Source organism: Pseudomonas kilonensis (assembly GCF_001269885.1).
Classification (GTDB): Bacteria; Pseudomonadota; Gammaproteobacteria; order Pseudomonadales; family Pseudomonadaceae; genus Aquipseudomonas; species Aquipseudomonas kilonensis.
On record NZ_LHVH01000004.1, the window covers coordinates 1 to 56,839 of the forward strand.

Annotated in this window: 49 protein-coding genes, 1 tRNA gene, 2 rRNA genes and 4 pseudogenes (1 of these 56 cut by a window edge); 32 read left to right on the forward strand and 24 right to left on the reverse strand. The window is 59.2% G+C overall.

The window, feature by feature from the left end; genetic code table 11:
- The first annotated feature begins 39 nt into the window (after positions 1-39).
- The 8 genes from rrf (AD662_RS00745) to pgaD all read left to right on the forward strand — a co-directional run bounded on the left by rrf (AD662_RS00745) (position 40) and on the right by pgaD (position 9,448).
- Positions 40-155, forward strand: a 5S ribosomal RNA gene (rrf, locus tag AD662_RS00745).
- 107 nt (positions 156-262) lie between these two features.
- Positions 263-378: ribosomal RNA gene (gene rrf / locus AD662_RS00750) — 5S ribosomal RNA — on the forward strand.
- Positions 379-552: 174 nt separating this feature from the next.
- A complete protein-coding gene (locus AD662_RS00755; protein ID WP_018606580.1) occupies positions 553-1,188 on the forward strand; it encodes a hypothetical protein in 636 nt (211 codons plus the stop codon).
- 157 nt (positions 1,189-1,345) lie between these two features.
- Positions 1,346-2,851 carry a YdgA family protein gene (locus AD662_RS00760; protein WP_050585395.1) on the forward strand — a complete coding sequence of 502 codons (1,506 nt, stop codon included), beginning with the start codon at positions 1,346-1,348 and terminating at the stop codon, positions 2,849-2,851.
- Positions 2,852-3,097: 246 nt separating this feature from the next.
- Positions 3,098-5,578, forward strand: coding sequence for a poly-beta-1,6 N-acetyl-D-glucosamine export porin PgaA (gene pgaA / locus AD662_RS00765; RefSeq protein WP_053184911.1), 2,481 nt, complete (start codon positions 3,098-3,100; stop codon positions 5,576-5,578).
- 12 nt (positions 5,579-5,590) lie between these two features.
- The gene (gene pgaB, locus AD662_RS00770) at positions 5,591-7,588 is read left to right on the forward strand and encodes a poly-beta-1,6-N-acetyl-D-glucosamine N-deacetylase PgaB (RefSeq protein WP_053184913.1); all 1,998 of its coding nucleotides are present in this window, start codon (positions 5,591-5,593) and stop codon (positions 7,586-7,588) included.
- A 1-nt stretch (position 7,589) separates the two neighbouring features.
- Positions 7,590-8,945 (forward strand): poly-beta-1,6-N-acetyl-D-glucosamine synthase, encoded by a 1,356-nt coding sequence (gene pgaC, locus AD662_RS00775; protein WP_018606587.1) that lies wholly within the window; start codon positions 7,590-7,592, stop codon positions 8,943-8,945.
- Complete coding sequence (gene pgaD / locus AD662_RS00780; RefSeq protein ID WP_053177495.1) at positions 8,942-9,448, forward strand: poly-beta-1,6-N-acetyl-D-glucosamine biosynthesis protein PgaD; 507 nt, start codon at positions 8,942-8,944, stop codon at positions 9,446-9,448. Before pgaC ends, pgaD begins: the two co-directional genes overlap by 4 nt.
- Before the next feature lie 55 nt (positions 9,449-9,503).
- Here the strand turns inward: pgaD and AD662_RS00785 are convergent, their stop codons facing one another.
- Positions 9,504-11,036, reverse strand: a complete 1,533-nt coding sequence (locus tag AD662_RS00785; protein ID WP_053184915.1) for an FAD-dependent oxidoreductase — start codon at positions 11,034-11,036, stop codon at positions 9,504-9,506.
- A gap of 139 nt (positions 11,037-11,175) precedes the next feature.
- Between AD662_RS00785 and AD662_RS00790 the strand changes: the two genes are divergently transcribed.
- The 3 genes from AD662_RS00790 (at position 11,176) to AD662_RS00795 (ending at position 13,419) form a co-directional block, all read left to right on the forward strand.
- Complete coding sequence (locus tag AD662_RS00790; protein ID WP_018606595.1) at positions 11,176-11,736, forward strand: YbhB/YbcL family Raf kinase inhibitor-like protein; 561 nt, start codon at positions 11,176-11,178, stop codon at positions 11,734-11,736.
- Between the two features lie 156 nt (positions 11,737-11,892).
- Positions 11,893-12,066 carry a hypothetical protein gene (locus AD662_RS29460; protein ID WP_018606597.1) on the forward strand — a complete coding sequence of 58 codons (174 nt, stop codon included), beginning with the start codon at positions 11,893-11,895 and terminating at the stop codon, positions 12,064-12,066.
- A 39-nt stretch (positions 12,067-12,105) separates the two neighbouring features.
- Positions 12,106-13,419: an MFS transporter gene (locus tag AD662_RS00795; protein WP_053184917.1), complete on the forward strand. Its 1,314-nt coding sequence runs from the start codon at positions 12,106-12,108 to the stop codon at positions 13,417-13,419.
- 9 nt (positions 13,420-13,428) lie between these two features.
- Here AD662_RS00795 and AD662_RS00800 read toward each other — a convergent pair.
- The 4 genes and pseudogenes from AD662_RS00800 to AD662_RS00815 form a co-directional block, all read right to left on the reverse strand.
- Positions 13,429-13,713: pseudogene (locus AD662_RS00800) on the reverse strand (LysR substrate-binding domain-containing protein); the annotation flags it as partial.
- A 111-nt stretch (positions 13,714-13,824) separates the two neighbouring features.
- Complete coding sequence (locus AD662_RS00805) at positions 13,825-14,478, reverse strand: DUF799 domain-containing protein (RefSeq protein WP_053184919.1); 654 nt, start codon at positions 14,476-14,478, stop codon at positions 13,825-13,827.
- Positions 14,475-14,834 (reverse strand): DUF4810 domain-containing protein, encoded by a 360-nt coding sequence (locus AD662_RS00810; protein WP_053184921.1) that lies wholly within the window; start codon positions 14,832-14,834, stop codon positions 14,475-14,477. Before AD662_RS00810 ends, AD662_RS00805 begins: the two co-directional genes overlap by 4 nt.
- A gap of 29 nt (positions 14,835-14,863) precedes the next feature.
- Positions 14,864-15,487: a CsgG/HfaB family protein gene (locus AD662_RS00815; RefSeq protein ID WP_162493981.1), complete on the reverse strand. Its 624-nt coding sequence runs from the start codon at positions 15,485-15,487 to the stop codon at positions 14,864-14,866.
- A gap of 410 nt (positions 15,488-15,897) precedes the next feature.
- On the opposite strand from AD662_RS00815, the gene AD662_RS00820 reads away from it, so the two are divergent.
- The 4 genes from AD662_RS00820 (at position 15,898) to AD662_RS00835 (ending at position 19,688) form a co-directional block, all read left to right on the forward strand.
- On the forward strand, positions 15,898-16,479 hold the full coding sequence (locus AD662_RS00820; protein WP_018606612.1) for a hypothetical protein: 582 nt from the start codon (positions 15,898-15,900) through the stop codon (positions 16,477-16,479).
- Positions 16,480-16,656: 177 nt separating this feature from the next.
- Complete coding sequence (locus AD662_RS00825; RefSeq protein WP_053184925.1) at positions 16,657-18,330, forward strand: vWA domain-containing protein; 1,674 nt, start codon at positions 16,657-16,659, stop codon at positions 18,328-18,330.
- A 171-nt stretch (positions 18,331-18,501) separates the two neighbouring features.
- Complete coding sequence (locus AD662_RS00830; RefSeq protein ID WP_053184928.1) at positions 18,502-19,074, forward strand: RNA polymerase sigma factor; 573 nt, start codon at positions 18,502-18,504, stop codon at positions 19,072-19,074.
- Entirely contained in the window at positions 19,071-19,688 is a 618-nt protein-coding gene (locus AD662_RS00835) for a hypothetical protein (RefSeq protein WP_053184931.1), read from the forward strand. The genes AD662_RS00830 and AD662_RS00835 overlap by 4 nt, the downstream gene beginning before the upstream one ends.
- 107 nt (positions 19,689-19,795) lie before the next feature.
- Here the strand turns inward: AD662_RS00835 and AD662_RS00840 are convergent, their stop codons facing one another.
- Together AD662_RS00840 and AD662_RS00845 are read right to left on the reverse strand one after the other, a co-directional pair.
- Positions 19,796-20,320, reverse strand: a complete 525-nt coding sequence (locus AD662_RS00840; RefSeq protein ID WP_018606621.1) for an AidA/PixA family protein — start codon at positions 20,318-20,320, stop codon at positions 19,796-19,798.
- Between the two features lie 120 nt (positions 20,321-20,440).
- Positions 20,441-20,944 carry an inclusion body family protein gene (locus tag AD662_RS00845; protein WP_018606623.1) on the reverse strand — a complete coding sequence of 168 codons (504 nt, stop codon included), beginning with the start codon at positions 20,942-20,944 and terminating at the stop codon, positions 20,441-20,443.
- 244 nt (positions 20,945-21,188) lie between these two features.
- On the opposite strand from AD662_RS00845, the pseudogene AD662_RS00850 reads away from it, so the two are divergent.
- Positions 21,189-21,443 (forward strand): annotated as a pseudogene (locus AD662_RS00850) (transposase); the annotation flags it as partial.
- Between the two features lie 151 nt (positions 21,444-21,594).
- On the opposite strand, the gene AD662_RS00855 reads toward AD662_RS00850, so the two are convergent.
- The 7 genes from AD662_RS00855 to AD662_RS00880 form a co-directional block, all read right to left on the reverse strand.
- The gene (locus AD662_RS00855; RefSeq protein WP_053184934.1) at positions 21,595-22,827 is read right to left on the reverse strand and encodes a multidrug effflux MFS transporter; all 1,233 of its coding nucleotides are present in this window, start codon (positions 22,825-22,827) and stop codon (positions 21,595-21,597) included.
- A gap of 135 nt (positions 22,828-22,962) precedes the next feature.
- Entirely contained in the window at positions 22,963-23,835 is an 873-nt protein-coding gene (locus tag AD662_RS00860; RefSeq protein WP_074849402.1) for a DUF6282 family protein, read from the reverse strand.
- Positions 23,832-24,536 (reverse strand): RraA family protein, encoded by a 705-nt coding sequence (locus tag AD662_RS00865; protein ID WP_053184973.1) that lies wholly within the window; start codon positions 24,534-24,536, stop codon positions 23,832-23,834. Before AD662_RS00865 ends, AD662_RS00860 begins: the two co-directional genes overlap by 4 nt.
- A gap of 13 nt (positions 24,537-24,549) precedes the next feature.
- Complete coding sequence (locus tag AD662_RS00870; protein ID WP_053184937.1) at positions 24,550-26,709, reverse strand: isocitrate/isopropylmalate dehydrogenase family protein; 2,160 nt, start codon at positions 26,707-26,709, stop codon at positions 24,550-24,552.
- A 98-nt stretch (positions 26,710-26,807) separates the two neighbouring features.
- Entirely contained in the window at positions 26,808-27,572 is a 765-nt protein-coding gene (locus tag AD662_RS29125; protein WP_139212974.1) for a hypothetical protein, read from the reverse strand.
- A complete protein-coding gene (locus tag AD662_RS00875) occupies positions 27,559-28,485 on the reverse strand; it encodes a beta/alpha barrel domain-containing protein (RefSeq protein WP_053184940.1) in 927 nt (308 codons plus the stop codon). The genes AD662_RS29125 and AD662_RS00875 overlap by 14 nt, the downstream gene beginning before the upstream one ends.
- 324 nt (positions 28,486-28,809) lie before the next feature.
- The gene (locus AD662_RS00880; protein ID WP_018606637.1) at positions 28,810-29,229 is read right to left on the reverse strand and encodes a DUF1330 domain-containing protein; all 420 of its coding nucleotides are present in this window, start codon (positions 29,227-29,229) and stop codon (positions 28,810-28,812) included.
- Between the two features lie 106 nt (positions 29,230-29,335).
- Here AD662_RS00880 and AD662_RS27960 point away from each other — a divergent pair, with 106 nt between their 5' ends.
- Complete coding sequence (locus AD662_RS27960; protein ID WP_018606639.1) at positions 29,336-30,211, forward strand: LysR family transcriptional regulator; 876 nt, start codon at positions 29,336-29,338, stop codon at positions 30,209-30,211.
- A 114-nt stretch (positions 30,212-30,325) separates the two neighbouring features.
- Here AD662_RS27960 and AD662_RS29130 read toward each other — a convergent pair whose 3' ends face one another.
- Entirely contained in the window at positions 30,326-30,490 is a 165-nt protein-coding gene (locus tag AD662_RS29130) for a hypothetical protein (protein ID WP_156334879.1), read from the reverse strand.
- A 114-nt stretch (positions 30,491-30,604) separates the two neighbouring features.
- A tRNA-Arg gene (locus AD662_RS00885) sits at positions 30,605-30,681 on the reverse strand.
- A gap of 349 nt (positions 30,682-31,030) precedes the next feature.
- On the opposite strand from AD662_RS00885, the gene gabD reads away from it, so the two are divergent.
- The 3 genes from gabD (at position 31,031) to AD662_RS00900 (ending at position 35,280) form a co-directional block, all read left to right on the forward strand.
- Positions 31,031-32,473 (forward strand): NADP-dependent succinate-semialdehyde dehydrogenase, encoded by a 1,443-nt coding sequence (gabD, locus tag AD662_RS00890; RefSeq protein ID WP_018606643.1) that lies wholly within the window; start codon positions 31,031-31,033, stop codon positions 32,471-32,473.
- Positions 32,474-32,646: 173 nt separating this feature from the next.
- Positions 32,647-33,924, forward strand: a complete 1,278-nt coding sequence (gene gabT / locus AD662_RS00895) for a 4-aminobutyrate--2-oxoglutarate transaminase (RefSeq protein WP_018606645.1) — start codon at positions 32,647-32,649, stop codon at positions 33,922-33,924.
- Between the two features lie 138 nt (positions 33,925-34,062).
- A complete protein-coding gene (locus tag AD662_RS00900; protein WP_053184943.1) occupies positions 34,063-35,280 on the forward strand; it encodes an HDOD domain-containing protein in 1,218 nt (405 codons plus the stop codon).
- Positions 35,281-35,426: 146 nt separating this feature from the next.
- Here AD662_RS00900 and AD662_RS00905 read toward each other — a convergent pair whose 3' ends face one another.
- Together AD662_RS00905 and desA are read right to left on the reverse strand one after the other, a co-directional pair.
- On the reverse strand, positions 35,427-36,416 hold the full coding sequence (locus AD662_RS00905) for a GGDEF domain-containing protein (RefSeq protein WP_018606648.1): 990 nt from the start codon (positions 36,414-36,416) through the stop codon (positions 35,427-35,429).
- Positions 36,417-36,620: 204 nt separating this feature from the next.
- Complete coding sequence (desA, locus tag AD662_RS00910; protein ID WP_024616539.1) at positions 36,621-37,805, reverse strand: delta-9 fatty acid desaturase DesA; 1,185 nt, start codon at positions 37,803-37,805, stop codon at positions 36,621-36,623.
- Positions 37,806-37,951: 146 nt separating this feature from the next.
- Here desA and dibA point away from each other — a divergent pair, with 146 nt between their 5' ends.
- Positions 37,952-39,859: a phosphodiesterase DibA gene (dibA, locus tag AD662_RS00915; RefSeq protein WP_053184945.1), complete on the forward strand. Its 1,908-nt coding sequence runs from the start codon at positions 37,952-37,954 to the stop codon at positions 39,857-39,859.
- 677 nt (positions 39,860-40,536) lie between these two features.
- Here dibA and AD662_RS00925 read toward each other — a convergent pair.
- Complete coding sequence (locus AD662_RS00925) at positions 40,537-40,920, reverse strand: DUF6124 family protein (protein WP_053177532.1); 384 nt, start codon at positions 40,918-40,920, stop codon at positions 40,537-40,539.
- Positions 40,921-41,401: 481 nt separating this feature from the next.
- On the opposite strand from AD662_RS00925, the gene oscA reads away from it, so the two are divergent.
- The 8 genes from oscA to AD662_RS00965 all read left to right on the forward strand — a co-directional run bounded on the left by oscA (position 41,402) and on the right by AD662_RS00965 (position 49,937).
- Positions 41,402-41,584 (forward strand): sulfur starvation response protein OscA, encoded by a 183-nt coding sequence (oscA, locus tag AD662_RS00930; protein WP_018613250.1) that lies wholly within the window; start codon positions 41,402-41,404, stop codon positions 41,582-41,584.
- A gap of 133 nt (positions 41,585-41,717) precedes the next feature.
- Positions 41,718-42,731: a sulfate ABC transporter substrate-binding protein gene (locus AD662_RS00935; RefSeq protein WP_018613248.1), complete on the forward strand. Its 1,014-nt coding sequence runs from the start codon at positions 41,718-41,720 to the stop codon at positions 42,729-42,731.
- Between the two features lie 177 nt (positions 42,732-42,908).
- Positions 42,909-43,727 carry a sulfate ABC transporter permease subunit CysT gene (gene cysT, locus AD662_RS00940; protein ID WP_013692011.1) on the forward strand — a complete coding sequence of 273 codons (819 nt, stop codon included), beginning with the start codon at positions 42,909-42,911 and terminating at the stop codon, positions 43,725-43,727.
- 12 nt (positions 43,728-43,739) lie between these two features.
- Positions 43,740-44,609, forward strand: coding sequence for a sulfate ABC transporter permease subunit CysW (gene cysW / locus AD662_RS00945; RefSeq protein WP_003196505.1), 870 nt, complete (start codon positions 43,740-43,742; stop codon positions 44,607-44,609).
- A gap of 3 nt (positions 44,610-44,612) precedes the next feature.
- Complete coding sequence (locus AD662_RS00950) at positions 44,613-45,602, forward strand: sulfate/molybdate ABC transporter ATP-binding protein (RefSeq protein ID WP_053177534.1); 990 nt, start codon at positions 44,613-44,615, stop codon at positions 45,600-45,602.
- Between the two features lie 290 nt (positions 45,603-45,892).
- Positions 45,893-47,254: a hypothetical protein gene (locus AD662_RS00955; protein WP_053184950.1), complete on the forward strand. Its 1,362-nt coding sequence runs from the start codon at positions 45,893-45,895 to the stop codon at positions 47,252-47,254.
- The gene (locus AD662_RS00960) at positions 47,251-47,763 is read left to right on the forward strand and encodes a hypothetical protein (protein ID WP_018613240.1); all 513 of its coding nucleotides are present in this window, start codon (positions 47,251-47,253) and stop codon (positions 47,761-47,763) included. The genes AD662_RS00955 and AD662_RS00960 overlap by 4 nt, the downstream gene beginning before the upstream one ends.
- Positions 47,760-49,937: a GMC family oxidoreductase gene (locus AD662_RS00965; RefSeq protein ID WP_053184953.1), complete on the forward strand. Its 2,178-nt coding sequence runs from the start codon at positions 47,760-47,762 to the stop codon at positions 49,935-49,937. The genes AD662_RS00960 and AD662_RS00965 overlap by 4 nt, the downstream gene beginning before the upstream one ends.
- 169 nt (positions 49,938-50,106) lie before the next feature.
- Here the strand turns inward: AD662_RS00965 and AD662_RS00970 are convergent, their stop codons facing one another.
- Complete coding sequence (locus tag AD662_RS00970) at positions 50,107-50,631, reverse strand: Mpo1 family 2-hydroxy fatty acid dioxygenase (RefSeq protein WP_053184956.1); 525 nt, start codon at positions 50,629-50,631, stop codon at positions 50,107-50,109.
- A gap of 87 nt (positions 50,632-50,718) precedes the next feature.
- On the opposite strand from AD662_RS00970, the gene AD662_RS00975 reads away from it, so the two are divergent.
- Complete coding sequence (locus tag AD662_RS00975; RefSeq protein ID WP_018613235.1) at positions 50,719-51,405, forward strand: Crp/Fnr family transcriptional regulator; 687 nt, start codon at positions 50,719-50,721, stop codon at positions 51,403-51,405.
- A 181-nt stretch (positions 51,406-51,586) separates the two neighbouring features.
- Here AD662_RS00975 and AD662_RS00980 read toward each other — a convergent pair whose 3' ends face one another.
- Positions 51,587-52,591 carry an AraC family transcriptional regulator gene (locus AD662_RS00980; RefSeq protein WP_018613233.1) on the reverse strand — a complete coding sequence of 335 codons (1,005 nt, stop codon included), beginning with the start codon at positions 52,589-52,591 and terminating at the stop codon, positions 51,587-51,589.
- A 100-nt stretch (positions 52,592-52,691) separates the two neighbouring features.
- Here AD662_RS00980 and AD662_RS00985 point away from each other — a divergent pair, with 100 nt between their 5' ends.
- The gene (locus AD662_RS00985) at positions 52,692-53,774 is read left to right on the forward strand and encodes a fatty acid desaturase (protein WP_018613231.1); all 1,083 of its coding nucleotides are present in this window, start codon (positions 52,692-52,694) and stop codon (positions 53,772-53,774) included.
- Between the two features lie 209 nt (positions 53,775-53,983).
- On the opposite strand, the pseudogene AD662_RS30005 reads toward AD662_RS00985, so the two are convergent.
- Positions 53,984-54,085 (reverse strand): annotated as a pseudogene (locus AD662_RS30005) (hypothetical protein); the annotation flags it as partial.
- A pseudogene (locus AD662_RS29685) lies at positions 54,071-54,148 on the reverse strand (sigma-70 family RNA polymerase sigma factor); the annotation flags it as partial. The pseudogenes AD662_RS29685 and AD662_RS30005, both read right to left, overlap by 15 nt.
- A 236-nt stretch (positions 54,149-54,384) precedes the next feature.
- Here AD662_RS29685 and AD662_RS00990 point away from each other — a divergent pair.
- Positions 54,385-56,265, forward strand: a complete 1,881-nt coding sequence (locus tag AD662_RS00990) for a methyl-accepting chemotaxis protein (protein WP_053184960.1) — start codon at positions 54,385-54,387, stop codon at positions 56,263-56,265.
- Positions 56,266-56,514: 249 nt separating this feature from the next.
- On the opposite strand, the gene AD662_RS00995 is transcribed toward AD662_RS00990, so the two are convergent.
- Positions 56,515-56,839, reverse strand: the 3' portion of a protein-coding gene (locus AD662_RS00995) for an SRPBCC family protein (protein WP_018613225.1). 140 nt of this gene lie beyond the right edge of the window; the window shows 325 of its 465 coding nt (coding positions 141-465); the start codon falls outside the window, past its right edge; it ends in the stop codon at positions 56,515-56,517.

The window sequence follows — 56,839 nt, forward strand, 5'->3', positions numbered from 1 at the left end:
GAAGCGAGGCCAACGGGCCACGACTCAGTACCCGAATTTCTTGACGACCATAGAGCATTGGAACCACCTGATCCCATCCCGAACTCAGCAGTGAAACGATGCATCGCCGATGGTAGTGTGGGGTTTCCCCATGTGAGAGTAGGTCATCGTCAAGATTAAATTCCGAAACCCCTATCTGCTGATGCAGGTAGGGGTTTTGTTTTTAGTAGAAATCATCGATTTTACTGACACGTTGCTGTTGAACGGGTCGGTCACAGAATTTCTTGACGACCATAGAGCATTGGAACCACCTGATCCCATCCCGAACTCAGCAGTGAAACGATGCATCGCCGATGGTAGTGTGGGGTTTCCCCATGTGAGAGTAGGTCATCGTCAAGATTGAATTCCCAGAACCCCTGTCTGCATCAGCAGCCAGGGGTTTTGTCGTTTTGGGCCGGTAATCGGATCAAGCCCATGATGCCCCGGCAAACCCCCAATGCCGTTGCTATGCTGTGATAGTCGGGCCTTGGCGACCAAGGGCCCGCGACGTCACTGGTCATGGGGATTCCAATAATGAAAAACCCTTATGCTCCCGGCTTTTGGTGCGCCACCGCGGCATTGCTGCTGCTTTCGGCCACTTATTTCTATGGCGTCATGCTCACTCACCAGATCGACAAGGCGCTGCTGTTCCTCGATAGCGCGGCGGCGTTGATTGGCGTGATATCCATCGCAGTCGTGGCCTGGGCATCGCTTCAGGGCCAGCGCATCAAGAAAAAACACCTTGAACAAGGCAAGACTCTGGTGCTGATTTGGGACACCAAGGTGGCGCTGCGCCGCGTTGAAACGGTGTTTGATCGTTACTTCTGGGGCAGTTACTGGCAGCCTGGTCGCACATTCCAGGAAGTCATGGGCGAGCTCACCGGTACCCCGCTGGAAAAAAGCCTCGAAGCGCTGAAAACCCAGTGCGCTGCCCTGGACAAGCAAGTTACTCAGGAGGGCTGGCACTGGCTCAACAACGCCCGCGAGTTGTGCGATGTGGCTAACGCCATGGCCCGTGAGCGCTATCAACTGGACTTCTGCGACTCACGTACTGAGTCATCGGGTGCGGCAGTGATCAATCGCGATTTCGAAGTGCTGGTGTACACCTGGACGGCCCGTCTCAAGACTTTCGACCATCAGCTCGACGAGATCGAAGTCCAATATTCGTAGACCACCTCGCAAGAAAACGTTTTTACCCCTTTAAACATTGGGCCCGCAGGGGTGCCTGATGGTAATCTCCCCTCCTCTTTGCGGCGTCGAGCCACACCCTTCGCGGGTCACGGAAGACGACGGCTTTCTTCAACCATGGATATCGATCGGGTCACTCATGAATAAATCAGCAAGCGTACTTCTGGGAATCGTTGTGGCTGTCGGTGCTATCAGCGCGGGCGGCGCCTGGTACACCGGGACCAAACTCGAAGGCGTTTTGACGAACGCTATTGCCGACAGCAATAAGCAAATGCAGACAGCCTTGGCCGGTTCCAACAGCACTGCCACCCTGGAGCTGGTTTCCATGGACCGTGGAACGTTCAGCAGCACCGCCCACTACCGTCTCAAAGGCGAGGGCGAGATATTCGGCGGCGAGCCGGTTGAGCTGCTCTTCGTCGACCAGATCGAGCACGGTCCTCTGCCATTCTCGCGCTTGATTACGCTCAAGTGGCTGCCGGTCATGGCCACCAGTCACACCGCTCTTGAGCGCAATCCACTGACTGACAAGTGGTTCGCTGCGACCAAGGACCAGTCCCCGCTCAAGGGTGTGGTCAACCTGGGCTACGACGAGTCCATCAACGGCACCTACGAGCTGCTGCCATTGGAAACGAAGCTGGATGAGCAATCCCAGCTCACCTTCTCCGGCCTGAAATTTGACGTGGCCGCCAGTGCCCAAGGCCAGAAGATCAAGGCCGACGGCTACATGGACAGCTTCAAGTTGACCACCGTCGCCGAAGACCAGACTCCGGTGCAAGTCGAGCTGAACGGCCTGACATTGGCCAGCAACCTGAGCAAAAGCTCCTACGGTTACTATATGGGTGACAACACCCTGCTGCTGAGCAACACCAAGGCCACCTTCGGTGAGCCGAAGTCGGTGCTGGGCCTGAAGAACTTCGAGATGAAGAACAGCAGCACCGAGAGCGGCACCAGCGCTTCGGGGCGTGCCGATTACAAGATCGGTGAGCTGTCGTTCAACGACAAGACCATCGGTTCGGCGCAGATGGCAGTCAGCCTGAAGAACCTGGACATCCCGGCCACCATGTCGCTGATGCAGATTTACCAGACCAAGCTGCAACCCTACGAAAAAGCGGCTGCCGAGGCCGCAGCAACCGGTGAGCCGGCGCCAGAGCTGAGCCTGACCGAAGCTGAAGAAACGCAGGTCAAGGCCGACCTGGAGAAACTCCTGGCCGGCGCCCCGCAAGTGGCGCTGGAAAACCTGTCGTTCAACACCGCCAACGGTGAAAGCCGGGCCAGCCTGATCGTTGATCTGGCCAAGCCGCAGTCCATGGATTTGCCACCGGATGAGTTGGGCCGTCAGTTGCTCGCCCTGCTGGACTTCAATCTCAAGGTCTCCAAGCCGATGCTGGTGGACCTGATGACCGTACAGGCACAGATGGAAGGCCAGACGGACGCCAAGCTGATCGCCGATCAGGCCACTGCCACCAGCGATATGTTCAGCGCCATGGCAGTCGGTACTCAACTGGCGACCCTTGAAGGCAACGATGTTGTCACCAAGCTGCACTACGCCAACAATCAGGTCGATTTCAACGGCCAGAAGATGACCGTTGAGCAATTCACGGCATTCGTGATGAGTAAGCTGGGTGGTGGCGTCGCCATCCAGTAAGCCGTTCAAGCAACATCCAGAACCCGGCCCGTGCATGATGCATGGGCCGGGTTTTTTTACGCCCATCGATCAGCCCAGCGCCGAAATCTGTACCGATTCTGAAGAATTGTGGCGTTCCTGAAGATGATCCGCCTGAGAGTGCAAGACTAGGCCCATTAGAGCTTGGCTGGATTCCTTTGATCCGGCTTCCTGTTTGATGGGCAAGGGGGCACTGCGACCCGGCTGGCCATGTAAGGATGCTGACGAATGCCGCGTACTGTGGGTCCTTTTATTCAACGTGGTTTGCGCCCGTTGTTTCGCGTCGCGCTGTGCAGCCAATTGTGCTGGCCGATGCTGGCGTTTGCCGATACCGCCTATGACCAAATGGTGCTCGACGCTCGTGCAGGCCATTACACGCCTGCGCTGACCGTGTTGCGCCAGGTGCCGGCTGGCCAGGCCAGCACTGCGCAGATCAGCGACCACCTGCAGATCGCCAGTTGGGCCGGCCTCGACGCCGAGGTGGTGACGGTCTATGAGACCCAGGGCCGCCATCGAGCGCTGCCTGTCCAGGCGCTGACCACTACGGCTCGCGCCTATCGAAACCTCAAGCGTTGGGATTCGGCGCAAGAGCTGTACCGCCAGGCCTTGGTGATCGATCCAAAGAATCCCGACCTGCAACTCGGCCTGGCCTTGACCCAGGCCGATGGCGGTCAGCCCGACGAAGCCGTCACCCGCGCCAAGGCCATGGTCGCCGCCAAACCGGCAGACCCGATGCGTCGACTGGCGCTGGGTTATGCCCTGACCCGCGCCAACAACCCCCACGAAGCGCTGTTCGAATACGACCAGGCCTTCACCCGCGCGGGCAACAGCCCAGAGATTGCACGCGAATACATCTACGCCCTGCAACGCGCGCGGCTGCCCGAGCCGGCGCTGCGCCTGGCGCGTCTGCAGCCGGGGCTGATCGAACGTGGTGTGCAGCGCCGCCTGGAAGGTGACGTAGCAGCCGAACGGGTGCGCCTGGCGGACATGACCAGTCGCAGTGAACAGGAGCGCTTCGTCATTGCCGACCGCGCCCTGGCCGACTACGACAAGCTGCTCGCCACCTGGACCCCGGTGGCCGAGGCCCAAGACGACGTACTCCGTTGGCGCATCGATCGCATGGGCGCGCTCAATGCCCGCGCCCGTCGGGCTGAAGTGATTGCCGAATACCAGAAGCTGATCGCCGAGGGCGTGAGCATTCCCACGTATGCCCTGCGTTGGGTGGCTTCTTCCTACCTGGAGCAGCGTGAGCCGGAAATCGCCGTCGAGCTGTACCGCCGGGTTCTGATCGCGCCGGATGCCGATCCTGCGGAGCGCTTCGAGGACAGCACCGCGCTCTACTACGCGCTGCTGGAAAGTGAAAAATCCGCAGAGGCCCGCGCACTGGCCGAAGACATGGCGAAAGCCCAGCCTCCACGCGTCGAGCTCAAGGGCCTGCCGATCGGCAACCCCAACGATGAATGGATGGATGCCCAGCAACTCGCCGCCCAGGCTGGCACTTACGGCGCCGACCTGCCTTCTGCCGAAGCGCGCCTGGACACCCTGGTCAACCAAGGCCCCGGCAACACCGGCATGCGCCTGGCCCAGGCCGATCTGTACCAGGCCCGTGACTGGCCGCGCCGTTCGGAAAACCTGCTCAAGGAAGTCGAGGCCACGATCGCGCGCAACCGTGACCTGGAAATCGCCCAGGCCCGCGCCGCCATGGATTTGCAGGAATGGCGGCAGATGGATGCGCTGACCGACGACGTGGTCGCCCGCTATCCGGAAAACGCCCATGTCAAACGCCTGCAACGCCAGCGCGACGTACACGACATGGCCGAACTGCGCATCGAGGCCTACACCGGCAAGAGCTATGGCGGTGGTAACGGTGACGCCGGTGCCGTCACTGGCAGTCGGGACTTTGGTATCGAAACGCTGCTCTACAGCCCGCCCATCGATGAAGACTGGCGGCTGTTCGGCGGTGCTGGCTATGCCACCGGTGATTTCGAGGAAGGCACCGGCCACCATCGCTGGCAGCGCCTGGGCGTGGAGCGTCGCACCCGGGACATGACGCTGGAAGCGGAGGTCTCCAATCACTCCTATGGCTCCGGCGACAAGCAGGGCGCGCGACTGTCCGTGGCGCGGGACATCGACGACCACTGGCAGTACGGCGGCAGCCTGGATTACCTCTCGGCCAATACCCCGTTGCGAGCGCTCAACAGCGGCATTCGCGCCAACGGCGGTAGCGGTTTCGTACGCTGGCGGGCCAATGAAAGCCGCGAGTGGCGACTGGCTGTCAGCCCGTCCCATTTCAGCGATGGCAACAACCGCCTCGAAACCCAGCTGACCGGTCGCGAGGGCATCTACAGCGCGCCGCGCCTGCAAGTGGAGCTGGGGTTGGAAGTGGGTGCCAGCCGTAATAGCGGTTCCAACGAAGTGCCTTATTTCAATCCGAAATCGGATTTCAGCGTCATGCCGACCGTGAGCGCCAACCACGTGTTGTACCGCCGCTACGAAACCACGTGGAGCCAGCAGTTCCAGGTCGGTGCCGGTACCTACAGCCAGCGCGACTACAACACTGCGGCCATGGGATTGCTCAGCTACGGCCAGCGTTTCATCTGGAACGACGTGCTGGAGGCCGGTGCCGCGCTGAGCTGGCTCAACCGCCCCTACGACGGCGATCGCGAAAGCGATCTGCGCCTGCTTGTCGACCTCACCTATCGCTTCTAGAAGAGTTTGAAGATGCCTGTTATTTCGCGATTCATCCTTCTGCTGGGGGGCTTGCTGATCAGCGCTTGTGCCCAGCAAGCCCCGGCGTTCACGCCGCCCTCGCAGCGTCCGCTGGCGGCCAATGACGCCCCATGGCCAAAGAACCATGTGCTCGGCATCGCCTACCACGATGTCGATGACCGTGACCCGGACCAGGCGCTGGTGGCCGTGCGTACCGAACGCCTGATCGAGCAACTGGCGTGGCTGCGGGAAAACAACTACCAGCCGGTCACGGTGGATCAGATCATCACGGCCCGCAATGGCGGCCCGGAACTGCCGCCGCGTGCGGTGCTGCTGAGTTTCGACGACGGCTACGCAAGCTTCTACACCCGCGTCATGCCCATCCTGCGCGCCTATAACTGGCCGGCGATCCTCGCCCCGGTCGGCAGTTGGGTGGACACGCCGCTGAATCAAACGGTGGATTTCGCCGGGGTACCGCGCAAGCGTTCCGAGTTCCTGACCTGGGAGCAGATTCGCGAGGTTTCCAAATCGGGCCTGGTGGAAATCGCCGCCCACACCGACGCCAATCACAAAGGCATCCTCGCCAACCCGCAAGGCAACCAGCAACCCGCCGCGACCACCCGCCGCTACGACCCCGTCACCGGTCGTTATGAGGCCGAGGCCGATTTCCAGGCTCGCTTGCGCAAGGACGTGGCGGCCATTTCCGAGAAAATTCGCAAGGTCACCGGCTACAGCCCGCGCGTCTGGGTCTGGCCTTACGGTGAAGCCGACGGCACGGCGTTGCAGGTGATTGGCAGCGAGGGTTATCAAATGGCCCTGACCCTGGAAGACGGTCTCGACAGCCTGGGTAACTTGATGAGTGGCCCACGCTTCCTGGTGGCGTCCGATCCGGATGGCGCCCGTTTCGCCGAAAGCATCGTCTCCGTACAGACGATGGACCCGATGCGCGTGGTGCATGTCGACCTGGATTACGTCTACGACCCGGACCCGGTGCAGCAGGACGTCAATGTCGGCAAGTTGGTCCAGCGCATCTCCGACCTGGGCGCCAATACGGTGTTCCTGCAAGCCTTCGCCGACCCGAAAGGCGACGGCCTCGTGCATTCGTTGTACTTCCCCAACCGTCACCTGCCGGTACGTGCCGACCTGTTCGACCGGGTTGCATGGCAGTTGCGCACCCGGGCCAATGCCAAGGTCTATGCCTGGATGCCGGTGCTCAGTTTCGCCCTGGACGCGAAGCTTTCGCGGGTACAGCGCTGGGATCCGAAAACCGGCAAGACCGGCGTCGCCCCTGACCAATACGTGCGCCTGTCGCCATTCGACCCGAACGTGCGCAAAGTCATCGGCGAGATCTACCAGGACCTGGCGCGGATGAGCTCGTTGGATGGCGTTCTGTACCATGACGATGCGGTGTTCTCCGACTTCGAGGATGCCAGCCCTGCGGCCCTGAAAGTCTATGCCGCCCACGGTTTGCCGACGTCCATCGCCACCCTGCGGGACGATCCGGCGGCGATGCGACGCTGGACCCGCTTCAAGAGCCGCTACCTGATCGACTTCACCCATGAGCTGACCGCCAAGGTCCGGGCGATTCGCGGTCCGCAGATCCTGACGGCGCGCAATATCTTTGCCGAACCGATGCTCAATCCAGAAAGCGAAGCCTGGTTCGCCCAGAACCTCGATGACTTCCTCGGTGCCTACGACTGGACGGCACCGATGGCCATGCCGTTGATGGAAAACCAGACCCTCCAGCAATCCGGCCCCTGGCTCGATCGCCTGGTGGACACCGTCAAGGCCCGCCCCGGCGCGCTCAAGCGCACGGTGTTCGAATTGCAGGCCCGGGACTGGAACAGCAAGCCGGTCAGCGACATCGGCGGCAAACAATTGGCCGACTGGATGGGGCGTCTCAAGCGCAAAGGCGTGACCAGTTTCGGTTACTACCCGGACAACTTCATCGAAGACCAGCCCGCTGTGAAAACCGTGCGGCCGGCGCTCTCCAACAAGTGGAATCCTTGACATGCTCGACAGACTGCTCGCTCTGCTGGTGCTGGCGATCGTCCTCGGGGTGCCCCTGGGCCTGATCTTCCTGGTCACCGGGCAATTCCTGATGGACTTCGTGTTCTTTTACCCGCTGTTCATGTCCGGGCTGTGGATCGCCGGCGGCCTGTATTTCTGGCTGCACTGGGAGCGCCACTGGCCGTGGAAGGACGACACCTTGCCACCGCCCCTGGCCGGCGAGCCGTTGATCAGCATCCTGATCCCCTGCTTCAACGAAGGCGATAACGTCGCCGACACCATTCACGCGGCGCTGGGCCAGCATTACCCGAACATCGAAGTCATCGCCATCAACGACGGCTCCAAGGACAACACCGCCCAGATGCTTGATCGACTGGCAGCTGAAGACCCGCGCCTGCGCGTCTTGCACCTGGCAGAAAACCAGGGCAAGGCCGTGGCCCTGCGCATGGGCGCCATCGCGGCGCGCAGCGAATACCTGGTGTGCATCGACGGTGACGCGCTGCTGGCGCCGAACACTTGTGCTTACCTGGTGGCGCCGATGCTGGACAACGCCCGCCTCGGCGCGGTGACCGGCAACCCGCGCATCCGCACCCGCTCGACCTTGGTGGGCCGGGTCCAGGTCGGCGAATTTTCCTCGATCATCGGCCTGATCAAGCGCACCCAACGGGTGTTCGGGCGGATCTTCACTGTGTCCGGCGTGATCGTCGCGTTCCGTCGCACGGCCCTGCACCGGGTTGGCTACTGGAGCCCGGACATGATCACCGAAGACATCGACATCAGTTGGAAGCTGCAACTGGATCACTGGAGCATCTTCTACGAGCCGCGCGCGCTGTGCTGGATCCTCATGCCCGAAACCCTGCGCGGCCTGTGGCGGCAACGGCTGCGCTGGGCCCAGGGTGGTGCGGAAGTGCTGTTCAAGAACATCCGTGGCATCTGGCAATACCGCCACCGCTACCTGTGGCCGTTGTTGTTCGAATATTGCCTGTCCACCGGTTGGGCGTTCACGTTCCTGCTGTCGGTGATTTTCTGGGGCGCCGGCAAATTCGTCGAAATGCCGGCGGCCATCGCGGTCGATCACCTCATGCCGCCAGCCTTCACCGGGTTGTTGCTGGCGGTGGTGTGCCTGCTGCAGTTCGCGGTGAGCATCCTGATTGATCGGCGTTACGAAAAAGGCCTCTGGCACATCATGTTCTGGGTGGTCTGGTACCCGTTGGTGTTCTGGCTGATCAGCCTGTTCACCACCTTGGTGAGTTTCCCCAAAGTGCTGTTTGGGCAGCATCAGAAGCGTGCGCGCTGGATCAGTCCGGATCGCGGTATCAAACCGTTCGATGATCAGGAAGAGGAAGTGATCCGATGAAAATTATCAGGACCCGGCAACGGCCTTTTCTGGTGCTCATCGATGCGTTTTTTACCGTGCTGGCGTGGGTGGGGCTGTTGTACCTGCTGGTCAATGGGCTGTGGCCGCTGTTCGCGAGCCAGGCCGGTCCGCGCCCGGGAGGGTCCCTGTTCGATACCCTGGGGACCTTGCAGGTCTATGGCTGGATCGCGTTGGTCAACGCGGTGCTATTGATTACCTGGGCGCGTTACCAACAGCGCAAAAGCCGTAGCTTCGCCCAGCGCCGGTCGCCGGCCCCGGTAGTGAATGACCAGGGCTTGAGCGCCAGTTTCAAGTTGACCGACGAGCGCCTGGACACGCTGCGCCAGCCTGGCTCGAAGATCATCCATAACAACCAGGACGGCGACATCAGCCACGTCGTGCCGCACTTCCACTTGCTCACCCCCGACTTGCAGCCACCGCCCCTGGCGCCAATGGAGCGGCCTTGCGTGATTCACCTGCCGGCCGATCAGTCCGTGCATTGACGCCATCGCGAGCAAGCTCGCTCCCACAGGGGATTTTGGGGTGTGTGGGACAGATCTACGACGAGAAGTCCCGGATCAGCCGCCATGCCTCGTCCACCGGCAACGGTTGTTTCATGCGCTGGGCCAACGCCGCCATGGCCCGGCCTTCATCACAGGCCACCGCGGCGACAACGAGGCCGTCCTTGCCCAGCAGGGCAATAAAGGGTGGTTGCTCGGGCGTGCCCTTGAATTCCACTTCGTCCCAGTGCTCGGCGTGGCCAAGATAGTCGTAGCGTTTGCCAAAGTGATAGGTCCAGAAAAACGGCACGTCCAGGTAGTGCTCGTCGCCGCCGAGCATGTTCGCAGCGGCAATGCGGGCCTGTTGCTGGGCCAGGCGCCAATGCTCGATACGCTGGGGCTGGCCGTTGAGGGGGAAGGTGGCGATATCACCGACAGCCCATAAGCCATCAGTCACTCGCATGCCCGCGTCGACGGACAGTGACTGGTCCTGTTCCCGTGGCAACCCGGCAAAGGCCTCGGTGGCCGGGCGCACGCCGACGCCAATGATCACCAGGTCCGCGGCAACGCGCTGGCCGTTATCCAGCACCACGGCTTCGACCTTACCCACCCCCTCGATCTGCGCCGCTTCGCTGTCGGTGCGGTACACCACACCATTGGCTCGATGTCTGGCCAGGATGGCCTGGCCGACGCTCTCGCCCAACTGCGCGGCGAACGGCACCGGATGCCGGGCCAGGACGGTGACGTCCAGCTCGCGCTTGCGCAGGGACGAGGCCACCTCCATGGCGATGAAACTGTCGCCGATGATCACCACCTGTTGCCCGGGCCGGACCGTGTCGAGAATCTGCCGGGCGTGGGCGATCGAACGCAGCACGAAGACTTGCGGCAAATCGATGCCCGGTAGCGCCGGCGTCTTGGGTACCCCGCCAGTGGCAATCAGCGCGGCGTCGTAGTCCAGATGCCGGCCATCGACGAGCTGGATTTGCCGAGCGTCGGGGTCCAAATGGGTGACCTCGCCATGGAGCCTTTCGATGCGTTGCTGGGTGAAATAGGTTTCATCGCGCAGCGGCGCCATCTCGTTGACCGCCATGTCGCCAGCCAATACATACTTGCTCAGCACCGTACGGTCGTAGCCGGCTTCGGCCTCGCGGTCGATCATCAGGATTCGTCCGCCAAAACCCTTCTCGCGCAACGCCGCCGCGCAAGCCGTGCCGGCGGCACCGGCGCCGATGATGACAAACGTGCGCGGGTCATCGGCCGGTGGGACTTTATCGGTTGGCAACGGTTGATCGTCGACCCAGACGTCACCGTCCCGGACCTCGACGTGATAGCGCGCGAGGCTGTCGAGGGCCGGCGGTTCACACAGGGCGCCGTCTTCAGCGCGGAACGCGGCCTTGTGCCACGGGCAAATCAGCCTTCCATGGCACACCGCGCCCTTGGCCAGTGGTGCGCCGGCGTGCGGGCATTTGCCCTGGAAGGCGCGCACCTGATCGCCAGAGCGCAACAGTAGGATGGACGTGTCGTCGATTTTGACTTCGAGGCCGCGGTCTTCACGAACATCGGCGAAACGGGCGACTTGATGCAGAGACATGGTCATTCTCCGGCAGGCGTTTCTCTTTGGATTCGCAGGACCGGAACGAGTTTCAGCGTAATTGTCACTGCACCCTTGGCGAAGCTGCGGCTATAGTTTGCAAGCCGTCCATGGCCTGACACGCACAAGGTGCCCCGGTATGACCCGATTGAACCCTCTCACCCCTTGGCTGGCGGCTGTCGCCCTGGTGCTGTGTGCACAAGGGGCTGCCCAGGCCGAGGAGCGTTTTACCCTCAGCATCCCCGGTGTGTCGGACGACCGCCTCTTCACGGCGGCGGCAGCCAGTGATGCCAACACCTGTGGTGGCAAGAACATTTCTCCGGCCCTGAGCTGGAACGCCGGCCCGCCCGGCACCCTCAGCTACGCCATCGTCATGTTGGACCCGGACGGTCAAAGGGGCCAAGGTGTCGACCACTGGGTCCACTACGGTATCAAGGCCACCACGCGGCAGATTCCGACGGGCGCCGGCACCAAGTCCTCGTTGGAAGGCATGAGCGGTATCAACAGCAAGAACACCCACGGCTACATCGGCCCTTGCCCGCCTGTCGGCGACAGCGCTCACCACTACCTGATCCAGCTTTTCGCTCTGGACCTGCCGCCGGAAGCCCTGCCCGCCGACCTCACTCGCGCCCAACTGATGGAAAAAATCAAAGGTCACGTCCTGCGCAACAGCAGCGTAGTGCGCCGCTACCACCGCTGACTCGAACAGCACAAAACCCCTATGGCCAGGGAGCTTGCTCCCGCTGGGCTGCGAAGCAGCTCCCCACAGTAGCGCTGACGCCCCGACACAAAATTGGCATCACACGCCAAAAGCGAGCACTATCGAGCTCCTGTTCACTCATGCCGGAGGATGGCGATGACGCAGAAACCCGACGGCATCGCCCGCCTCCTGAACTGCCCCACCAAGGGCGACGAGATACGCCGGGCCATCGCCCAGAGCCGCAAGGATTTCCTGCCTGTCGACGAGGCCGAAGACGCCGAGCCAGGCCAGCCACCGGTTCAACCGGTGGACCATGATCGCGACGACTGAGCCGTCGCCCTCTCTCAAACTTATTGTTCAACTCTGCCTATGACTGCCACCCCTGTTCTACCCGGTGACCGATTCAGCCGATCCGATTACAAGACCCTGGGCCTGGCCGCCTTGGGAGGCGCGCTGGAGATCTACGATTTCATCATCTTCGTCTTCTTTGCCCTGACCCTCAGCCAGTTGTTCTTCCCGCCGGAAATGCCCGATTGGCTGCGCTTGCTGCAAAGCTTCGGGATTTTCGCCACCGGCTACCTGGCCCGGCCCCTGGGCGGCATTCTCATGGCGCACTTCGCCGATCGCCTGGGGCGCAAGCGGGTGTTCAGCCTGAGCATCCTGATGATGGCCTTGCCGTGCCTGCTCATCGGCGTGATGCCGACCTACGCGCAAATCGGTTATTTCGCGCCGTTGTTGCTGCTGGCGCTGCGCATCCTGCAGGGCGCGGCGGTGGGCGGTGAGGTGCCCAGCGCCTGGGTGTTCGTGGCCGAACATGCTCCGCTGCATCATCGTGGCTATGCCCTGGGTTTCCTCCAGGCCGGCCTGACCTTCGGCTACTTGCTGGGCGCCTTGACCGCAACGGCGCTGGCGCGGATCTACACGCCGGAAGAGATTCTCGATTACGCCTGGCGCCTGCCGTTCCTGCTGGGAGGCGTCTTTGGCGTGATCGGTGTCTGGTTGCGTCGCTGGCTGAGCGAAACGCCGATCTTCATGGCCCTGCAAGCCAATCGCGAAGGCGCTGCGGAACTGCCGTTGCGCACGGTCCTGCGCGACCACCGCCAGGCGTTGCTGCCCGCCGCCATCCTGACCTGCGTGCTGACCTCTGCCGTGGTGGTGTTCGTGGTCATCACCCCGACCGTGATGCAGAAAAGCTTCGGCATGACCCCCAGCCACACCTTCGCCCTGAGCAGCCTGGGCATCGTCTTCCTGAACATCGGCTGCGTCCTGGCTGGGCTCATCGTCGACCGCATCGGCGCCTGGCGCACCGTCATGCTCTACAGCCTGCTGCTGCCCCTGGGCATCGCCGTGCTCTACGCCAGCCTGATCAGCGGCAGCGCCTGGCTGGGCCTGGCCTACGCCGTGGCCGGGCTGAGTTGCGGTGTGGTTGGTGCGGTGCCGTCGGTGATGGTCAGCCTGTTCCCGCCGAAGATCCGCGTGTCCGGCATCTCGCTCACCTACAACATCGCCTATGCGCTATGGGCCAGCATGACCCCGTTGATGCTGATTGCGCTGGTGCCGTGGAGCCCATGGGTGTGCGTGGCCTATTGCGGTGTGATGGGCGCGGTGGGCGTGGCTGCGGCGGCGTATTTTCCCGGGCGGCATGGGAAGGCTGCGCAGCCGTCATTGGCCTGTGAATCCTGATCCGGCTGTTCAAAGACGCTCGCGCAAAAAATCCACAAAGGCCCGGGTTCGTGCCGAGCGGCGTCGGTCCTGACTGAACACGGCGCTGATGGGCAGCGCCGGCGGCTGGTAATCGGCAAGCACGGTGCAGACGGTTCCCTGGCGAACATCGGCCGCGAACAACCACTGCGGTGACAGCGAAACGCCCAGCCCCGACAGCACCATTTCCCGAATCGCCTCGCTGCTGTTGCAGGTGACGTTGCCCTTGATCGTTACGCTGTGCTGTCGGCCATCCTGGTCGGGCTGTCGCCGAGGGAAATCGCTACCAGCCGCACGAACACCAGAATCGCATCGAGCGAATCCTTGAGCACTGAAAGGACATTACCTGGCCACCCCATGGTGGCCAGGCGGTTTATCGCAGATAGATCAATCCGAACCATATTTTGGCGAACGCGGCCCGTACAGGATCCCGGTGCGCTGACCCGCCGACAGCAGACGCGCACTGGTAATACCGGCAATCGGGTGGCCAGCGTCAGTGGAACTGTTGATGATTTGCTTGACCGCCGCAGTGATCAGCATACCAACCAGCCCGCCACCGCTGTTGTTTCCGCCCTCTTCACTGGAGGCGCGAGCCGAGCCGGTCCACAGGGTGATGCCTGTGCGCAGGTCCACCAGCTTGGCCGAAGCGGTGACCGCCGTTTCACTGGAGATCAGCATGTAGCGGGTGCCGTACTCCGTGATAGTGATGTACAACGCCGCGTCGGCGCCGAAAATCTCATGCAGTTTGGCCGGAGCCACGCCTTGGATGTCATTTGCCGTCGTCAGGCCATTCTGGCGGAAGGTTTCGTCCACCAGTGCAATCGGTAACACGTAGTAGCCGGCTTCGGCCAACGGGTAAGTGACTTGAGAGACGAGACTGTAGGACGCTTGCACCTCAGGTGATTCATTGATCGGCGGCAACACCAGGATCGACTTGGGTCGTGCCTGCTTGAAGGCCGAATAGTCAACGGTCTTGGGGGCGGCACAGCCGCCCAGCAACGCCAGGGCCAGCAGGGCGCCCGTCAGTTTCAAAAGGCTCATTTGACGTCTCCGGTCTTGGCGTTCTTGAGCAGCATGTCCATGTATGCGGCAGACTCAGGGAACAGCGCCTTCTCGGTGCGTAACTCCTGCACCATCTGGTCATCCTTGCCCATGCTCAGGTACAGCATGCCCAAGTGGGCGTGGTAACCCGGCGGCGCTTTTCGGCCACTGGCGTTGATCTTTTGCAGGTCCCGCTCCAATGCTTCGACCTGGGCTTCCTTGGGCTCACCCTTGAAATATTCGTAGACCTGCGGCTGATAGCTTTCCCATTGATACAAACCCTGAGGCGCCGTCTGGCACCCGGCGACCGTCGCGACTGCTGTCAGCATCAGCGCCAACTTCACTACCTTATTCATCCGTGTACAGCTCCTTGGGTACGGGTTATTCAGTTGCGCGGGTTCCAGGCGCCGGCATTGATGCCATCCACCAGGCGGTTGATCGCTTCGCGCATGGCCAGGTCCAGGACTTTGCCATTGAGGGTGGAGTCGTAGCTGGCGGTGCCGCCGAAACCAATGACTTCACGGTTGGACAAGGCGTATTCACCGGCGCCCTGAGTGGAATACACCACTTCGGAAGTGCTGATGTTGACCACGTTCAGGTTGACCTTGGCGTAGGCCACCTGGGTCTTGCCGCGACCGAGGATGCCGAACAACTGGCGGTCGCCGGTCTCTTTGCGGCCGAACTCGGTCACATCGCCGGTCACTACGTAGTCAGCGCCCTTGAGCTTCTGAGCTGTACCCTTGATCGCGGCTTCCTGGGAGATCTCACTCATGTTGTCGCGGTCCAACACGCTGAAGCGGTTGGTCTGCTGCAGGTGAGTGATCAAGATAGTCTTGGCCTGACCACCAAGACGATCAACGCCGTCGGAAAAGATCCCGCGCATGTAACTGGAGCGGTTATCGAACTTGCCCACGGCGATCGGTACGCGCTGGCCGGCATAGGCAATACTGGCGCTGGCGACTTTTTCCACCGGCAGTGCCCGGGAGCTTTCCGAGGCACAACCGGCCATGGTCAGCAGCGCTGCGGCGATCAGGCCCGACAGCAGGATGGGGGACGGTAGTTTCACGTGATGCTCCTGAAGTGAAGAGTCAACAAATTGCAGCAGGTATGCAGGAAAGAATGCTGAGGTCGTCCTTGAAGACGTGATAGCACAATGGCGGCGGCATTTTACGAGGTTCATATCGCTTCTCAAACTGTTTTCGCTTCAGCAAGGTTTGCCGCAACTGACTTGTCCCGGCAACATCCGTTCTTGAAAGTCCGGGTTTTAGCGATGCCACCCTCAAGGCCATAGAGTTCCGCTTCCTGGATATCGCAGGGGGGCCGAGCGCATGCCGTAAGGCCAGACAACTTGAGCGCTCATTCAAACCCCGTAGAATGCAGCCGCCACTATGCCGCTACCTCTCAAGGACGAATTCAAACATGCGAGTTTTTACCCTGTTGCTGGCCCTCTGTCTTATGGCAGGTTGCGCTTCGAAGCCCGATTACTACATTTCCCCTGCGCCGGTGGCGATCCCTGAGACCGCCACCTATTGGATCGACACGTTCAACGTTGAAGTCGTCGGCAAAAACGAACGCTTCCTGCCCGACGAAAAAGTTCGCGACCAGTTGCACACCGACCTGATCGTCCGTCTGCTCGACGGCAATCGTTATGCCTCCAGCAAGGAAACCGCTGACTATCTGCTGGACGTCAACGCCGTCTATGCGCGCCGGATTCAAGACACCCAAGGTGGTCTCATGAACAAGATCGTTGCCGACGGTACGTATCTGGCCAGTGTCGATTTCAATTATCAGGTCAAGGTGAAGAAGGCCGGTGTCGAAGTGCTGCACTTTGCCCAGGCCCGCCAGGGGCTGATGCCGGGAGGGGCGGTCGGGCAACTTGAGGCCATGAGAGGCATTGCGGGCGCCCTGACGAACAGAGGCAATTCTGATGTCGAAGACTATTACACCGGTCATTTGAGCGGATTCATCGACGACGACCTGCGGGGCATTCCGTCCCGCTAACAATGCCTGCTGCAACGGGCTGGCGATTGGTCCGATCGCGGTAACGGCCTGGCCACTTTGGGGGTGGCCAGCGCGGTTTTTTTCAGCGCGCCAAAAAAATTCCTGGTCGTTAACCCGAATCTCGTGTGCCTTGCGTCTGAGCTTGTGTACGAATCATTCATTCACGAGGTTCAGCCCATGTCCCGTCCACTTCTCTTTATGCGTCCTGCTGCCCAGGGCTTCGCCGTGACTTTGCTGGTGGCGTTGGCCGGTTGTGGGTTGTCTTCCCGAGAGGCTGCCAAGCAGTCCGAACCGGTGGCCGTGGCGCCCAGCGTTGTGCCGCAAGGCGAGATCGCCGAAGTGCGTCAGTCGACGGTCAAGCGCATGCTCATGAAGCCGGCAGCGATGCCCGCCCCCAGTGTGGCGAACGATGCCATCGCCGGGGGGTACCGTGCCGAGCCGCGTGAACAGTACGAAAAACTGCCGGACAACCCGATTCACAGCGTGGCCGAAACGCCGGTCTCGACCTTCAGCGTGGATGTCGATACCGGCAGCTATGCCAATGTGCGACGTTTGCTCAATCAAGGCAGCCTGCCCCCCGAAGGTGCCGTGCGGCTGGAGGAAATGGTCAATTATTTTTCGTATAGCTATGCCCTGCCTACCGACGGTTCACCCTTTGGCGTGACCACCGAAGTGGCCCCGTCACCGTGGAACCCCCACACCCGCTTGCTGCGCATCGGCATCAAGGCCAGCGACCGCGCCGTGGCGGATCTGGCGCCGGCCAACCTGGTCTTCCTGGTGGACGTTTCCGGCTCCATGGATCGTCGCGAAGGGCTGCCGCTGGTCAAGAGCACGCTGAAACTGCTGGTGGATCAATTGCGTGACCAGGACCGGGTGTCCCTGGTGGTCTATGCCGGTGAGTCCCGGGTGGTGCTCAAGCCCACCTCGGGGCGCGACAAGGTGACCATCCGCAATGCCATCGATCAACTCGACGCCGGTGGTTCCACCGCGGGCGCCTCGGGTATCGAACTGGCCTACCAGATGGCCCGGGAGAGCTTCATCGACAAAGGCATCAACCGCATCCTGCTGGCCACCGATGGCGACTTCAACGTCGGTGTCAGTGATTTCGACAGCCTCAAGCAGATGGCGGTGGACCAGCGCAAAAGCGGCGTCTCGCTGACGACGCTGGGCTTCGGTGTGGATAACTACAACGAACACCTGATGGAGCAATTGGCCGATGCTGGTGACGGTAACTACGCCTACATCGACAACCTGCTCGAGGCGCGCAAAGTCTTGGTCGATCAGCTCAGCTCCACCCTGGCGGTGGTGGCGCGGGATGTGAAGTTGCAGGTGGAGTTCAACCCCGCCCAGGTCAGTGAGTATCGCCTGCTCGGTTATGAGAATCGCGCGTTGAAGCGTGAGGATTTCAACAACGACAAGGTCGACGCGGGCGAGATCGGTGCCGGGCATACGGTGACGGCCTTGTATGAAATTGTCCCGAAGGGCCAGCCAGGCTGGTTGGAGCCGCTGCGCTATGCCAGCACGCCCCAGTCGGAGGGTAAGTCAGGCGAATTGGCGATGCTGCGCGTACGCTACAAACCTGCTGAGGGCGGTAGCAGTCGATTGATCGAGCATCCGATTGCGGGCGTGCAGGACGAACACAAGGCCAGCGATGACCTGCGTTTCTCGGCCGCCGTGGCGGCCTTCGCCCAGCAGCTCAAGGGGGATGGGCGCTACACTGGGACGATGAGCTTGAAGGACACCGCGCAATTGGCCCGCTCGGCCCGCGGTGAAGACCCGTTTGGGCTGCGTGCCGAGTTTGTGCAGTTGGTGGAGCTGGCCCAGAGCCTCGAGCCTGCGGCCAAGCGCTGATCCCGAGCACAACGGGGATCAAAAATGTGGGAGCTGGCTTGCCTGCGAAGGCGGCGTGTCAGGCACAGCAGTTTCGCCTGACACGCCGCCTTCGCGGGCAAGCCCGGCTCCCACAGAGTCCTCTGCAATCTGCAAGACCGTGTTCTACATCGAAAGGAGTTCGTCACCCACATGCCCGCTGCGCTTGATTCTCCCAGCGACGAATCGCTGCTGGCCCGCTACCGCAACGGCGATGGGGCTTCTTTCGAAGTCCTGTACGCCCGCCATCGGCAAGGGCTTTACCGTTTCCTCGTGTCCTTGAGCAACAAGGCCGAACTGGCCGAGGAAGTGTTCCAGGACACCTGGCTCAGCCTGATTCGCAGCACCACCCAGCCACAAGGCCGGGCGAGTTTTCGTACCTGGCTGTTCCAGATTGCCCGCAACCGCTTGATCGATCACTGGCGCAAGCAGGGTGTCCACAACCCGTTGCACGACAGCTACGACGAGCAGCTTCACGTCCAGCCCGACGACACCAGCAGCCCTGAACGACAGCTGAGCCTGAGCCGCGACCAGGCGCGTCTCGATGCTGCGTTGCAGGCCTTGCCCGAAGATCAGCGGGAAGTCTTCCTGCTGCGCCTGCACGGCGACCTGGAGCTGCCACAGATTGCCGCCTTGACCGGCGCCCCACTGGAAACGGTCAAGAGCCGCTTGCGTTACGCCCAGCAGAAATTGCATCGACTGCTGGCCGAGGAGGTACCCGCATGATCGACCCCAAACACACCCCGGATCCCGACGACGAAATGCTGATCGAGCATTTCCGCCAACACGCCAACGCCGAGCCGCCGGCCTCCCTGGACGCCTTCATTCTGGCTGCCGCCCGCCGTGAAGCCCCGACGCCCGCGCCAAGCCTGTGGCAACGCTGGCTACAGGCCTGCCAACGGCCGCGCTGGCAAATGGCATTCGCCACGGTCGCCGGCGTGGCGCTGATGATCGGCCTGGTGCTGCGTTCGCCCGTGCCCCACGACGAACTGTCCTCTCCCGCCTCGATGGAGTTTTCCGCCGATCGGCAGGAGCCCGCCGTTGCCGCCGCACCACCGCCGGCCATGCCCGCCCCTGCACCGATCACCCGCATGGCGCCCCAGGGCGAACTGTCCCGAGCCCCGGCAAGCCCGATGCAATCGTTGGCGGAAAAGCCTGCGGCGAAGATGAGCAAATCGGCGCCGGCTGCACCGCCATCGCTGGAGCAGGGCCTGATGGAAATCCTGCGTTTGCGCGAGGCGGGTGAGAGCAAGGCTGCTGATGAAAAGCTGCTGGCGTTGCATAAGCGCTTTCCCGAGGAGGACTTGCCGGCGCGGTTGGAGGTGTTGCGAAAGCGCTAAGTAAACCCGCGTCGCAAAAGCCCCCAGGTCCTGGCGAACTGGGGGCTTTTCATTTGCATCGGGGGTATAGCAGACAACTTGATTTAGCGAGGGGGTCAGGCGTCCACTCACTCGACAATGACGTCAACTGCCCAACTGAAATAGCCCACCGCATCACACTGGCTGTTCACCAACATAAACCTCAACTCACCGCGCTCCTTGCCTTGCCTCAGCGGCTGGCAGCGCCAGAAGTGATCATCAGCTTGTTGGGGAATGGGTTGGGTGAGGTTTTCGATGTCGATGGCGGGTATGGTCTGGCCGGCATTAACCACCAGCTCCGGCGCTGGTAGCACTTCTCCCTTTTCGACCGCGAATCCATAGACCACCACGCTGTGCTCAGCTCGAAGGGCGATGGTGCGACTGCGTAGATGGGTGGTCCGACCGAGGCTTATGGGCAGCACCCTGCTGTCAGTTGTTGTACTGGACAGAAGGGCGCTTCCAAGGAAAAAAAAGAACTGTTCATCAATGGGTGTTGGTGTATCCGGGTCCTGGCTGGCTTGTGGATAACGCGAGAGCAGTGTCTCGCCGTCGACAATAAGGGAAACATGCGCAGTGGCTGTTTCGCTGGAAATAGCGTTGGGTTCGGTAGACATCACGGCTTCCTTTCATGATGTTGGCGAGAGTCGCGGTCGCTGTTGATAGAGCGAAACATCCTGTCCGGTCGCAGCGGCCGCGAGGTCGGTTGGCCCCCTGGCGCCAAGGGGCCGGCTGCATCAGTTATGGATGGAAATGAACGGGTCCCACGAGCAGCAGGCGACGATGCTGCAATTGCGGTCGACGATCAGGAAGTTGAAGTGATAGGTCACACGGCCACAAGCCAGGGTTTCCGAAGACCAATAGTGGTTATCGACCTTTTGGCAGCTGGGTACGGATGGGTTACTGGTGTTGGGTACGGCGACGCAAGCGGTAGCCTTGCGCGGCGAGGGTGGGGAGATCAATTCGTTGCCCGCGTTGCCGATGAACTTGTAGAAGATCACCGCCGTTTCGAAGCTCTGTGACAGGCTGGTTTCACGCCAGCGGATCAGATCGCCGACTTGGGCCTTCAAGTCGAGTTCACCACCGGCCTGGCCGCTCACCACGTTGTCCTGGTTCGTCACCATGTAGACATGCTTGAAGTCGATCAGCGTTGGCGAGTTGGGGTTTTTGCTAATGTTCGGGTAGTTTTTCAGGATGGTTTCAGTATCGATTGAAACCAGCACATCCGTGACTCGAGACATTATGAAGCTCCTTGATAGTGGGCCTTTCGGCTCGTGCCAAAAGACAATTACGTTTCACCGCGTCACGGCCTGCGTGTGCACTATTGGAAGGAATTTTTTTGTCACGGATACGAGCTGGCCTGGCTCCATGCCGACTGGCTGACGATTCAGGTTCCTTCCTGCAGGTCGCGATTCTGACTATAGGTCGGATCAGAAAGCTGTCAAAAAACAAAATCACATTAACGAAAGATGAGGTTGGCGTCCGCAGATCCGCGCGCCAGAGGCGCGGAACGAGAAAACCCAGAAACAACAAAGCCCGCACGGAGCCGAATACGCGAAAGCACAGGTGCGGGCCAAGGTTGAGCATCCGTTTCGCGTGATCAAGCGTCAGTTCGGCTATACGAAAGTGCGCTTTCGTGGCTTGTCGAAAAACATCGCTCAGCAGACGACGTTGTTCGCGTTGTCGAACCTGTGGACGGTGCGAAACCGGTTGATGGGTATGAGCGAGGTGCACCTGTAATGCGGACTAATCACCCCTGGAACAGCACCATTAGAGGAAAGATCCATGAGTTAAGGGCATGAAAGGTCTGTTTTTCGACCGACTCACGATTTTTTGAACCTCAAGTAGCGAAAACATGAAAAATCGGTGGATACTTCAGACATTCCTTAGGTCAATTTGCTTTTGGGAGAAACGCCTTCCGTACAGTTCGCGTTTTAACATGGTGAAAATACAATAAGCATGGAAAAAAGGTACATCCGATCAAAGCAGTGGCTATCATGAACAGACCAAGATGATGCAGATCACTACCAACCAAAGTTACTACGTAAATAGCCAGTGACCCGCAGGCTAATTGCAGTGCTCCCATCAGACCGGATGCTGCTCCAGCGCTTTTCGGAAAGTTTGTAATGCCGCCAGCATAGGATAAAGGCAACAAAAAACCATTACCTAATGTCATAATCGCCATATTGACTAAGACAGGTACCGGTGAGGTCATGTTATACAAACCACACAGAAATAAACTGCTAGCGCCAATGGTGAATAGAACATAGCCAACTGCTATTAAATGATTGATGGAGTATTTTTGGATTAGATTGCGCGAGATAAGGTTCCCGACAATATAAGCAACTGCAACGCTGATGTAACAGTAACTGATTACGGCCGGCGTCATCCCCATCGCGCTAAAAATAACTGGCGATGCGGCCAAGTAGCCAAAGTAAGCGGCATAGGCAACACCTAAATTTACCGTGTAGGCTAAAAATAAAGTATTGATCAGCAACCCCGGATAATTTTTTATGGTTGCCAACAGCGCATGGTGCCGCTGGTCTTTAGGGAAAGTTTCAGGGATTTTCGTAGCGACTAAAATCAGCGTGGCAATCCCGAGCGCAGCAGTAAATAGAAATGGCGCCCGCCAGGAAAAATGCAGAGTCAAATAACCACCAATAATTGGTGACAGCGCTGGCGAGGCGCCAACGATGGGCATAATCGTAGCAAAGACACGGCCAGCGGTTTTCTTGTCAAAGATGTCGGCGACAATCGCGCGGCCAATCACCACACCAGCACCAGCACCTAGAGCTTGCAACAGGCGGCCGATCGCGAATACCGTAACATTCTGCGCAGTCGCACAGGTAATTGACGCCGCCGTAAATAAAAACAGGCCACCAAGTACCAACGAACGACGACCATAAGTATCAGACAACGGGCCATAAATAACCTGCGCCACAGCTAAGCCGATCAAATAAACTCCAAAAGTTCGCTGTATCGCAGAAATGGGTGAGTCTAATGCAATCGCAGCAACTCCCATACCAGGTAGATTGATATCGGATGCAATCAAGCCGCTAGCACTAAGTAATACTAGCGCTGTGAGTAAAATGCCATAAGGGATCTGAGTAGTGTGTTGACTCATCGCATTACCTCCGCATTAAGTAAAAAGGAGTAATCAGTATTGTGGCTAGTAGCAGAAAGTTAGTTTTTTTCAAAGATGCCTCGCTACAGCGACACGATGTGTCACGCAACTAGTGCACACGCGTGTCGCTTAGACCTAATTCAACATAGTAATTGGATTGGTCCGCGTTATCTCGATAAACCGCTCTGTCGTTAAGCCAAATTCGGTAAACCATTGTTGGCTTTGAAGTAACCAATCTGCAATATCAGGCTGGCTGGTTTGCCCCAAATCAGAACTATATACAACGCGCGGCACACGAGTCGCTACTTGTTGAAAATCTTCTTTGCTCTGATAGCCGAGTAGATAAGTAAGAGCTGTCTGCTCTACGTACACCATACTTGACTGGGCCAGATCAAACAGCTCGCTGGCACTTAGCCCGGTTAACGGGTTGGCCGGCTGGTTTAACATCAAACGCGGGACCTGAAACTTCTCCGCCGCATCAATCAACAACAATACCTCTTCACGATTGGCATGGCCGGTAGAGACGACGATGGGATAATCGCGCGCCATACGCAATATATCGCATGTTTGCGACGTCAAATGCCCGTTCCCATCCGATACCTGCAGCGGCTTAATAGGACGATTCTGTAAAATCGGATGACTCAAATTTCGCGTCAGACGACTTTGATGGAAACGACCAGTAACGGTCGGCAAATGCACAATCAAACGTCCTGCTCCCTCCCCATGCTGACAGAGTCCCCGCTCGACGTTGCGCCAATCGATGCCGCCCGCTATTTCATTAAGCACGATGGAGCCAGACACTGGCAAACCGGCACAACGTGCCTCCCACGCTTGTGCGGCACTACAACCCAAATGGTTTTTTAATACCACCCACCCATTTTCGGCTTGATAACGTCGGCCAGCCTCTAATACCGAATGGCGCCGCACATATGAATCTGGTCCCGCATGATAGTGCACATCGATAAACGATACTTGTCGCATATCAAGCGCCGGAATCGGCGCACTCATGCTTTAACCTTTTCGTAGGAGTGACTAGCAACCGAAGAATTTTCTGCGATCCACGGCTGATCGTAGCGAAAGCGCTTGCGCGCTTCGACTAAAGGCATGCCGCCACGAATCGCTTCACGAATCTGTTTCTCAGTGCGCTCCACATTTTCCGCACGTGTCAGTACATCCAATAATCGATCTGCTGGAATAACCAGAACCCCATTGTCATCCCCTATTAACCAATCACCATTTCTCACGGTGACGTCACCCACTTTAACGTCTTGCTTTAATGCTGTGACATGCACTCGGTTTTTACCTGAAACCATATTCACGGCAGTGCTAAAAAGAGGATAAGACATCAGACCGATTTCGCTTATATCACGTGCCGCGCCGTACACGACGCTGCCTGCAATGCCCTTGAGTTGAGCCATTTCCGTCAGAATGCCGCCCCAGTTCGTACAATCGCTACGTCCTTGGTTATCCACTAAAATCACATGCTCAGCAGGGACCTCATCAATATAGTTCCCAGCATTGTGAAAGGTGCTTCCATCATGGTCTAGGTTCTGGTATTGAACCGTAAAAACAGGACCCGCTAATATTACACCCGGCACACGGGTCGTTATTCCACCTAGTGCACCATATAAGCCAAAGCTATCCATCGCATCACTAACTGCCGGAGTGTCGAGCTTCAAAAAACGCAGTCTTAATTCGTTGATGTTCATATTAGTCATGATCTCATTTATGAGTGATTAAATTGGCGCGCAACATAGCCCACGCAATAAATTCGCAAAAATAATTAATGATTTCTGGACCGCGCTTGGGAATAGTTAGTGAAAACTCCCGCTCTTCCCCCAAATAGTGAACGTGGCAGCGCAACTCCAGTGTGCCTTTGTAAGGTGGGTGCGTATCGCCCACCAACCAAGCATGCATAGTGGCCGATTTAGTATCACTTAATTGAAGGTGTGGTAACGATTTGGCAAAGGCTCCTTGCGTCATTTCGTCACGCAAATTCAATACTGGAGTAATATTTTCCCGGACAATCTCCAGCGCGGTACGCCCATCAGTACTGATGACATGTGGCGCAAGCAATATCTCTATCTTTTCTACTAATACAGCTTCTTGCTGACAGTCGCGATCAAGAGCGAGTCGCACATCAACATACGGATAACGCCAAAGATAGCTTGCATTAGCCTCTGGAGTCTGCGCGATGAGCTGATCAACTGCATCGGCGATATCCGACTCAATTACACCCAACAACCGCCATTGGTAGACTTTCTGGTGCTGGATATGGGGCTGTTGCGCCAGAAGTGCGTCGAGCATAGGCAGGCACTCATTTGGAGGGCCGGGTAATACATGAATTATTTTCCCTTGCCACTGCAAGCTAAAACCGCTCGCAGTGCCATGCTCATTAGGCAGTATCACTGCATCTCGCGGAAATAAAGCTTGTTTTCGATTACTTGGATGTACCTTCAATCCAAAATTCTGCAAGCGGTTTTGTATTGCCTGCCAGCTGGCACTATCGAATTCCAGCGGACGCTCGGTGGCGATGGCAATCGCCTCACGTGTTAAATCATCGGACGTCGGCCCCAGCCCCCCACTGATGATCAACGTATCCGACTGGCCAAAGCAGATCCCTAAAGCATTGTTGATTGCTGCTAACTGATCACCACATGCTATTTGTAAGCCCACTTGATAACCATGGAAATGCAGCTTTTTTGAAAATTCCGCCATATTGCTATTAATAAACTCGCCGCGTAATAGCTCATCGCCGATACAAAGAATACTTGCACGATGAATAGCGAGGGGCCGGGCAATCTCGGCTAAAATTGCTTGAGCCATTTCTTGAGTACCCGCATTGCCGCCCAGATCGTATGTGACTGTCTTGCCGCGCTGGATGGTATTCTTTACTGCCTCTTCAATTCTGGCCGCCGGCTCATGAAAGCCAAGGTGGCGCAAGGTTAATCCTATTGTCATAAACATCGCAGCCGGGTTGGCGCGGCCTTTGCCCGCCATTTTGGGTGCGCTGCCATGTACGGGTTCAAAATAGCAGATTTGGTTTCCGATATTGGCGCTTGGGGCAAGGCCCAATCCTCCCATTACGCCTCCCGCCAAATCAGACAAAATGTCACCGAACATATTTTCGGCAACGATCACGCCAAATGCTTGCGGACGACGTTCCAGCCACAAAGCGACTGCATCTACATTATGAATATCGGCTTCGATTTCGGGATAGTCGGCAGCAATAGCATAAAAGATATCTGCTATAAATTGCCCACTTTCGCGCAATACATTAGGTTTGTCTGCTAACGTTACTCGAGCATGCTTGTGCTCAACAGCATAAGAAAAAGCGTAACGAAATAATCTTTCCATACCAAACTTGGTTTGCAGGCGCACACTAAATGCCGCATTCTCCGGTCCACTTTTTTCCAAGTTGGGATGTTTCAGCATTTCTTCCAGTATTATGGGCACGCCGTGTTTATCGAGGCCTGAATACATGCCTTCGGTATTCTCACGGATCACACAACAACGAAACGGCTTCCGATTGCCTAGCATATGTTGTACCGGTCGCACATTTGCGAACAGGTCCAGGCGTTGACGCATTTGAATTACAGGAGAAACATATTTTTGATTTTTGCCCTGCAGTGCGGGTGCAAGTTCGGCTTCGGCTTCTTTTTTTCCTTTGCTCGTGATGGCGCCTAATAAAACCGCGTCACTTTCGGCGATTTGTTTCCACGTTGTTTCGGGTACCGGGTCCCCGTCACGCTTCCAGCACTCCCAGCCAATTTCGCCAAACTGAAGTTCAATTGGCAGATTAAGGAGCTTTAATACCGGTAATGCGGCATCGCATACTTCGCGGCCGATACCATCCCCTGGCAACACAAGTAATTTTTTCATTTGATTGTTTTTAATATCCTGACAGGCTGCCCGCTTGATAAATCAAGCCGGCAACTAAAATGCATACTTATTCAGAAGGCGACCGGCCGTTACTTTTCTTAATCAAGAAAATCTGAAATCAATCTAAGTGCTATCTCCGGAGCTTCAATTACCGGCCGCATGCCGCAACCAGAAATTCCACTGCTGATTTGTCGTCGGTTATCACTACTCACTACAATACTATCAGTATTGACAAGGCGTGATGCCGCACCATAAATCTGTAGCATATGACCAGCATAATTATTAACGTGGCTTCGTGCGTCGGCCTTCATTAATTGCGAAAAACCTATTCGCAAACGTTGACCAATACCGCTTTCTTCCACCTTGGTGGGCGGTAACGGCTGATACTTATCATTACGTTCCGGTTTGACGTAATATTCTAGCAAGTCCAACGCTGCCGTCTCACCTTGCATATCCAAACATGTCAGAATGCTTGCTAAATTGCTTTGTAATTCAGCGCTGCATCGTGTCGGTGCTGATAAGCCCAGAACACGTGGACAAGTTTTCAAAAAACCCGACAACAAAGAATTTACCAACGCTCCGCCATAAGCCTGACCAACAGCCAGATCAATCTGCGGATAATTGGCACGCAGATACGCATCCCAATTTTCGGAGGTCGCATGCAATGTACTGCTTTCCTGCGCAAGGGATAAGCTGTCATAGACGTGCACCTGATAACCGCGCGCAACCAAAAGATCCAATAAAGGCATACAGAACGCGCCTTCATCCCACTCGGCCAAAACGGGTGAAAACACAACAGCGATGAAATCTGATTGGGGGCCAAAGACGGATTTTGTTAAGTCGGGACGACTAGGCAAGTGCATTTGCAAAAACCTCACCAATATTGTTAGCGCTGGCGGTAATGCGCGCTTTATCGTCAATAGATAAATCAAACATGCCAAGTATGAGGTCATCCAGGGGTTGAACCGGACGCGCGCGAGCTTCGATGCCCTCCAAGATTTCGACCTGTTCCAACAGCGATCTACAATTATATTTATCTGCCTGATATGCCAAGCGAAGATAAATAAGCCACGATTCCAATTTCAGATTTCCGGCGCCCTTACCCATGCCACGTAATGAAGCATCGATGAAGGTCGCACCGGCATCAATCGCCGCAATGCTGTTAGCTGTGGCAAGACCAAGATTGTCATGCGCATGAAATCCTAATTCTAAACCGCTGGTTTCGCGGATTAGGCGTACCAGATTCCCCACCCTGGATGGAGTCAGGCTGCCGTTAGAATCAGCCAAATACAGTACATCCGCACCTGCCTCACGAGCTAACGAGGCATGAGCCACTAATTGTTGAAGAGGCTGTTGGCTGAGACGAGTCAAATTTAAGCAGACCGTCATTCCTTGTGCTTTTGCTTCCTTGATATAATCACTTGTTAATTCAGCTCGCTGAATATCCATGCAAAAGCGGAGCATATTGACACCCAGATGACGTAGATGACCAATATCATTTCTTTCTATATTTTTAGGATGTGCCATTACACATAGGCAAGGCTCCGACACGCTGTCGCGCAAAGCGCTGATATAAGAGTTCTCTGAAAGCCCAGTAATACCGATATCGGCTATGGCTTTAAAAGCTCCGTTCCTATATCCAATCTCAACCCAATCGACTCCACTTTTAACCATTTGTTGAATGTGTTGCTGCGCATATTCAAGCGTGAAGTTGAAGTCATTCCGATAGCCGCCATCGCGCAACGTAACATCCAGGTTTTGTATTTCAGATTTCATATATATCCATATATACTTTCAAGACTCATGCAGCGCTAAGAGTTGGAAATAACTATGCCATTAGTGGAAAATAAAATTTCAAGCGCAGCATCGCTCGCTTGAAATTAAGATTTATTTCAAGGTTGTATAAGTGTTCTATTGTCGCGAGTGTGCAGTCATAAGCTATGACTTATTCATTTCGCATCCGGCAACTTTAAATTAGCTTAAATCTTGGTTGTGTTTTCACACACAATCTGCCGATCCGTCGAACCCGTTGAGTTCCCACTACAGGTATATCGCTTCGACCTACCCCTCAAATCGAGGGGTGATCGAGTTGCACATACTTTAACGCCCACGCATCAGGACAACTGTGCTTACTCCAGCCTTGTTGCGAATAGCCGTCGCGCGCGTATAAGGGGAGGACTTGTACCATTCCTCCGCAATGTCCAAGGACGGAAACTCAATAATCGCAGCTCTATCCGAGGACGGAGCGCCCTCAATTTGGCGCATATCATTTCGACTAACCGCAGATATCACGCGGCCTTGATATGGTTTTAGAGATGGAACGACTAAGGATGCGTACTCCGCATACGCATCTGGATTGCTGACCTGAATAAAGAACACCGCATATCCAGGCTTGTTGGGGCTGGCCATTTCGGGTTGTGTCTGTCCCGACGCAATGCTAGCTGCGAGAGATGTCAAAGTGACAAACGCTAGAATTCCGCTGGCGATCAGACGACGGGGACTCGACTTAGTCATTTTCATACTGACGTTCCTTTTCTGCTCAGTTGCAATCAACAATCAGCATTGCAGAAAACGGTGATACAATCTAAGACTGATATGGACACATTTAAGACCATACGAGCATCACATGGATTTTAAGTTACTTCGCGCCTTTGTCGTTGTTGCTGAGACCGAAAATATCGGTCAGGCGGCTGAACGATTGCACATCTCACAGTCACCGCTTAGTCGTCAGATTATGCAACTTGAAGCGCAACTTGGCCTCACCCTATTCGAACGATCACGCCAACGGGTCAGGCTGACGGGCGAAGGTCGATTATTTCTTCTTGATGCACAAAATCTGTTGTCGCAAGCAGAGCGCGTCAAAGCTCACGCCCGTCGTCTCGCTCAGGGAGAGTCCGGTACTCTTGCAGTTGGCTACGTCGAGGCCATCATGCACGCTGAAGTTTTGCCTCAAGCCCTCCGGCACCTAAGGGCGCAACGACCAACGTCTAACGTCACGCTTCATGCACTATCTTCCGCCGCACAGGTCGAGGCCTTATACCGCCGTGCGATTGATGTAGGAATGCTTTATTCGCCACCCCATGATCCGGATATTCAGGTAGTAGAAATCATGAGTGAGCCCGTGGTCCTTGCATTGGCGTTGGATCATCCATTGGCAGGTCAGCCCGATATTCGAGCTGATGATCTCGACAGTCTGCACTGGATCGCTCTAGCAGAAGCTCGGAATCCCGATGCCCGACGGCGCTTTATTGAAAACTGCCGATCATCCGGCTTTGTACCGGACATCCAAATGGAGGCAGATGACCTACTAACCGCGCTCCGTCTTGTTGGCGCAGGGCTTGGAGTGACACTCGTTCAATCCAGCCTACGCGATGCGCTTCCAGGGCGACTTACTTTTCGTGATCTCCCTTGGTTCCCCTCGGCGGTCAAGGTATACGCAATGTGGCGTAAAGACGATCCGAGGCCACTCGTTGGAGCCTTCAAAAAGGCCCTTTCTCCATAGAGCCGGGGGCTTGGGTGCCGCCACCGAATTGACTCAGTTGCCGGGACGTCACTGACCCGGTCTGTTCCTCGCGAATCATTGCCTTTATTGGATTTGTGCATACTGGGAGTTGGGTCAGTCTTGCGTCAGCAGGTGGGTCAATTCGGCATCGGCGTCAACAATGCGTGCCCAGGCTTGAGCATCGGATTTGGTTTCGAACGTTTTGCGCTGGGCTGGATAGCCCTTGCGGCGGATTTGCGCTTCCCACTGATACTCGCCACGATTCCTGATTGTTGCCATTTCGACCATTCCCGCCACGTTCAAGTGTGGCAAATTTGTGGCAAAAACGACTTTCAGGACTAGGACAGGTTTCTGTCAGGAGCGCTATCCCCTTGTAATACAAGGGAAAGAAGATGGTGCACCAGGCGGGATTCGAACCCACGACCCCTGCCTTCGGAGGGCAGTACTCTATCCAGCTGAGCTACTGGTGCAGTGCGGGCGCCATGATACTCATATGCGTGGCAGGCGTCCATGCTACTGAATCGCCTGCGTTTTCAGGCGGCTCGACGGCTCTTGGCTACGCTGATCAGAAAAAGCGGGCAAATTCGGCTTTTTCGTTCTTTTTTTCGAACAGCCTATTGTCCTTCACCCCTATCGGCCCTAGGATTCGTTTGAGATTTCAAACGCTCTTGTCTGGGTGCTGAACCGCACGTCTGTGCTTTTGTGCGTTATTTCTGTGCTTCAGCCCGGTGAATGATTTCCCTGACGGCAGCCCCCGAGGCGCCTTTCTACAAATCTAATTCGCTCCGCGCGTGCGCGGTGCTGTTAAGGAAAGCCGACATGCAGCTTAAAGACACCCAGTTGTTCCGCCAGCAAGCCTTCATCGATGGCGCTTGGGTTGATGCGGACAATGGTCAGACAATCAAGGTCACCAACCCGGCGACGGGCGAAGTGCTGGGCACTGTGCCGAAGATGGGCGCCGCCGAAACCCGTCGTGCGATTGAAGCCGCCGACAAGGCGCTGCCGGCCTGGCGTGCGCTGACGGCCAAGGAGCGCGCCAACAAGCTGCGCCGCTGGTACGAATTGCTGATCGAGAACCAGGACGACCTCGGTCGCCTGATGACCCTGGAACAAGGCAAGCCGCTGGCCGAAGCCAAGGGCGAAATCGTCTACGCCGCCTCCTTCATTGAGTGGTTCGCCGAAGAAGCCAAGCGCATCTACGGTGACGTGATTCCCGGCCACCAGCCCGACAAGCGCCTGATCGTGATCAAGCAGCCGATCGGCGTGACCGCGGCCATTACCCCGTGGAATTTCCCGGCCGCGATGATCACCCGCAAGGCCGGCCCAGCGCTGGCAGCCGGTTGCACCATGGTCATCAAGCCAGCTTCGCAAACCCCGTTCTCGGCCCTGGCCCTGGTGGAACTGGCGCACCGTGCCGGCATTCCGCAAGGCGTGTTGAGCGTCGTTACCGGCAGCGCCGGCGACATCGGTGGCGAGCTGACCAGCAACCCGATTGTGCGTAAGCTGTCCTTCACCGGCTCGACCGAGATCGGTCGCCAGTTGATGGCCGAATGTGCCAAGGACATCAAGAAAGTCTCCTTGGAACTGGGCGGTAACGCGCCGTTCATCGTGTTCGACGACGCGGACCTGGATAAGGCCGTCGAAGGCGCGATCATTTCCAAATACCGCAACAACGGCCAGACCTGCGTCTGCGCCAACCGTCTGTACATCCAGGATTCGGTGTACGACGCGTTTGCCGAAAAACTGAAAGTGGCGGTCGCCAAGCTCAAGATCGGCAACGGTCTGGACGATGGCACCACCACCGGTCCGTTGATCGACGGCAAAGCGGTCGCCAAGGTGCAGGAACACATCGCTGATGCCGTCAGCAAAGGCGCGACCGTGCTGTCGGGCGGCAAGGCGATGGAAGGCAACTTCTTCGAGCCGACCATCCTGACCAACGTACCGAACAACGCCGCCGTGGCGAAAGAAGAAACCTTCGGCCCGCTGGCGCCGCTGTTCCGTTTCAAAGACGAAGCCGAAGTGATCGCGATGTCCAACGACACCGAGTTCGGCCTGGCCTCGTACTTCTATGCCCGCGACCTGGGCCGTGTGTTCCGTGTGGCCGAAGCCCTGGAATACGGCATGGTCGGCGTCAACACCGGGTTGATTTCCAACGAAGTCGCGCCATTCGGCGGCATCAAGGCCTCGGGCCTGGGCCGTGAAGGCTCCAAGTACGGCATCGAGGATTACCTGGAAATCAAATACCTCTGCCTGGGTATCTGATCTGCTGCAAGCGCAAAGGGCACGAGAGCGCTGTCCCTTTGCGCGTTTCACCCGTTCTGTTTCTTGTGGCCGGAACGCTGCGGCAGTCGATCATCGCATGCTGACGCAGTTGCCTCCCCGCCATGTATTCCTTGAGCCACGCCGACCGATGAGCGGCGAATGAGGACATTTTAATGAGCAAGACCAACGCAGACCTGATGGCCCGCCGTACCGCCGCTGTTCCACGCGGTGTTGGCCAGATTCACCCGATCTTTGCCGAATCGGCGAAGAACGCCACGGTAACCGACGTTGAAGGTCGTGAATTTATCGACTTCGCCGGCGGCATCGCCGTGCTGAACACCGGTCACGTGCACCCGAAAATCATCGCCGCCGTGACCGCACAGTTGAACAAGCTGACCCACACCTGCTTCCAGGTCCTGGCCTACGAGCCGTACGTGGAACTGTGCGAAAAAATCAACGCCAAGGTGCCGGGTGATTTCGCCAAGAAAACCCTGCTGGTGACCACCGGTTCGGAAGCGGTGGAAAACGCCGTGAAAATCGCCCGCGCCGCCACGGGCCGTGCCGGTGTGATCGCTTTCACCGGCGCCTACCACGGTCGTACCATGATGACCCTGGGCCTGACCGGTAAAGTCGTGCCGTACTCGGCCGGCATGGGCTTGATGCCCGGCGGCATCTTCCGCGCGCTGTACCCGAACGAACTGCACGGCGTGAGCATCGACGACTCCATCGCCAGCATCGAGCGCATCTTCAAGAACGACGCCGAGCCGCGTGACATCGCGGCAATTATCATCGAGCCGGTGCAGGGCGAGGGTGGTTTCTACGTAGCGCCCAAGGAATTCATGAAGCGCCTGCGCGCTTTGTGCGACCAGCACGGCATTCTGCTGATCGCTGACGAAGTGCAGACCGGTGCCGGCCGTACCGGCACTTTCTTCGCCATGGAGCAGATGGGCGTTGCCGCCGACCTGACCACCTTTGCCAAGTCCATCGCTGGCGGCTTCCCGTTGGCCGGTGTCTGCGGCAAGGCCGAATACATGGATGCCATCGCGCCGGGTGGCCTGGGCGGCACCTACGCCGGTAGCCCGATCGCCTGTGCGGCGGCGCTGGCGGTGATGGAAGTGTTCGAAGAAGAACACCTGCTGGACCGCTGCAAGGCTGTGGGCGAGCGTCTGGTGACCGGCCTCAAGGCGATCCAGAAGAAGTACCCGGTCATCGGTGAAGTGCGTGCCCTGGGCGCGATGATCGCCGTGGAGCTGTTCGAAAACGGCGACTCCCACAAGCCGAACGCCGCAGCGGTAGCCCAAGTCGTGGCCAAGGCGCGCGACAAGGGGCTGATCCTGCTGTCCTGCGGCACCTACGGCAACGTACTGCGGGTGCTGGTGCCGCTGACCGCGCCGGACGAGCAACTGGACAAAGGCCTGGCGATCATCGAAGAGTGCTTCTCCGAACTCTGAGTGACGGTTGTGCGCTGATCCACAAAAACCCGCCTTCTGGCGGGTTTTTTCTTATCCGCGAAGCTGCCTGGTGGATTTTGAGCTGTCTGGAACGACCACCAACGTCTAAGGTGCAAGTATGGCAAGGGAGCATGCTGCATGACTGCTGTGGATTTACCCGCTGTACCCCGTGTGTTGATCGCCGAGGCCGATCCGGCGTCTCGCGAGCTGCTTGAGCAGGTGTTGTCGGGTGTGCGCTGCGATGCTCGGGTGGACACTTGTGGCGACGGCAAAGAGGCTTTGGATTTGCTGGCGAAGCATCCCTACGACCTGGTGATCGCCGATTGGGAGCTGCCAGGGGTTGATGGCCTGGCGATTCTGCGTGGCCTTCGCCAGCAGCATCGCACGCCGCCGTTGCCGTTCATCCTGATGAGTCGGCGCAACGACAGTGCCAGCGTGCGCGAGGTCTTGCCGCTGGCGCCGACCGCGTATCTGACCAAGCCCTTGAACCGGGAAAGCCTGACCCAGCGTTTGCAGGGGTTGTTAGTGGGCGGCGGTGAAGAAACCTCCAACGATGCGCCGGTTCCGGGGCCGGCGTTGACCTTGCTCACCTTCCTGGAACGTCGCCGTGACCTGTCCGAGGGCGCGCCCTTGATGACCGATGTGCAAGTGGCGGTCAAGCGCAGCCTCAACCCCGGCGGCCTGGACCTGAAACTGCTCGAAGAAGAGATCCGTACCGACCCGCAGATCACCGCGGTGCTGATCGCGGCGGCCAACAGCGCTGCCCAGCATCAGGGCGGTAGCCCGGTGCAGACCGTGGCCCAGGCGCTGCACCAGCTTGGTTCCGGACCAAGCATGAACCTGATCCTCGCCCTGACCCTCAAACGCTGCGCCCGGCTCAGCGTTCCGTGCCTGGCGGATTATGCCGAACGTTACTGGGAACTGTCGCTGCACACCGCCGAATACGCCCGGACGATGGCGCGGTTGCTGGACTTGGAGCAGGAGCGTTGTTATTGCGCCGGGTTGTTGCATCGCCTGGGCGACCTGGCGTTGCTGCGCTGCCTGGAAGAGTGGAAACAGGCCGGTGGTGAGCTGGACGAACCGGAGGAAGTCGGCGACTCGCTGGACACGTTCGGCGCCAGTTTCGGCTCAGCGTTACGTGCCCGCTGGCGTCTGCCGTTGGAGCTGCGGGAGTTGATCGCGGCGGTCTATAGCTTGGGGGGCGGGGTGTATTCCCGTGAAGCCTTGGTGATGAACATGGCGGCGCAGATGGCGCACCTGCCCGCGCACGAGGGCCTCGAAGAACTGGCCCGTAGCCGTACGGCGCGGTTGCTGAAGATCGGCTTGCCGGAGTTGACGCGGTTGCGCCGTAAGTAGCACCAGCACCTAACCCCTGTGGGAGCGGGCTTTGTGGGAGCAAAGCTTGCTCGCGATGCAGGCAACTCGGGTTCAAGTGGACACCGAGGCGCTGCTATCGCGGGCAAGCCTTGCTCCCACAGTTGATCAGTGGCGGGACAACTCAATCAAGCCGCGATGATACGGTTCTTTCCCTTGCGCTTGGCTTCGTACATGGCTGCGTCGGCGCGGGCGAACAGGCTGTCGAGGGACTGGTCTTCGGGGGTAATGGTGGTCAGGCCCTGGCTCACGGTGATGCCGAAGTTCTGCTCGCCGCAGCGAAAATTCAAGCGCTGGATCTCCCGTTGCAACCGCTCGGCCACTTGCAGCGCCATGTCCGGGGGACAGCCGGGGAACACCGCAGCGAACTCTTCGCCGCCGATCCGCCCGAACAGGTCGCCGCGCCGGAGCACGGACCGCCCGCTTTCGGCGATTCTCTGCAACACGGTATCGCCTTCCTGATGGCCGTAGGTGTCGTTGATCACCTTGAAGTCATCGATGTCCAGCAACAGGAACGCCATGGGCGTCCCTTGCAGCCGTGCCTGCTCGAATTCACGGTGGGCGCATTCGAAAAAGTGCCGGCGATTGCTGCTCTGGGTCAGCACATCGGTGGTCGCCAATCGCTGCAGTTCACTTTCCAACAGCTTCTTTTCGGTGATGTCTTCGGCGATGCCAACCACGATCACCGGTTGCCCTGGCTCGGCCTGGCGGTTGATGAAGCATTTGTCGCTCAGCCAGCGGATCTGGCCGTTGCCGGCGATGATGCGGTATTCACGGTCTTCGACGGCGCCTTTGACCAAAACCTCGGCCAGGCTGCGCTCGGCGTACTCCAGGTCGTCGGGGTAGATTGCGTCGCGCCATTCGTTGAGGTCAGCCAGGACCAGGCCGGCGGGGCGGCCGAAGATCCGCTCGTAGGCGGGGCTGACATACAGCACCTGCCGGGTTTCCCAGTTGAACGCCCACAGCACGGCATTGACGCTGACCAGCAACGAGCTGAACAGTTGCTCACGTTCGCTCAGGCGCGCCACTTCACCCTGGGCATGCATCAGCGCCATGAGCGTCTGGGCTGCCTCGGGCCAATGAGGTAGGGAGTAATCCTGTAGGTTCTTGTCGACCATCGGCACAAATCTCAAAGAGCATGCACTGCTGTTGGTTCGCACGCGCTTTCTCCAAAACCCGCCTGGATGGCGAAGTGCTCTTTGAGATAGGGGATTTGGGACGAAGTTCCTTTTCAGGCGACGAAGGGCGGGGGATTTAGCCAGTTGAATTATGGGGGCTGGACCTGTGGCGAGGGAGCTTGCTCCCTCGCCACAGTGGTTTTGTCAGGCCGTGGCAGGCCGTAGCGAGTAGGTCTTGAGCTGGTCGGCAAACTCGCGCAGGGACTGGATGCCGCTGGCCTCGGCTTCGCTGACCCATTCCTTGATGGCGGCGAGCATGTCGTGGCCGTTGCTGCTGGTCTTGACCCAGATCTGCTGCAAGGCCAGGCGTTTCTCGTAGATCACCTTCAGCGCCTGGCTGTGTTCGAGCATGTTCTGGATGCGCACATGGTGACGGTCGTCCAGCAGGCTGGTTTCCCGCGACAGCAGGCGTTTGGCCCGGTGGAACTGGTGACGCACCGAGTGATCGACCTTTTCCAGTTCCTGCTTGACCAGTGGCGCGATGACCAGCCGGCGGTACTGCGCCATGATCTGGAAACGGTTGTTGAGGATCGCCATGGCCGTGTCCATGTCCAGGTGGCCCTTGCCTTCGACCCGGTGGGCGATCGGCGCAACCCGCTGGACCTTGGCCAGGCGCAGGAAACTGAACACCCGGATCCAGGCCCAGCCCAGGTCGAACTCCCATTTGCGTACCGACAGCTTGGCCGAGTTGGGGTAGGTGTGGTGATTGTTGTGCAGCTCTTCGCCGCCGATCAGGATGCCCCAGGGCACCAGGTTGGTCGCCGCGTCGCGGCATTCGAAGTTGCGGTAGCCCACGGCATGGCCCAGGCCATTGACCACGCCGGCGGCCCACACGGGAATCCACATCATCTGGATGGCCCAGATGGTGATGCCGATGGTGCCGAACAACAGCAGGTCGATGATGCCCATGATCGCCACACCCAGCAGCGGGAAGCGGCTGTAGAGGTTGCGCTCGATCCAGTCGTCGGGGCAGTTCTTGCCGTAGATGCGCAGGGTTTCCGGGTTTTCCGCCTCGGCACGATACAGCTCGGCGCCTTTGCGCAGCACGGTGGACAAGCCTTTTATGACCGGGCTGTGAGGGTCGTCCTCGGTTTCGCATTTGGCGTGGTGCTTGCGGTGGATGGCGGTCCACTCGCGGGTGTTCTGCGCCGTGGTCAGCCACAGCCAGAAACGGAAGAAATGCTTGAGACCGGCGTTGAGCTCCAGGGAGCGATGCGCCGAATAACGGTGCAGGTAGACCGTGACGCCAATGATCGTGACGTGGGTCATCAGCAGGGTGACTGCCACCAGTGACCAGGCCGACAAGCCAAGAAAACCTTCGTACCACATAGGCTGTAGGACCCTCGATAAAGATAAAAACCACCGTTGCATTATCACCAGCCCCACAGATAAAACCAGTCGGCCTTTCAGATAAGAGTGGCTGAATGTTTCTTCCTCTATAATCCCCACCTCTCTGTAGGGACATGGATGGCCAAATGCCTGCCCATCAACGCAGTGCCATGCGCGTAGCGCTGCTTTACCTTGTGTTGTCAGTCGTCTGGCTGCAGCTGATTGGTTATTTATTGAGCAGTTTCTTCGATCAATTCGCCGACAGACAACGCTGGCTGCTGATCAACGGCTATGCCTGGGTTCTGCTCAGCGCCGGGTTGATCTTCCTGGCGCGGGCGCGGATCTCGCGATTTTTCGCCAAGGGCGAGCACGGCGCCGATCGCGAGCGCCTGCGTCAGGCTGCCGCCGTCTTCGATTGCACCCGCGAAGGGGTGTTGGTGACTGACCGCAACGGCCTGATCGTGCACGTGAACCGGGCCTTCATGGCGATCACCGGTTATGTGCGGGATGAAGTGCTGGGCCAGCGCCCCACCCTGTTCAAGTCCGGTCGCCATGGGCCGGATTTCTATCGCGACATGTTTACCTCCCTGGACAGCCTGGGGGAGTGGAGCGGCGAGATCTGGAATCGGCGTAAAAGCGGTGAGATCTACCCGCAATGGCAGACGATCCGCGTCATTCACGACGACAGCGGCGAGGTCAGCCATTATGTCGCGGTGTTTTCCGACATCAGCGCCATCAAGGATTCCGAGCACGAACTGGCCTACCTGGCCCATCACGACCCGCTGACAGGCTTGCCCAACCGCCTGCTGTTTTCCGATCGCACCGAGCAGGCCCTGGCGTCGGCGCAGTTGCACAAGCGTGGCTGTGCCCTGTTGCTGCTGGACCTGGATCACTTCAAGAACATCAATGACAGCCTGGGTCACAACGTGGGCGATGAATTACTCAAAGGCGTGGCCGAGCGGTTTCGCGGGCTTTTTGCGCCGGGCGTGACCCTGGCCCGGCTCGGGGGCGACGAATTTGCGGTGCTGGTGGAAAACTGCTCGCAGCCAGGCCAGGCAGCGGCGTTGGCCCGGCGCATCCTAGACGCCTTGAAAGAGCCGCTGCGGTTCGATGACCACGCATTGTTCATCAATGCCAGCATCGGCATCAGCCTGTTTCCCGGCGATGCCCTGAGCGCCGGGCAGCTGCTGCGCAATGCCGATTCGGCGTTGTTCAAGGCCAAGAGCGCTGGACGCGACGGCTACGCCTTGTACACCGAAGAACTCACCGCCCACGCCCAGCAGCGGGTCGAGATTGCCTTCGAACTGCGTCGTGCGCTGCAGCAACAGGAGTTGCGTGTTCACTACCAGCCGGTCCACGAGCTGGCGACCAGTCGTCTGATCGGTGTCGAGGCGCTGGTGCGATGGGAGCATCCCACGCGGGGGCTGGTGTCGCCGGCCGAGTTCATCCCCATCGCTGAGCGTACCGGTCTGATTGCCCAGGTCGATGCCTGGGTCATGGACCAGGCCTGCCGGCAGATGTGCCAGTGGCAGCAGGCCGGCGTGGCGCTGTCGTTTGTCGCCGTCAACGTATCGAGTCGGTTGTTTGCCCGTCGCGAGTTGTATGACCAGGTTGCCCAGGTGTTGCATGACACGGGCCTGGATCCGGGTTGCCTGGAACTGGAAGTGACGGAAAGCGCGGTGATGGAAGACCCGGAGGTGGCGCTGGAGCAGATGCATCGCCTGCGGGAGCTGGGCGTGCGCCTGGCCATCGACGATTTTGGCACGGGGTATTCGTCGCTGCTGCGGCTCAAGCGTTTGCCGGTGCAGAAGCTCAAGATTGATCAGGGTTTTGTCGCGGGGTTGCCGTGGGATGAGGATGATGCGGCGATCGTCCGGGTGATCATCGCCCTGGCCCATAGCATGGGGATGCAGGTGCACGCCGAGGGCATCGAGCAGCGTGAGCAGGCGGTATTTTTGCTTGGACAGGCGTGTGAGTTGGGGCAGGGTTACTGGTTTGGCCGGCCCGTGGCGGCGGCGCAGTTGGATTGGGATCGGGCGCCGGTTATTGCTTGATCGTCAGGGGGATTGATGTTGGTCGAGTGCATATCCGTTGCTGCGGTAACGGCTACTGGCGGTTCCGCCCTTACGGCGGGTCACTTTTTTCAGACGCCAAAAAAGTAACCAAAAAGGCTTTGCCCCACCACTCGGCACCTCGCCTAGGCTCGGTGTGCCCTCACTCCGGCATTGCTCCGTGGGCCCGCCGCGAAGGGCCATCCATGGCCCAGCGCGGCTATCCCGGCATCCATGCCGGGATGCCCACTGTGCAATGCCTGCGTTCGGCCAGCGTGGTTAACGGGGCGCCCGAGATCAACGTCCGTCGCGAGGCGGCCTAGTAGCCGACCTGGCTCTCCCGGTCGTACACCCCTCAGATCTGTTTGAGCAGGGCCTGTGGGAGCAAAGCTTGCTCGCGAGGCGGCCTGACAGCCGACCTGGCTCTCCCGGTCGTACATCCGTCAGATCTGTTTGAGCAGGGCCTGTGGGAGCAAAGCTTGCTCGCGAGGCGGCCTGACAGCCGACCTGGTTCTCCCGGTCGTATACCCGTCAGATCTGTTTGAGCAGGAGCTGTGGGAGCAAAGCTTGCTCGCGAGGCGGCCTGATAGCCGACCTATCTCTCCAGCCGTACCCCAATCCAACTGTGGGAGCGAGCCTGCTCGCGATGGCGCCGGTTCAGCTTGCATCAAAGCTATGCGCTACCCCTTGGCCCCAGACGCCGCCATCTCCTTGGTTTCCAAATGATCCAACGCCCGCTCGACCAACAACTGCACCCCATCGGCCATGCGACTGATCGCCAGGGCGACGCAGCGGCGTGAGTCGTCCACGTCGTCAGCCAGGTCGGCGGCGATGGTGCTGATGGAGAGCAGGTCTTCGGAGGCGTTGGCGAGCAGGGTTTCGGTGTCGATGTGGGGGGAAACGATGAAGAGTTGGTTTTTGTCAGGTTCGGGCGGTGAGGCGGGCTTGGGCTTGAGGTAGTAGTCGAGGGCGCGGGTAGCGGCGTCATCGAGCTTTTTTTCTTCCTGCGCTTGGACGCGGGATTTGTGGCCGCTTTGTGGCGGATTCGGTGAATGCTTGACCATATTTTATGTACCAGAGTTGGGGTCGACATCCTTTCGCTTGCATTCGAAGAGGTGGCAACTGTACGTAGGTGTGCAAGACCGGTCCGGTACCGCCGGCAGGCCCGAAGGCCTCCCACGCACAATTGCCATAACGGACGCGAGCATAAAAAAATGCTCGGTCAATAGCCATAAGCAATTGCGTACCAGTCCGGACTTGCACGTCCGTATCACCGTTTTTTGCGATGACGAACCAAGGTTAGCGGTGCAAAACCAGGGTGCCTAGTTCATGCACACCCCTACGTCTTGAAGGAAATCTCCGAGGATTTGGCAGGTAAAAAGCCCCCAATCACCCCTGCCGTAGGACGTCGGCTACTTTATGTAATTTTGGTTATATAAAAATTCTTAAATAGTCTTTTTAAGAATATCCGCCTTTATCTAGTATTGCTCCCACGCCGCAAGCAGTGCCGCCCACTGCCAGGCATTCATTCAAAGGAGCAGCAGCATGAGCGCATCTCTACGTAGCGTTGACGGCCAGGACGAAGCAACCATCTTGCGCGAGATCCAGAGCGCGTTGCGCGATCTACGCTTTGGGGCAGTGGAGATCACCGTGCACAACGCGCAGGTGGTCCAGATCGAGCGCAAGGAAAAATTCCGGCTGCAACAACCCAGTCATAAGTCGTCTTGAAAAAACAAAAGATCGCAGCCTTCGGCAGCTCCTACGGGGGCTGAGTGTAGGAGCTGCCGAAGGCTGCGATCTTTTCTACCCGTCACTCGATATTCAGAAGCCATAAGAAACCAGAATTCCAGGAGCTTTCACCATGTCGTCCATTCGTCGTTATGCCCTGGCCGCGCTGGCCAGTGCTGTTTTTGCCGGTTCCGCCGTCGCCAAGGATTACGAGCTGCTTAACGTGTCCTACGACCCGACGCGTGAGCTTTATCAGGATTACAACGCCGAATTCGCCAGTTTCTGGAAGAAAGCGCACCCGGACGACAGCGTGAAGATCCAGCAGTCCCACGGTGGTTCGGGCAAGCAAGGTCGGGCGGTGATCGATGGTCTGCGGGCCGACGTGGTGACCCTGGCCCTGGCCGGCGACATCGATGAAATCGCCAAGCTGGGCAAGTCCCTGCCGGCGGACTGGCAAACACGCCTGCCGGAAGCCAGCACGCCCTACACGTCCACCATCGTGTTCCTGGTGCGCAAGGGCAACCCCAAGGGCATCAAGGATTGGGGCGACCTGATCAAGAATGACGTGTCGGTCATCACTCCGAATCCGAAGACTTCCGGCGGTGCGCGCTGGAACTTCCTCGCCGCCTGGGCCTACGGCCTGAAGGCCAACGGCGGTGACGAAGCCAAGGCCAAGGAATACGTGCAGGCGCTGTTCAAGCACGTGCCGATCCTCGACACCGGTGCCCGTGGCTCGACGATTACCTTCGTCAACAACGGTCAGGGTGACGTGTTGCTGGCCTGGGAAAACGAAGCCTTCCTGGCGCTGAAAGAGGACGGCGGCGCGGACAAGTTCGACATCGTCGTACCGTCGTTGTCGATTCTCGCCGAACCGCCCGTGGCGGTGGTGGACAAGAACGCCGAGAAGAAGGGCAACCTGGAGATTGCCGAAGCCTACCTCAAGCACTTGTACAGCCCGGCCGGCCAGGAAATCGCCGCGAAAAACTACTATCGCCCGCGTGACAAGGACGTGGCCGCCAAGTACGCCCGGCAATTTCCGAAGGTGGAGCTGGTGACCATCGACAAGGACTTCGGCGGCTGGAAAAGCGCCCAGCCGAAATTCTTCAACGATGGCGGCGTGTTCGACCAGATCTATCAGGCGCAGTAAGCTGAAACAAAGCTAAAGCCAGACACCGAATTTGTGGTGAGGGGATTTTGTGGGAGCAAGGCTTGCCCGCGATGGATGCGATGCGGTCCTTCAGAAACCGAGTCGCCTCTATCGCGGGCAAGCCTTGCTCCCACCCAGTCTTGCTTCCATGTTTAGTGTTTTTAACCAAGGACCTTTATGTCGCGTCGCATATCCCCCGTCATACCCGGCTTCGGGCTGACGCTGGGCTACACCCTGGTGTACCTCAGTCTGATTGTGCTCATACCCCTGGCGGCGATGTTCGTGCATGCCGCCCAACTCACCTGGGAACAGTTCTGGGCGATCATTTCGGCGCCGCGGGTGCTGGCGGCCTTGAAACTCAGTTTCGGCACCGCGCTGTACGCCGCGATCATCAACGGCGTGATCGGTACGCTGTTGGCCTGGGTGCTGGTGCGCTACACCTTTCCCGGCCGCAAGATCATCGACGCGATGATCGACCTACCGTTCGCCCTGCCCACCGCCGTGGCCGGTATTGCCCTGACGGCCTTGTATGCGCCGACCGGCCTGGTCGGCCAGTTCGCCACCGACCTGGGCTTCAAGATCGCCTACACCCCGCTGGGCATCACCCTGGCGCTGACCTTCGTGACGCTGCCGTTCGTGGTGCGCACGGTGCAGCCGGTGCTGGCCGATATTCCCCGTGAAGTCGAAGAAGCCGCCGCTTGCCTCGGCGCCAAGCCATGGCAGGTGTTCCGCCACATCCTCGTGCCGGCGTTGTTGCCGGCCTGGTTGACCGGCTTCGCCCTGGCGTTTGCCCGTGGCGTGGGCGAGTACGGTTCGGTGATTTTCATCGCCGGCAACATGCCGATGAAAACCGAGATCCTGCCGCTGCTGATCATGGTCAAGCTCGACCAATACGACTACACCGGCGCCACCTCCATCGGCGTGCTGATGCTGGTGGTTTCCTTCGTCCTGTTGCTGCTGATCAACCTGTTGCAGCGGCGCATCGAAACCCCATAAGGAGGCGCGAACATGTCCCAATCGTCTATTTCCGCGGCCTCCACCAACGCCGCCCGCCGCGGCAGTGCGACGTCGCGGCGCGTGTTGATCGGTCTTGGTTGGCTGATTTTTGCGCTGTTTCTGCTGTTGCCGCTGTTCATCGTGGTATCCCAGGGCCTGAAGCTCGGGCTGGGGGCGTTCTTCACGGCGATCTTTGAACCCGACGCACTGTCGGCGTTGAAACTCACGGTGGTTGCGGTGCTGATCTCGGTGCCGCTGAACCTGGTGTTCGGCGTCAGTGCCGCGTGGTGCGTGAGCAAATATTCATTCCGTGGCAAGAGCATGCTGGTGACGCTGATCGACCTGCCGTTCTCGGTGTCGCCGGTGATCGCCGGTCTTGTCTACGTGCTGATGTTCGGCGCCCAGGGCCTGTTCGGGCCGTGGCTGTCGGATCACGACATCCAGATCGTGTTCGCGCTGCCGGGCATCGTCCTGGCGACCATCTTCGTCACCGTACCGTTCGTGGCCCGTGAGCTGATCCCGCTGATGCAGGAACAAGGCACCCAGGAAGAAGAGGCCGCGCGCCTGCTCGGCGCCAATGGCTGGCAGATGTTCTGGCATGTCACTGTGCCGAACATCAAGTGGGGCCTGATCTATGGCGTGGTGCTGTGTACCGCCCGGGCCATGGGCGAGTTCGGCGCGGTGTCGGTGGTGTCCGGGCACATTCGCGGGGTGACCAACACCCTGCCGCTGCACGTCGAGATCCTCTACAACGAATACAACCACGTGGCCGCGTTCGCTGTGGCGAGCCTGTTGCTGATCCTGGCGCTCTTCATCCTGCTGCTCAAGCAGTGGAGCGAAAACCGAATCAACCGCCTGCGCGCCAGCGCCGCGGAGGAATAAGTCATGTCGATCGAAGTCCGTAACGTCAGCAAGAATTTCAACGCGTTCAGGGCCCTGGACGAGATCAGCCTGGATATCCAGAGCGGCGAGCTGGTGGCGCTGCTGGGCCCGTCGGGCTGCGGCAAGACCACTCTGCTGCGGATCATCGCCGGCCTCGAGACCCCGGACCAAGGCAGCATCGTGTTCCACGGCGAGGACGTGTCCGGCCACGACGTGCGCGATCGCAACGTCGGTTTCGTGTTCCAGCACTACGCCTTGTTCCGACACATGACGGTGTTCGACAACGTGGCCTTCGGCTTGCGCATGAAGCCCAAGCACCAGCGTCCGAACGAAAGCCAGATCGCGACCAAGGTCCACGAACTGCTGAACATGGTGCAACTGGATTGGCTCGCCGACCGTTACCCGGAGCAGCTGTCCGGCGGCCAGCGCCAGCGCATCGCCCTGGCCCGCGCCCTGGCGGTGGAGCCCAAGGTGTTGCTGCTGGACGAACCGTTCGGTGCCCTCGATGCCAAGGTCCGCAAGGAACTGCGCCGCTGGCTGGCGCGGCTGCACGAGGACATCAACCTGACCTCGGTGTTCGTGACCCATGACCAGGAAGAGGCCATGGAAGTCGCTGATCGGATCGTGGTGATGAACAAAGGCGTGATCGAGCAGATCGGCTCGCCGGGCGATGTCTACGAAAACCCGGCCAGCGACTTTGTGTATCACTTCCTCGGCGACTCGAACCGCCTGCACTTGGGTGAGGACCGGCATGTGCTGTTCCGCCCTCACGAAGTCTCGCTGTCGCGCTCGGAGCTGGAAGACCACCACGCCGCCGAAGTGCGCGACATCCGTCCGCTCGGCGCCACCACTCGGGTGACCCTGAAGGTGGAAGGCCAGAGCGAGCTGATCGAAGCGGAAGTGGTGAAGGACCATGACAGCCTGGTGGGGTTGGCGAAGGGCGAGACGCTGTTCTTCAAGCCCAAGGTCTGGCAGAAGGTCTCAAACCTTTAAAAGCAAAAGCATCGCGAGCAGGCTCGCTCCCACAGTAGAACTTCAGTGAACACTCTATCTGTGTACATATGGAGGTCCATTGTGGGAGCGAGCCTGCTCGCGATGGCGCCCTCACTGACACCTCGAGCCGAATCCGAATAACCCTGCCCAACCTTGCTTCGATTGGTTCTACGCCAACACCTTTTCCCCGCCCAAACCCTACCTAGACTCTGACAGGCCAGGAGGCAAGTGAGAGTCCATGACGGACCGGTGTTATCTCTCCTGGCGCCCTGATGCCAAGGAGAGAAAACATGAGAGTGGAAGTCAGTCGGCATGGCCCGCTTGGCTGTGCATTGTTAGGCGTCTTGCTGGCTCCGGCCGCCAGCGCCGCCCCTTCGTTGTCCCCCCAGATACCCTTCGATGTCACCGTGACCACCCCGGTTTCACTGGTCAGCCTGCAAGCCAATTTCGATGAGCTGTCGTGGCAGACCTTTATTGCCCTGAACTGGCCAGCGCTGGACAACGGCGACCCCAATACCGGCACCTCCATCGGCAAGCAGGATGGCGCCACGGTGTGGGAAAGCTGGAAAGAGAGCTACCAGATTTTCCGCGCCAAGGGCCAGGCCCCGCTGCCCTGGAACGCCCCGGCGACCCTGCCTGAAGCGTGCAAGTCGCTCAAGCCCGGTCGCTTGTTGCAGCAAATGGGCAAGGTGCCCGATGTGCTGGATGAATTTATCCAGCCCTTCGAGAGCGGCCCGTTGGTGGACCAGAACGGCACCTACACGCGCAACGAAATCGTGGTCAACCAATCGATGTTCAACGGGATCGTCGATAACGGCCTGTACAGCATCGAAGGCCAGCAGAAATTTTTTGCCGCCAATGCGAACAACACCGTGGCGTTCAGTTGTGGCTCCACCAAAACCCAACAGGTCGGTGCGGTGATGGTGAAGGCGTCGTGGAAAGTGCTGGGCCCCCACGACAATCGGCAGGATTTTCACACCGTCGACGCGCTGGTCTACACCCCAGGGAACAACGACCCCAGCCATGGGCCGATTGTCGCGGAGTCGTGCGTGTCCGAGCCGGTCGGGTTGGTGGGGTTGCACATGGTCCATAAGACCACCAGCGCGGCGCAATGGGTCTGGTCAACCTTTGAGCATGTAAAAAACGTGCCGGAAAAAACCACGCCCGTTGCCCTGCGGACGGGGCCTTATCTGTTCTACAACGCAGCCAGCACAAGCGACATCAACCAGCCGCCGCCACGGCCATGGAACCCAGCGGTCAAGGCTACTCCCTCGCAGATCGTGCGCGACGTGCCGCTCACCGAGGCCACCAGAAAACTGAACGCTACGTATCAAGAGCTGTTGCGTAAGGTGAACCCGCAGAGCGTCTGGGCGAACTATCAACTGATCAGTACTCAGTGGCCCTCGGACCCACCCAAGAACTGCCAGATATCGGCCGCCAACCCGCTGGGCAGTCCGGCGCCGTTGTTCCTGGCCAACGCCACGCTGGAGACCTACATCCAGGGCACCGTGCCCCAGGCGTCTTCCAGTTGCATGGCGTGCCACGGCAATGCGGCCACCCATGTCACCGAATCGGCACGCACCAGCTTTGCGGATTTCACCTATTTGCTCGAACGCGCACAGTCCACCAGTGGACAAGGAGCCAAGCAATGAGCAGCAATCTGGATAATTTCGTAGGCCTGTCATCGGCCCTGATTGGCATCTCGGCCGATCGTCTGGCACCGCAGATCGACCAGGTCGGTTTGCCGCCGATCTTTCTCGATTACGTCACTGCGCGAGTTCCTTCCGATGTGCTCAACGCGCTCTTGACTCAATACGCCACGCTGGCGGCGGACCATGTACCGTCCGACCAGATCGCCCAGCAGATACTGAAGTTCAACATGCAACCGACGATTCCACACACCGTGCTACTTGCGCGCTCGATCATGAAATTGTGGTTGTTGGGCGTCTGGTATCAACCGTTCGATATGGCGCCTTTCAAGAAAGATGATTCGGCGGTGGTGTCCGATCAGGCCTACGTCAACAGCTGGGCCTGGAAGATCGCCCAGGCCCACCCGATGGGCTACAGCGAATCGTTTTTTGGGTATTGGAACAGCGCGCCCTCCAGCCTTGAAGATTTGACCGGCGTATCCGCTAACGGACAGCAAGGAGCGTTGTCATGAGTACCGAAAAAGCCGAAGTGGTGATCGTTGGCGCAGGTCTGGCCGGTAGCATCATTGCCTATCAGTTGGGCATGGCCGGTATTGATGTGCTGGTACTCGAGTCGGGGCCGGAGATACCGGTCAATCGTGCCCAGTATCTGGAGCGTTTTTATACCGCGACACTGAAAACCCCTGAGTCCCCTTATCCCCCAAGCACGACACTGGACCCACATCTCAAGGGGCCGGCCGAACTGAACGCGCCACGGGCGACCATTGCCGATCTGCTCAATGGTAATTGGAACAATCCGGCGGTCAGCTACTTGGTACAAAAAGGCCCGCTGCCCTTTACGAGCACTTACGAACGGGTGGGTGGCGGCACGACATGGCATTGGGTCGGAACCTGCCTGCGCATGGTGCCGAACGATTTTCGCCTGCGGTCCAAGTATGGCGTCGGGGTGGATTGGCCGATCGGTTATGACGATCTGCAAAGCGCCTATTGCCGGGCGGAAGCGGAAATCGGCGTGTCGGCCAACGTCGCCGACCAAGCCTATCTGGGCATGACCTTTCCTGAGGGTTATGCATTCCCGATGCGCAGCATTCCGTTGTCGCTGGTCGATGGCAGCTTTGTCACGGCTGTCACGGGGAAGACGTTCGATAGCTTGCCGCTGGTGGTCAGCCCGACGCCGGCCGGGCGCAACTCTCAACCTTATGCCGGTCGCCGGGTATGCGCCGGCAATACCAACTGCACGCCGATCTGCCCAATCCAGGCCAAGTACGACGCCACCGTGACCATGAACAAAGCGTTGAACACTGGCAAGGTCCGAGTGCTTTATCGAACCGTGGCCAGCAAAGTAACCGTGGGCACTGACAGCAATATCAATGGCATCGAGTTCAAGCAGTATCAATTGGAAGATGGCCCCGTTACTGGGACCGGTGTGGCAATAGGACAACGTTATGTGATCGCCGCCCATGCGATCGAAACACCGAAGCTGCTACTGCACTCCGGCGTGGCCAACAGCAGCGGGCAAGTGGGTCGCGGCCTGGCTGACCATCCCATTTATCTGGCGTGGGGGTTGATGCCCGAGGGCAAGGCGATTTTCCCCTACCGGGGACCGCTATCGACGGCCGGCATCGAAAGCCTGCGCGACGGTGCCTTTCGCAGCGATCGTGCGGCGTGGCGTATCGAGATTGGCAACGAAGGTTGGAACTGGCCGGCCGGTGATCCCTACACCACGGTCGCCGACTTTATCGACGGGAAGAACAATGGCGGCGCCAACCCGAGCAATAAATTGCTATCCGGAACGGCGTTGGTACATAAGCTCAACGACGTCTTCACCCGCCAGTTCCGGATCGGTTTCCTGGTCGAGCAGGTCGAGGACGACCCCGACCACGCGAAATGCTACATCGTGCCCTCGACCGAATACACGGACCGGCTCGGTATCCCTCGGCCGGAAATCCACTACGACCTGTCCAAGTACACCATGAAGGGTTTCCAGCAGGCGAAAATACTGGCGACGCACATCATCGAGGACCTGCTCGGTGCCCAGGAGTTGACGGACATCATCGCACCTGGATGTTTTACTTACGACAAGGTGCCCTACAGCTTCCAGGGCGCCGGTCACCTGATGGGGACTTACCGCATGGGCGATGACCCCAAAAAGTCGGTCGTGGATAAATACCAGCGCAGTTGGGACCACAAGAACCTGTTCCTGGTGGGCGACGGTGTCTTCCCCAGCACCGGCACCTCGAACCCGAGCCTGACGATTGCGGCGCTGTCGTTCCAGGCCGGGGATACGCTGGCCAATGACCTGCGGGTGGTGACGATGCAGGTCCAATCCAACATCGCCTGGCAGGGCACCGGCGTGCTGGTCAACGGGTTGGTACCGCGCCTGGTGCGCTACGTCAGCGGGCTATGGTGTGCCAGTCCGCAGGGCGGCAATGTCGATGGAAATGGCGGTTCGAGGCACATCGACTACAGCAGCTATGCCTTGCCCGGTGCCGCCGAAGGTGCCTTGATCGGTCGCGTGGGCGATGGTGGCAAGCCGTTCCTGGTGGGGGATCTGGGGCAGGTTCCGGGCGACCAGCAAGGCGAACTGCAACTGTGCATCAACGATGACCTGACCGGGCAGTACGGGTCTGGCTTGAAAGATAACACCGGCGCGCTGACGATACGGGTCGAGTTTGGTGCGCTGTAACTTGAGCGCTAAGGCCTAACTTTTGTGGGAGCGGGCTTGTGGGAGCAAGGCTTGCCCGCGATGCAAACACCTCGGTGTAGCTGATCGACCGAGGCGATGCCATCGCGGGCAAGCCTTGCTCCCACAGGTTCGCTCCAACAAGGGGGGCAGGCGGGGTATTGCGTTGTTTTCAGGCGGCCGAGCGCTGGTTGCGCAAGGCTACCGGACCGGCGCGCTCTTCGATGGCTCGCTTCAGTTCGCCGCGAAGCCCCAGCAGGAAGCCCGCTTCCACCACCACAAACAGCGGCCCGACAATCAGCCCGGTGAGGTCGTCGACGAACGCCGGCTTGCGGCCTTCGTAGTAGTGGCCGACAAACTGGATCACCCAGCCCACCACGAACATCCCCAGGCCACTGCCCAGCCACACCAGGGTACTTTGCGCGGCGAGCACCTGGCCCAGCCAGACCGCCAGGCCCAGCAGCACCGTCATCAGCGCCCCCAGGCGCAACTCCAGGCGCAGGTAGAACCAGGCACTGGCCACCGCTACCAGCAGCGCTGGCGACACCAGGACCGCGCCCACTGGCCAACCTGGGCGTGACAGCAGCACGGCGACGGCAACGAAGATCAGCGGGATACCGATGAAATGGCTGGCGATGTTGCGCGGGTCGCGGTGATAGGCAGCGTATTGACTGAGATGATCGACGAGGCTTTTCATTGTTGTTCCTCCTGAGGTGATGCCTGCATGATGCCCAGGTACCACAAGGCGTTCTGTCAGTTAGCCGACACTTGTCCCGGAGTTTCCATGAATTCGCATCCCTGGCACTCACACCTGATGGCCAGCCACTGGTACAGCCATCTGCCTGCTGAGTTACAGAATAGTCTGCTGGGCATGGCGCGGGTGCGCCGCCTGCCGCCGGGGCATCGGCTGTTCCAGCGCGGCGACCCACCGTGTGGGCTGTATGCCGTGCTGGAAGGCGCGGTGCGCGTCGGTGCGGTGAACGAACAGGGCAAGGAGGCATTGCTGAGCGTGGTGGAGGCGCCCCACTGGTTCGGTGAAATCTGCCTGTTCGATGGCCAGCCGCGCACTCATGATGCGGTGGTTGTCGGTCAATGTACGCTGCTGCATGTGCCCCAGGCGCCGTTGCTGGCATTGCTGCAAGAGCAGCCGATCTACTGGCGGCACCTGGCATTGTTGATGAGCCACAAACTGCGCCTGACCTTCATCAACCTCGAACACCTGAGCCTGATGCCCGCCCCGGCCCGCGTGGCCCACCGCCTGCTGCTGATCGCCGAAGGCTACGGCGAAATCGAACCGCCGCGGCGGGTCCTGCAACTGCCCCAGGAACAACTGGCGCTGATGCTCGCGCTGTCACGCCAGACCACCAACCAGATCCTCAAGGACCTGCAGGCCCAGGGCATCCTGCACCTGGGTTACGGCGAGATCGAAATCCTCGACATCGAGCGGTTGCGGGCCCTGACCACAACCTGAGGTCCGGCCCAGTATCTGTGGGAGCGGGCTTGCTCGCGAAAGCGGTGGGTCTGTTGGCTGGGATGTTGACTGTGCTGCCGTCTTCGCGAGCAAGCCCGCTCCCACAGAATTTGTGTGCACCCCGGATAAAATGTGGGAGCGAGCTTGCTCGCGATAGGGCCAGCCCAGGCACCGCAAGCCCCTAGCGCAACCCATCCCGAAACTGCCCCGGCGTCATCCCGGTCCAGCGCTTGAATGCGCGGCTGAAGCTGCTGGCATCGGCAAAACCCAACAGATAGCTGACTTCGCTCAGCGAGCAGTTTGGATCCCGCAGGTGCAGCAGCGCCAGATTCTCCCGGCACTCGTTGAGCAGTGTGTCGAAGCGGCAGCCTTCGTCGGCCAGGTGCCGTTGCAGGCTGCGCAGGCTCAGGTGCATGGCCTGGGCGATGCGTTCGGCGCTGGGCTCGCCTTCGGGCAGTTGGGCCTCGATGGCCGCGCGTACCTTGCGTTCCCAGGTCAGTGGCTTGAGCTGGGCGAGGGTGCGTTCGAGCACCGTTTCGTTGTGTTCGGCCAGTTCCGGGTTGGCGTCGTCCAGGTGGCTGTCGAAGTCGCTGAGGTTGAACTCCAGGCAATCCTGGTCGGCGCCGAAATGCACCGGCGAGCGGAACACCTTGTGCCAGGGGCTGGGGTCCGCCGGTTCCGGGCGCCGCAGGTACACCGCCAGCGGTGCGTAATCACGGCCGAGGCGGTTGCGACAGGTGCGCACGTAAATCGCCGTGAACGCGTCGATGGCTTCGAAGGCTGGCGCCGGTCGGCCCGGCGGCACCTCGAGACTGAAGCGGTAGCGGTCTTCGCCCCGGTTCAATTGCAGGGTCAGCGCATCGCTGACCACCGGGTGATAGCGCACGATCCGCTCGAACACTTCCCGCAGGCTGCCGCTGGCCACCAAGGCATAACCCAGCGCGTGAAACGTGGTGGGGCTGACAAAGCGCGACACCCGCAGGCCAATGGCCGGGTCGCCGCTGGCCTGTACGGCCAATGCCCACAAACGCGTGGTGGCCGACAGCGGGTAACGGGCGTTCGGGTCGTCCATCCATTGCGGGTCGAGGCCGGCTTCTACGCACAAGGCATGGCTGTCCAGGCCCAGCGCATCGAGCTGTTTGCGCAGGGCGCGGGTCCAGCTGGCGAGGGAGGTCGGTTCAGTCATGACGATTGGCGCTTGCGGTCAACAGGTTGGCGTTTACGGCTACCACCCCAGGGGACAACGCCCGGCAGGATGAGCACATCTCTAACAGAGGATGTAAGCCATGCACGGCACTTGCGCAAGCCCCGAGCGATTGAATGCACAACAACGATCGGCCCAGATTCGCCAGGTGGTCCTGGCCCGGGGCGAAGAATTGCGCCAGCGCTATCCGATCCTGCGTCACCAGGACGCGTTGGGCGCGGGCATCCTGGCGGTCGCCCTGGTCGGGATGATCGGTTCGGCGCTGCTCTACATCAACGGTTACCTGGCCGGGTGGGCGTGCCTGTTGCTCAACGCGTTTTTCGCGTCCCTGACCCACGAGCTGGAACACGACCTGATCCACAGCATGTATTTTCGCAAGCAGCGCCTGCCCCACAACCTGATGATGGGGTTGGTCTGGCTGGCGCGGCCGAGCACCATCAACCCGTGGATCCGCCGCCACCTGCACCTCAACCATCACAAGGTGTCCGGCAGCGAAGCCGACATGGAGGAGCGGGCCATCACCAACGGCGAACCCTGGGGGCTGGCGCGGTTGCTGATGGTCGGCGATAACGTGATGTCGGCCTTCATCCGCCTGCTGCGGGCCAAGACCTGGACGCACAAGCGCAGCATTCTCAAGCGCACGCTGAAGGTGTATTTCCCGCTGGCGTTGCTGCATTGGGGCGCCTGGTATGTGTTTCTCGGTTTTCATGGGGCCAACGGCATCGCCAGTCTGCTGGGGACTTCAATTGACTGGTCGGCCACCACACTGGCGACGATGCAGGTAATCGACATCGCCGCGGTGGTGATCATCGGGCCGAACGTGTTGCGCACCTTTTGCCTGCATTTTGTCAGCTCGAACATGCACTACTACGGCGACATCGAGCCGGGCAATGTGATCCAGCAGACCCAGGTGCTCAACCCTTGGTGGTTGTGGCCGTTGCAGGCGTTCTGCTTCAACTTCGGCAGCAGCCATGGCATTCATCATTTCGTGGTGAAGGAGCCGTTCTACATTCGCCAACTGACGGTGCCGGTGGCCCACCAAGTGATGCGGGAGATGGGTGTGCGGTTCAATGATTTCGGTACGTTTGGCCGGGCGAATCGGTTTGTGCGGGAAGAGGGTGTGGTGCGGGAGGAAACTCCCGCCGGGCCTGCAGGAGCTGTGTAGGAGCTGACGAGTGCAACGAGGCTGCGATCTTTCCCCAGCCAATTGAGTCCAGAGCGAAAGATCAAGATCAAAAGATCGCAGGCTTCGCCAGCTCCTACAGAGCCCAGCGGGAGCAAGCTCCCTCGCCACAGAGAATGAGTTAAGGCCGGGAACAGGTTAGAACTGATAGCTCACCGTCACCGAGGCATCGGCCCAGCCGTAGCCGACATATAGTCGGCCCCCATCAGCACGGTGTGCTTGGTCGCGCCGGTAAAAAATTCGGCTTGCAGCATGTTGTCGACGATGAAGGAGTGGAGCCTTTCTTCGGCACCAGGGGTTTCGGCGTCCGGCAGGTGAGCTATGGTTTTGAGGTAGGCGCGTTCGATTTCTTCTCGCCACTAATGGTCGATGGTCCGCACTGTCATCAGCCGTCGGCGAATTTGCAACCACCGTTCGCCCGCTGTGTCCTCTCGTCGGCTATTTCTTCTATTCCCTAATTATTTGTACAGGTTTGCCGACAGACTTGTACGTGTGCACCAAAGTGGAGCGAATTGATAACCGCTCGCACTGTTACATAGAACGTTGCAAACCTGGAATGCACTCCCCACTCCTTGCATAAGAAGCCTCAACAATGAATCTAAAGTTCAGCCACAAAATCCTTCTTGCCGCCTCTGGTGTGGTGGTCCTGGCTTTTGCCCTGTTCACGCTCTACAACGATTATTTGCAGCGCAACACCATCGGCAGCAGCCTTGAGTCGTCCATCGAGCAATCCGGCGACCTGACGGCCAGCAGCATCCAGAACTGGATGAGTGGCCGGATACTGGTGCTGGAAAACCTGGCACAAAACATCGCGCACCAGGGTGCTGCTGCCGATCTGCCAGGGCTGGTCGATCAGCCAGCGCTGACGTCGAACTTCCAGTTCACTTATGTGGGCCAGGCCAACGGTGTCTTCACCCAACGTCCGGACGCCAAAATGCCTGACGGCTACGACCCGCGTCAGCGCCCTTGGTACAAACAGGCGGTGACCGCCGATAAAGCCATGCTGACCCCGCCTTATCTGGCGGCGGTGGGTGGCCTGGTGGTGACCGTTGCCCTGCCGGTGAAGCATAAGGGCGAACTGCTCGGCGTGGTGGGCGGCGACCTGAGCCTGGAAACCCTGGTGAAAATCATCAACTCCGTGGACTTCGGTGGTATCGGCCATGCGTTCCTGGTCAGCGGCGACGGCCAGGTGATCGTCAGCCCGGATAAAGACCAGGTGATGAAGAACCTCAAGGACATCTACCCCGGTACCCCGGTGCGTATTGGCAAGGGTATCCAGGACGTTGAGCTGAACGGGCAGGACCGTATCCTTTCGTTCACTCCAGTGACTGGCTTGCCGAACGCCGAGTGGTACATCGGCCTGTCGATCGACAAGGCCAAGGCCTACGCGCCGTTGAGCCAGTTCCGTACGTCTGCGCTGATTGCGATGTTTGTCGCGGTGGCGGCCATTGCGTTGCTGCTGAGCCTGCTGATCCAGGTACTGATGCGTCCGTTGACCACCATGGGCCGCGCCATGCAGGACATCGCCCAGGGTGAAGGCGACCTGACCCGGCGCCTGGTGGTGCAGGGCAAGGATGAGTTTGCGGTGCTGGGTGGTTCGTTCAACCAGTTCGTGGAGCGGATTCACGCGTCGATCTCGGAAGTGTCTTCCGCCACTCGCCAGGTGCATGACCTGTCGCAGCGGGTGATGACCTCGTCCAATGCGTCGCTCGTCGGCTCGGACGAGCAGAGCGCCCGCACCAACAGCGTGGCTGCGGCCATCAACGAGTTGGGCGCCGCGACCCAGGAAATCGCCCGCAATGCCGCCGATGCCTCGCAGCATGCCAGCGGTGCCAGCGAACAGGCCGATGACGGTCGCCAAGTGGTGGAAAAAACCATCCAGGCCATGACTGAGTTGTCGCAGAAGATCAGCCTTTCGTGCACCCAGATCGAAACCCTGAACGCCAGCACCGACAACATCGGCCACATCCTGGACGTGATCAAGGGCATCTCCCAGCAAACCAACCTGCTGGCGCTGAACGCGGCCATCGAAGCGGCTCGTGCCGGTGAGGCCGGCCGTGGTTTTGCGGTGGTGGCCGATGAAGTGCGCAACCTGGCGCACCGCACCCAGGAGTCGGCGGAAGAAATCCACAAGATGATCACCTCGCTGCAGGTCGGCTCCCGTGAAGCGGTGACCACGATGAACGCCAGCCAGACCTCCAGCGAAGAAAGCGTGGAAGTGGCCAACCAGGCCGGCCTGCGACTGGTCAGCGTGACGCAGCGTATCGGTGAGATCGACGGCATGAACCAGTCGGTGGCCGCTGCGACCGAAGAACAGACCGCGGTGGTTGAAACCCTCAACATGGACGTCAGCCACATCAACCTGCTGAACCAGCAAAGCGTCGCCAACCTCAATGAAACCTTGAAGGATTGCGATGCCTTGTCGCAACAGGCCAACCGGTTGAAGCAACTGGTGGACAGCTTCAAGATCTGACCCAGTCCCCTGTGGCGAGGGAGCTTGCTCCCGCTGGCCTGCGCAGCAGGCCCCAGCATTCGATCGTTCCCACGCTCCTGCGTGGGAATGTCGCCAGGGACGCTCCGCGTTCCGCTTCTGGAAGGTGACGCAGAGCGTCACGGGATGCATCCCCACGCAGAGCGTGGGGACGATCAGCTTCAAGCCAATCCATGGGTTGTCTGGACTGCCGCTCTCGCGAGCAAGCTCGCTCCCACAAGGGGGTGGCGCTTACTTGAACATCCCTTGCACATTCCCCATCGCCTCATCGGCGAAGCCCTGGAGGAAATCCCTGAAGCCCGACGGCGTGTGGGCGTCGGTGTGGTCGGCGATGATGGTCCAAGTGGCGCGGCAGCGGTTGTCCGCCAAGGGTTCGACGCGCATGGCCGCCCACAGGTTATCGATGCCCAGGGTGTTGTAGATCAGCGTCCAGGTCATGTGCATGGCCTGGTCGTCACGGCTGTTGAGCTGTTCCACCACCAGGTTCTGCCCATCGCGGAAAAATTTCTTGCGCAGGGACCTCACGCCCTCGCCGGTCATTTCGATGTGTTCCAGC

Excerpts from the sequence above, each read along its gene's own strand:
- pgaB (WP_053184913.1), top strand. The coding sequence starts at position 5,591 with ATGCCTGTTATTTCGCGATTCATCCTTCTGCTGGGGGGCTTGCTGATC.
- AD662_RS00870 (WP_053184937.1), bottom strand. The coding sequence starts at position 26,709 with ATGAAAAAATTACTTGTGTTGCCAGGGGATGGTATCGGCCGCGAAGTA.
- AD662_RS00965 (WP_053184953.1), top strand. The coding sequence starts at position 47,760 with ATGAGTACCGAAAAAGCCGAAGTGGTGATCGTTGGCGCAGGTCTGGCC.
- AD662_RS00980 (WP_018613233.1), bottom strand. The coding sequence starts at position 52,591 with ATGACTGAACCGACCTCCCTCGCCAGCTGGACCCGCGCCCTGCGCAAA.
- cysW (WP_003196505.1), top strand. The coding sequence starts at position 43,740 with ATGTCCCAATCGTCTATTTCCGCGGCCTCCACCAACGCCGCCCGCCGC.
- AD662_RS00855 (WP_053184934.1), bottom strand. The coding sequence starts at position 22,827 with ATGAGTCAACACACTACTCAGATCCCTTATGGCATTTTACTCACAGCG.
- AD662_RS00795 (WP_053184917.1), top strand. The coding sequence starts at position 12,106 with ATGACTGCCACCCCTGTTCTACCCGGTGACCGATTCAGCCGATCCGAT.
- AD662_RS00810 (WP_053184921.1), bottom strand. The coding sequence starts at position 14,834 with ATGAATAAGGTAGTGAAGTTGGCGCTGATGCTGACAGCAGTCGCGACG.
- AD662_RS00820 (WP_018606612.1), top strand. The coding sequence starts at position 15,898 with ATGCGAGTTTTTACCCTGTTGCTGGCCCTCTGTCTTATGGCAGGTTGC.
- AD662_RS00900 (WP_053184943.1), top strand. The coding sequence starts at position 34,063 with ATGACTGCTGTGGATTTACCCGCTGTACCCCGTGTGTTGATCGCCGAG.
- pgaC (WP_018606587.1), top strand. The coding sequence starts at position 7,590 with ATGCTCGACAGACTGCTCGCTCTGCTGGTGCTGGCGATCGTCCTCGGG.
- AD662_RS00960 (WP_018613240.1), top strand. The coding sequence starts at position 47,251 with ATGAGCAGCAATCTGGATAATTTCGTAGGCCTGTCATCGGCCCTGATT.
- AD662_RS00925 (WP_053177532.1), bottom strand. The coding sequence starts at position 40,920 with ATGGTCAAGCATTCACCGAATCCGCCACAAAGCGGCCACAAATCCCGC.
- AD662_RS00825 (WP_053184925.1), top strand. The coding sequence starts at position 16,657 with ATGTCCCGTCCACTTCTCTTTATGCGTCCTGCTGCCCAGGGCTTCGCC.
- cysT (WP_013692011.1), top strand. The coding sequence starts at position 42,909 with ATGTCGCGTCGCATATCCCCCGTCATACCCGGCTTCGGGCTGACGCTG.
- AD662_RS00790 (WP_018606595.1), top strand. The coding sequence starts at position 11,176 with ATGACCCGATTGAACCCTCTCACCCCTTGGCTGGCGGCTGTCGCCCTG.
- AD662_RS00990 (WP_053184960.1), top strand. The coding sequence starts at position 54,385 with ATGAATCTAAAGTTCAGCCACAAAATCCTTCTTGCCGCCTCTGGTGTG.
- AD662_RS00970 (WP_053184956.1), bottom strand. The coding sequence starts at position 50,631 with ATGAAAAGCCTCGTCGATCATCTCAGTCAATACGCTGCCTATCACCGC.
- AD662_RS00880 (WP_018606637.1), bottom strand. The coding sequence starts at position 29,229 with ATGAAAATGACTAAGTCGAGTCCCCGTCGTCTGATCGCCAGCGGAATT.
- AD662_RS00875 (WP_053184940.1), bottom strand. The coding sequence starts at position 28,485 with ATGAAATCTGAAATACAAAACCTGGATGTTACGTTGCGCGATGGCGGC.
- desA (WP_024616539.1), bottom strand. The coding sequence starts at position 37,805 with ATGTGGTACGAAGGTTTTCTTGGCTTGTCGGCCTGGTCACTGGTGGCA.
- AD662_RS00985 (WP_018613231.1), top strand. The coding sequence starts at position 52,692 with ATGCACGGCACTTGCGCAAGCCCCGAGCGATTGAATGCACAACAACGA.
- AD662_RS00975 (WP_018613235.1), top strand. The coding sequence starts at position 50,719 with ATGAATTCGCATCCCTGGCACTCACACCTGATGGCCAGCCACTGGTAC.
- AD662_RS00760 (WP_050585395.1), top strand. The coding sequence starts at position 1,346 with ATGAATAAATCAGCAAGCGTACTTCTGGGAATCGTTGTGGCTGTCGGT.
- gabT (WP_018606645.1), top strand. The coding sequence starts at position 32,647 with ATGAGCAAGACCAACGCAGACCTGATGGCCCGCCGTACCGCCGCTGTT.
- dibA (WP_053184945.1), top strand. The coding sequence starts at position 37,952 with ATGCCTGCCCATCAACGCAGTGCCATGCGCGTAGCGCTGCTTTACCTT.
- AD662_RS00805 (WP_053184919.1), bottom strand. The coding sequence starts at position 14,478 with ATGAGCCTTTTGAAACTGACGGGCGCCCTGCTGGCCCTGGCGTTGCTG.
- AD662_RS00785 (WP_053184915.1), bottom strand. The coding sequence starts at position 11,036 with ATGTCTCTGCATCAAGTCGCCCGTTTCGCCGATGTTCGTGAAGACCGC.
- AD662_RS00905 (WP_018606648.1), bottom strand. The coding sequence starts at position 36,416 with ATGGTCGACAAGAACCTACAGGATTACTCCCTACCTCATTGGCCCGAG.
- AD662_RS29125 (WP_139212974.1), bottom strand. The coding sequence starts at position 27,572 with ATGCACTTGCCTAGTCGTCCCGACTTAACAAAATCCGTCTTTGGCCCC.
- AD662_RS00955 (WP_053184950.1), top strand. The coding sequence starts at position 45,893 with ATGAGAGTGGAAGTCAGTCGGCATGGCCCGCTTGGCTGTGCATTGTTA.
- AD662_RS00830 (WP_053184928.1), top strand. The coding sequence starts at position 18,502 with ATGCCCGCTGCGCTTGATTCTCCCAGCGACGAATCGCTGCTGGCCCGC.
- gabD (WP_018606643.1), top strand. The coding sequence starts at position 31,031 with ATGCAGCTTAAAGACACCCAGTTGTTCCGCCAGCAAGCCTTCATCGAT.
- AD662_RS00845 (WP_018606623.1), bottom strand. The coding sequence starts at position 20,944 with ATGTCTCGAGTCACGGATGTGCTGGTTTCAATCGATACTGAAACCATC.
- AD662_RS00835 (WP_053184931.1), top strand. The coding sequence starts at position 19,071 with ATGATCGACCCCAAACACACCCCGGATCCCGACGACGAAATGCTGATC.
- pgaA (WP_053184911.1), top strand. The coding sequence starts at position 3,098 with ATGCCGCGTACTGTGGGTCCTTTTATTCAACGTGGTTTGCGCCCGTTG.
- AD662_RS29130 (WP_156334879.1), bottom strand. The coding sequence starts at position 30,490 with ATGGCAACAATCAGGAATCGTGGCGAGTATCAGTGGGAAGCGCAAATC.
- AD662_RS00815 (WP_162493981.1), bottom strand. The coding sequence starts at position 15,487 with ATGGCCGGTTGTGCCTCGGAAAGCTCCCGGGCACTGCCGGTGGAAAAA.
- oscA (WP_018613250.1), top strand. The coding sequence starts at position 41,402 with ATGAGCGCATCTCTACGTAGCGTTGACGGCCAGGACGAAGCAACCATC.
- AD662_RS00950 (WP_053177534.1), top strand. The coding sequence starts at position 44,613 with ATGTCGATCGAAGTCCGTAACGTCAGCAAGAATTTCAACGCGTTCAGG.
- AD662_RS27960 (WP_018606639.1), top strand. The coding sequence starts at position 29,336 with ATGGATTTTAAGTTACTTCGCGCCTTTGTCGTTGTTGCTGAGACCGAA.
- pgaD (WP_053177495.1), top strand. The coding sequence starts at position 8,942 with ATGAAAATTATCAGGACCCGGCAACGGCCTTTTCTGGTGCTCATCGAT.
- AD662_RS00755 (WP_018606580.1), top strand. The coding sequence starts at position 553 with ATGAAAAACCCTTATGCTCCCGGCTTTTGGTGCGCCACCGCGGCATTG.
- AD662_RS00860 (WP_074849402.1), bottom strand. The coding sequence starts at position 23,835 with ATGAGTGCGCCGATTCCGGCGCTTGATATGCGACAAGTATCGTTTATC.
- AD662_RS00840 (WP_018606621.1), bottom strand. The coding sequence starts at position 20,320 with ATGTCTACCGAACCCAACGCTATTTCCAGCGAAACAGCCACTGCGCAT.
- AD662_RS29460 (WP_018606597.1), top strand. The coding sequence starts at position 11,893 with ATGACGCAGAAACCCGACGGCATCGCCCGCCTCCTGAACTGCCCCACC.
- AD662_RS00865 (WP_053184973.1), bottom strand. The coding sequence starts at position 24,536 with ATGAACATCAACGAATTAAGACTGCGTTTTTTGAAGCTCGACACTCCG.
- AD662_RS00935 (WP_018613248.1), top strand. The coding sequence starts at position 41,718 with ATGTCGTCCATTCGTCGTTATGCCCTGGCCGCGCTGGCCAGTGCTGTT.